Source organism: Alteromonas sp. KUL106, from assembly GCF_009811415.1.
Classification (GTDB): domain Bacteria; phylum Pseudomonadota; class Gammaproteobacteria; order Enterobacterales; family Alteromonadaceae; genus Alteromonas.
In genome coordinates, this window is sequence record NZ_BLIG01000018.1 from 1 (window position 1) to 57,671 (window position 57,671).

Sequence of the window (57,671 nt, forward strand, 5' to 3'; positions counted from 1 at the left end):
AATGAAGTGCGAGAATCGGTAAGTCGTGTACAAAGACAGCTTCCCGATGACGTTGAGCAGGTAGCCATTATTCGCGCAGACAGTGATGCCCAAGCGGTTGTAAGCTTGGCGATATCAAGCAACACGCTGGATATGGAAACCCTAACCGAACGAGTTGATACCGATGTCGCTCCGTTATTTCTGAGTATTCCGGGCGTGGCCGATGTCACCTTAAATGGCGACAGAGAGCGCGTACTTCGCGTTTCTGTTGACCCGCTGCGACTTACCAGTTTTGGTTTGTCAATGAGCGACATTGCCGATGCCTTGTCGTTGGCGCCTTTTGATGTGCCCGCAGGAAGCATTCAGTCTGCAGAGCAAGCTCTGATTGTTCGCGCTGATGCTACGTCTGTTTCTGCTGAAGATGTTGGCAATATTGTTGTAACCGGTGATATCCGTATTAATGATGTGGCCAGTGTGTTCTTCGGCCCTGCCGACACCACCAGCGTAGTTCGTCTTGACGGCACACCCGTTATCGGCGTAGGCGTAATTCGTCAAGCCAGTTCAAATACCATTGAGATATCAGATGAAGTTCTTGCGATGGTAAAAGACCTCGACAAACGCTTTACTGATATGAACATTGTGGTCACCGCTGACGATGCAGAATTTATTCGAGACTCAGTAAAAGAAGTGGTTATATCGCTAAGTCTTACCGTCGCTCTAGTGGTTGTTACATTGCTCGTATTTATCGGCTCATGGCGCGCGACTATTGTACCCGCGCTGTCTATTCCTGTTTCGCTGGCAGGTGCGCTAGCCATCATCTGGGGAATGGGCTTTTCGATTAACATTCTTACCCTGCTCGCCCTCGTGCTCGCCACAGGTATGATTGTCGACGATGCCATTGTGGTTTCTGAAAACATACAGCGACGCAGAAGTATGGGACTGGGCGCTCGCGCTGCCGCCGTCGTCGGTACCAGAGAGGTGTTTTTTGCAGTAGTTGCCACCACCGCAGTACTTGCTTCTGTGTTTATACCCATCGCATTTTTGCCCTCTACCGCAGGGCGGTTGTTTAGAGAGTTTGGTGGTGTACTGGCCGGCGCAGTCGTCATCTCATCTTTCGTTGCCCTATCCCTTGTTCCTGCATTAACTGCTCGGTTAAAGGTAAAACCGGCCAGTAAAGATGGCTTATTTAGTAAAACCTTCGGCAGATTTGGACATGCGTGTTTGCGCCTTTATCAAGCCTCGTTACTTAAAGCCCTCAAGTACGGTTGGGTTGTGGGTATTTTAAGCTTGGCTGCAGGCGGTGGTGCCTATATCTTGGCGCAAAATATCGATAATGAGTTACTTCCGAGTGAAGATAGAGGCACCATCCGTATATTTGCTCGAGGGCCCGATGGCGCTGGCTTAAACTTTATGGACAGGCAAGCAGAGAAAATGGAAGAATTGCTTATGCCTTATGTGGAAAACGGCACCATCGATTCTATTTACACTGTCGTTGGCTCTTGGGACCCCAATATCGTATTTATCACCGCGCCACTTAAGCATTGGGATGAACGAGACAAGTCCCTTCAAGATGTGGTCAATGAAATCCGTCCAAAATTACAGCAGATTCCAGGAGCCCCCGGTAATGCTTTTGGCGGCAATAGCTTGAATCTTCGAGGACAAGGTGGCGGTCTTGAAATAGCGCTTACCGGCGATACCTACGAAAACATTTTCAGCGCAGCGCAAAACTTTTCTCGCCAGCTTGAAGAAAACCTACCTGAACTGGGGCGGCCGCGAATAAGCTACGATCCCACGCAACCGCAAATGCGCGTCAATATCGACAGGCGTCGCGCTGAAGAACTAGGCGTGCCGCTTACCGATATTGCTAGTACCCTTCGTGCTGCGGTAAATGGCGATGATATTGCTGATTTGAACGTTGGCGACCAAGCGATACCAATTATGCTTCAAACCAATAATCGCAGTACGCTTGACCCGTCTGAACTCACCAGTCTTTACGTGAAAAGTAATGACGGTAATCTTGTTCCTCTTTCCAGTGTTGCGTTTATCAGCGAAGAAGGCGTTGCCGCTGAGTTAGAACGTCAGGCACAACGACGAGCAATAAAGGTCGAAATGGAACTCCCCGAAGATATTGCGCTTAGCGATGTTGTTGAGAAAATCCGGGCGTTGGCCCTTGATACTTTGCCTGATGGTATTGGCTTGGTATTTCTAGGCGAAGCACAGACTTTCGAAGAAACTTCAAAGCAGGTAGCACTGACCTATATTCTGGCTTTCGTGATTGTGCTGTTAGTTCTTGCTGCACAGTTTGAAAGCGTAAATAGCGCGATTGTTGTAATGCTTACCGTTCCCTTTGGGATAGCGGCGGCGGTGTATGCCTTATTCTTAACGGGAACCAGTATTAATATTTACTCGCAAATTGGTCTGGTAATGCTTATCGGTCTTCTAGCCAAAAACGCAATTCTGCTTATTGAGTTTGCTGATCAACTTCGCGACAAAGGTTTTGATGTTTACGAAGCGATAGTTGAAGCAGGCAAAGTACGTTTACGCCCCATTATGATGACGTTAGTGTCAACTATTCTTGGTGGATTGCCGCTCATTCTTTCCACGGGGGCTGGTGCAGAAGCGCGTAATGCGATTGGCTGGGTTGTGTTTGGCGGCTTAGGCATTGCCGTTGTATTTACGCTTTACCTTACTCCTGTTCTTTATTTAGCACTCGCTCGCTTCACCAAACCTCGTGCAGATGAAAGCGCAAAACTAGAGAAAGAGATGGAGGATGCGCAAACACACGGTGTTTAGATGCCGAGCTCTTGTGCATTATAAATTAGAAAAACAACGCCATTATCCGGTCTGTTAGCGACGGTGCGCGTCGCTTCAGACTGCGATAACAATGCATAGATTATGTGTTTAAAGGTTTAATTAATCGCTTTTGCAGAGCGCGCTCCGCTCTGCTTTTCCGATAAATGCAACAAGCTGATCTACCATATCTTCAAAGTAAGGGTTATACGTCAGTCTGGCGTAAATATGAGGCATTTCTCCCTCTGTAGGTTCATAACCCCACGGCCCGAACCACACCTCCTCACCCGCGTTACAGCGCGCTTCTTTATCGCTGCTTTGACCGTTGTCACAAATTCGAAAATCACTTTGTGTGCCATATAATGAGTTATCCGCAGAAAACAGTGTACTCATATGTGATGCAGCGCTGATGCGCTGCTCTGGTATTTTCATGGTTTGCATGACGTATGTGCTTGAAGGCGCACTAGGCGTATTTTCTCCTTGCCACAATAAACACTTTCGAGGGTGCGTAAAGTTATCTCTAAACTGCTCGGCTATCGTTACTGTATCAACAACACTGTCTTTTTCAGCCACCACCATAAATATTGGAAGATTCAATGTGCTATCTGCAACTGCTGGCGCAGAAAACAAATCTTGCAGCACGTTCACGCTTTCTTGATAAGCTGCAAAACCTGGCATAGCGGTTGAGTTGTATCGACTGGGATTATCCTCTTGTTCAACATTGGGCCATGGAAACAATGAATCGATATACGGTGCCAATCGAGACACAAAAAAGCGCGACTTAAACGCGGGCGAAAAATGTATTAGCCCTTTTATGCCCAGTGGGTCAGCCAGGGAAAAACTGGCGATGGTAGTTAAGTTTGCTCCTGTTGAAAAACCACCAATATAAAGATTATCAACGTCTTCAGAAAAGAGCCGAATATGATGATCGGTTTCTTTTTGCCATTGCTCATAGCTTACGTTGAGCATATCGCCAGGTTTGGTGCCATGGCCTGGTAACAAAATCGTCCTCACATGCACCCTCTCCCGGCACAAAGCGCTTGCGATATCTCGAAAGAAAAAAGGCGAGTCACCCAACCCATGAACAAGAAGCACACCTGTATCCGTATATTGCGTACCGCATTCAAACGGCATATTCATGAATACTTCTTTCGCTTTGTCATTAGAAATAAACGCTCTATGCTTGTGAAGATAGGCGTCGACTTCTCTCAAATATTCACTATAGGGTGTGACCCCGACAGGAAACTGCTGTTCGCTGGCACTGAATTGAGAACTGTGTGAAGAAAGGCAACCGCTCAGCGCGAAAAGTGAAACAGAAGCGGCACAGGTGCATACCGCTTTCATAGCAAGGTTTGGCATAAATAATAGGTCTATTTTCGATACGCTAATTTATTGCAGAGTATCTTTTCCTGAGACGAGTGCCTTCGCCAATAATTTGTGAGTAAGAAGCGAAAGTAGTTCGGTTTCTTCTTCACTGCGCTCACCGTCCACACCGGTTATAGCCATAGCGACTTCCAATGTTTTTTCAGCATCAAATGACAAGTCGTTTTTTAAACCGCGCAAATAGGTAATTGCATCACCGGTGTCGATGGCCTTTCGAGTTTGATAAATTGTGTCGTTTAAGAAAGCTTCGCGGCAAATTGGGCTTTGCCAATCTAGCGATTCTACCATTGAACTAAGATAGTCTTGTTCTGATAGCGTCACCATACCGTCAACTTGATAAAGTAATACTGATAACTTGATTAGGGCCTGATTAAAGCTCTGTTGTTCTGATAATTGCATAACATCTTCCTCTTCGTACTGTACGCGGCAGTACCACAACATGCACTGCATCCTGCAGTCGCGATAGTTTTGTGCTTACATCACTGCTATTTAACATGGCTCGCAATTACTGCGCACTACTTTGCAATAACATAGACCATTGAATTGACCGTAATGTTACGCCGCAATGAAACTTTTAGTTCATCATGTTAAATAAGTGTAAACACTAAACATATTATAGGTGCTTTTTGACAGGTTCCAAGTCTTGAATCTGTCAAAATATGAGAATGTCTGTCGGTATTTGTGATGAGAAATCCACGTATAAAGAAAAGCATCAACTGAGACCGTGTCGGCTCTCGTTATTGTGATTTTAAAAACGTGAACGCCCAGCGGACGTTAACAGGTTGCCGCTAGGCATAATACAGATTGGTAAAAACCTAAGGCTATCTTAACCCTAGGGTGATGTCATTGATATAAAAGTTCCCTGTGTAGATATTATCATTTTGGCCATGAGGCTCTAATGCAAAAAACTGCTTATCTTGATCGTCCAAGGCTTGATAACCACCGATAACCTGATAGATCCACACTTCGGGGTCGAATTCTAGAGCGTGTTCTTCAAAATAATCCAAGGCGGTTTTAGGCTGGCCTGAGTCTATCACTTCACAGAAATATGCCTCTACTGCTGTTTGCAGTGGATCTTTCTCCAAGGATAAGGTTGATTGCTCAGTCACATCAATGTCTACGGGTTTAGTGTCTTCGTGTTTAGACTGACGTTTGTGTACATGGGTTAACGACGCCACTATATTTTGATAATCGTTTTCATGCTCAACGTTATTAACGTCTGGAGCGGCATTAGCAATAATAGCGTCCGATTGGTTAAACAACACAGGTACGTTTGTCAGGTTAGCGTAGTTGCCTGGGGCAAAATCAGGCTGCTGCTCCATGTGTAGCAAGAAACCTTTAAGTAGCCGTGTACGACCTTGGAACTCTCTGAATCGGCCTAGCAAATCAAGTAAGCGCGCTTGCACCACTGACAGCTCTTGTGCTGCTTTTGCAAAACGCTGCTGTAGCGACACTACCAGTAAGTGACGAAGTTCACGGTTAGAACCAGCCAGTTCACTTAATTCATCGAAGCGGAAGCACTCAAGCTGAGCCAGCAAGTCGGTCACTTGTCCTTGTGCCAATTCGTTTTCCCGAATTTTGGCTTCAACCGACGATACATAACCAAACTCATTGTTAATACGGCCAAACATGACACGTACACTGTTACTCAATGATTCAGAAAGCTGATAAACATGCTCGGTTAAATCGCCCATATGGGCTGCCGCTTCGTTGTATTTGTTGTAGTGAAGGGCTTCTTTATAGTGCTCAGTTAGGGTTTTAAGGCTTGCCAGCGACGCACCTATATTGGCATTTATGGTACGGTTGCGTTCGTCTTGTAAGCTGCCCTCTAACAGGATTCTTACCGCGCTTTTTAAACGTAGTTCGCTTTGTGCTTCCGGACGCCACAACACGCCTAGTTGAACAAGCTGTTCTAATACCTTTGGGCTGTGGTCTCGCTCTCTCACCGAACCGTTTACATACGCTTGCATAATAAGGTCGCTGTGACGGCCTAACGCATTTAATAGTTTGGCGCCCGCCTGAATTAAGACTTGGCTCATATTAAGCTACCTTGCGAAATGGCGGCCTCCGCCTGCTCAGATAAACTCAGCGCTTCGGTTTCGTCGATAAAACGTAGCATCTCATACAGGTGTTCTATTTTTCCCGTGCCTAGATAAATCTGTTTATCTGGGTTTGGCTTAATCAAATACCCCATTTCGGTTAAGCGTTTAAAAACCTGTTTTAACTGGCCGTCTAAATTCACGCTGGTAGAGCCGAACATGCGATACCGCGATATTTTTTCTAGCTGCTCAGCATAAGCGGGCGTGTCTTCTATCGTGGTTTGCAGTTCGTTTAAACGAATGGCGCTGCCCATGGTAATTGGCATGTCAGATTCATTAGCCTGTTGAACCAGCAACAACCACTCTACCAGAGGGACTAGGTTCGACGCCGTATCTTGAAACTGCTGCGTTAGCACCTTACGTTCGCTTTCACCAATGGTAAGGAAACTGGCAAAAAACACATCACCTTCAGCGGTAGTCGATAATGTGCGATTGAGTAGCGATAAATGAGGTTCTAACTGAGCAGCATTATCTCTAGATTTTAGAAAGCGCCACGCCTCTTCATCAGTCACCTGACAAATAAACGCGCCTTGTAAAAGTGCACTCAGTACACGGCCTTGTTCTGTCATCATGCTGATGTCTCCTCACCTGCTACTTCACCGTTCTTTTCTGCTTCTTTTTTTAGTTTAATGCGTGCGCCGATTGAGCTTGCTTTAGGTTGAACCACCTGCAGTTGGCGAGTTACCTTATCTATCAAGTAGCGGTTTTCAAATAGCGTCAGTACTTCCGACTCTGGGTTAGGAAACGCGCCGACGACACTGATGTTATTGTTTTGACATGCCTCAAAGATTTTCTTCACGTTGTTTTGGTGGAGTGTACCTAATTCATCAATAGGCCAATGCACCGTGGCATCAGCATCACCGCGCAGTAACCGGGTGAAAGCGAGTAAGAACTTACACAAGATAAGGTAGGCCATACCATGACTTGAAGACTCATTTAGCTGGCGGTCGGTACGAATGACAAGGTCACTTTTACCCTCACGTAGATGTAGCTCGATATCAAGTAGCTTGCTAATACCGCCGGTAAGCGCGGCACGACCTAGGATATCAAGAACCCGACGCATACTTTGGCCGTATTCTTCTTCCGGTAGCTCGTTGGCGCCCTCTTCCATCCAATGCTCGTAAAGCTTTCTGAATTGCTCAAGCTCAGGCCAAAATTCAAGCTCGCTTATACGTGAACGAATTTTAACGGCTGAGTCTGACACACCATCAAGAGACAGATCGCCGTCAACCTCTTGGGTAATACGACGGCTTTGCGACACAATGCGTTTGTCGATGTCGGCAAGCACAAAGTAATATTGTGAAAGGTCAGCCCCGAAAATACGGCCTTGCTCACGCAGGCCTTGAAGCTTCTGAGGAACAATGACATTAAGAAGCTGTGCTAAATGTGACACCATACGGCGGTGATCAAAGCTTTTCACACCGTGGGCATTCAGGGTAGCGCATTCCTCACGGGCACGTTCCCACGTATCTGATAAACCTGTACCGGCTTGCGCGGCAATAAGCTGATCGAACCTTTCTACGTAGGCGCGAATATCGCTAAGCAGGTTCTCCCGCTCTTGAAGTTGACTTTGCACCTCTGATATTCGCTGACCAATGCTGACATCGTCATGCTTGATCTCTGCTGTTTCATCACCGGCGTGCAATGTAAGCTTAGCAAGCGACTTACTTAACGTTTTAACCTGTTCAAGATGTTCGCTAGCTGTTTTAAGCGTCGCTTCTAGCTGCCCGTGCTGCTCTTGAAGCTGCTCTCTCGCCGCTTTATAGGTTGCTTGCTTACTTGCCAAATTACGTTCTGATTCACCTAATGACTTGCGGGCTTTAGATAAGCCTTCTTGCCAAACGACCTTTTGCTTAGTGAAAACATTGGTGTACCAACGCTCGTAGTCTGCTACTTTGTGACGATGTGTTTCGGTGCGTGTAATGTCTTCTTTAAGCTTGTTAATACGCTTTTTAAGCTGGCCTATTTCATCGACATCTACACCGCGATTGCTTAATTCGCTTTCTAGCCAATCTTGCATATCTTTACGGTCTTGGGCAGCGTTGTCTTTTGCTTTGCGCATATCGCTGTCTGCTTGAGAAATCCTCGCTTCACTATCGGCAATAAGCTGCTGCCAATGGAACTTGTGCTCGGTTTCTGCCTCGCGCTGCTGATCTTTAATTTCGTCACGGCTAAGTTCAAACTGTGCTTTCGCTTGCTTTTGTGACTGCTGGTTGGCTTCGAGCTTCGTTTTCGCCTTTTGTTTCCGTGCAGAAAGCGCCTGCTGGTATTCACTCAGTACCGTATCACGGTCTTGCTGGGCGCGTTTACGGCTGGCTTCCGCACTTTTTACAGCATTGTCTTTTTGGGTAACCACAAGTTCAGCGTTACGCACGTCTTCGTTCGCTTTTGCCAAGCGCTGTTCGCATTCATTTTGCGCTGCATGTGCCGCCGCCTGGCGTACTTCTGCCTCGTGTAACTGCTGTTTTAGCGCCTGCTCGGTGAAAGCATATTCGGGAGTATCCAACTCGGTGAGCGCTAGCTTTACGCCATTGAACGTATCGCTATCACTTGTCTTATCGGCTGCCATAGTAGGAGCGAGATCTGTACGCTCCAATAATTCAGGACGAATGACTTTACCAAGCGACAACTCCCAGTCGTCAACATTGGCTCTCAGAAATTCAAGCAGCGAGCCTTCGCCAGGATATAAAAGCGCGTTTATTTTATTTACCGCTTTTTCTTCGTTTTGAAATGCATTGCGCGCTTTATCTAATGCGTTGGAACATTCTTTACGAAATTCTACCGATTTACTGTGAGCTTGCTGAGCTTGTCTTAATTCGCCACGGGCGGTATCTTCATTGATTGATGCCTCTTTGATCGCTGCATCAAGAATATCAAGTTGAGATTGTTCAAACTCGTTGTACCCCGCATTACTTAATGATGCCTTAAGCTCCGCTTCAGCCACCTTTAGGGCGTTGAGGCTTGTTTGATAATCATTTTGTAGCGCACCTAGCTGCCCATTGTAATCGTCTCGAATGCGGCTGAGTGCCTCACGTTCGCTTTGCTGCTGCTCAGCTTTATTCTCAGCGGCCTCTTGGCGAGCGACAGACATTTCCTCCAACGTGATTGACAGCTTCTCACCCAGCTCAGCCAAGCGTTTGTTGTACGCTGATTCTATATCTTGATGCTTTTCAGTCAGTAACACATAGCGACTATCTGCCATTGCTTTTTCGTTTTGCCACTGCACTAAGTTGGCTACGTCTTCTTTAAGCTGTTCTATGTTTTCGTCTTGCCATTTATCGAATTCGCGCTCTACAGTGTCAAGTTCGCTGGTAAACTTCTCCACATCGGCGCGAGCAGAAGAAATAACTTGGTTTAAATGATCCCGAGTATCTCCCCACTCGCTGTCAGTTTGTTTACGCTGAAAGCTGTTTTCGTCAAGCTCATTTTTAGTCGTTTCAACACGTGCGGCCAGATAGGTCTTATCAAGTTCGAAGCTACGTTTAAGGTTAGCAAGTACTTGCTCTGTACTTGTTAATGCCATGTCAGCTTGTTCAAGTTTAGAAAACTCGGGGCGAATTTTGTCGAATTGCTTAATAAGGTGGCATTCTTTTATCCAGTCATCAACGCGATGACGGCTAAGACCCGAAGTCGGCGGCGTCACGCCGTCTTCTTCTAAAATAGCAGCAATCATAGCCTTAATGGTTTCCATCTTGCCTTCTTTAGAGTGAACCGCTTTTGCCAGTTTCTCTATATGACGCATGTGCTTGGAAGGCTCGCACAGGCTAAAAATTTTGGCATAGCCTAGCAGTTCACGAACATTGTTGCTTTGATTAAGCACACCGTGGTCATTTTGAATAATTGCGCGAAAATCTTTGGTATTAAGCAAGCTAGTAACCATGACGTTATTGCGCTTCATAGCACGGGCCAGTTCGGCGCTGCTCACGCTAGCGTGCTTACCGTTCTTTTGCTCTATTAGGTAGTCGCTGATTTCAAATGGCTTACCGATAAGGCGGTAGTTTACACCAGTACCATTTGAGCTTAGGACAGCTTGGCACAGGTCACCCTCGGCGCGGGCGTATTCGTAAATGATAAAGCTTGATAGACGCGGTAAGTACCAACGCTCGAAGCTGTCTCGCGTTGCCGGTACAACACGACTTGGGTATTCGCCGTAAAAGACGGGAATAAGTCGCTGAAGTGTAGTTTTACCCGACGCATTCGTACCACAAATATTGGTGTGGCCATCAAGCTTTAGCTCGACTACGCCCGGTAAATGCGTGTCGATAAGAATAATACGTTTTAAGCCTGCCATAGTGTTCCTGTATCAAAAACTCTGCTGCATGAACGCTCACACAGCGTCAAACTGTGCTTATCGTTGATTTTAGATAATTGCTTACCTTTGACGGTTGAGCACGCGCGCACGATGTAGCCTGTCAGTGTATTATGAATTGGCTAACTTGCACAGATGCCGAGTGATTTGTTGGTTATAAAGCGTGCTATTGCCGGTCCATTACAATAACGTTTCTCGCTTACCTCTACATAATGAAAACGGCAAAATAAAAACGGTATAGTAAGAACGGCATATTTCCGTACCTAAAAATCATCAATCAAGTCTATTTTATAAAAGAGTAAGAAATACACTTGCTGGTATTCAAAAAAGAATAAAGGCAAAGGGTTAAAAATGATTCGTCCGGGTGATAACGCGATACTCATTGATATTTACGAGACACATGTAGATAGGAGGCGCGGCTTATCAGACGACCACTTTATTCTTTCAAAATGGGGAATGTATTGCTCCACGCTAGAAATGGATAAGCTTCAGGAACAAGAAGAGCGGGAAAAGTTCGCTCACGTCGTCATAAGGGGCTGTAGAGAAAAAGAGGCTGTAGAGAAAAAAGAGGGTTTAGAGAAAAAAGAGGGTTTAGAGAAAAATGACAAAACTGAATACAAACCAGTACGGAGCATCTGGTCAACCTGAGGACCTTTTGCTGAGAATGTAAGCGTGTCTTTCTATAACGTTGAGATAAGCAACGCCAAAGGCGAAGCTTATCTCGACGACGTCATTTACTTCACTGACAACACGTAGACCGATTCAGGTGCTGGGTACATCGTGCTGAAGGTTGGCGCGACATCTCCTGATACTGAATTTAAAATGTTATCGAAACGAAGGATCATACCGTTTGACTTCTCAGCAACATAAACATGCCCATTACTTAGCATAAGGTCAACTGGATTTCCTAACAGGGAGTTGGGGCCCGCAATATTCACCGATACATCGGTTAAGCCATTGGCACTGTCGGCACCAGCTATTACATAAAGTTTGCCGTCAGTCGCATCAGCTGCACTACCTACATCAGAAATCACCAAGCTATCACTTTGACTATCATAATCGATTCCGTGAAGGTTAGTTGGAGCAGCAAAAGCGGTGCCCCCGCTTGCTGGCACAATAAGCCTGTCTTCGCCGGTAATGACGGTTTCACCGCTTTCCATTCTTCGCACGACTTCTTCAAATACGGCAACAGAGCCGTTTGTTAACGCTAAGTAAGCACTGTCCGTCGCTGGATCATAATCAACATCCCACGGACGGCCTCCGTTTGAAGCTTCGAGGGTTAATAATGGCGCAATATTGCCTGACGCACAGGGAGAAAAGACGCGCACCGCTGGCGTTGTTTCGTTCACGTCTGCGACAAATACGATCCCCTTCTCAGAAGAGATATCGAGACCTTTAGGCGCAATCAATCCTGTTTCACTTCCTACAATCATGTGGTCATAACTGTCGCTGTACATCATACCGTCTCGCTCAGTTTTAAGACGGTTTACAACAATTAACCCCCCAGTGGATGTAGCTGGATTGTCGAATGTGATAACGCCATCACCATTTGCCGTATACGCTGCACTTTCAATACTCATTGCACTATTAAAAGTACGTAGTTCGCTAGACAATACGGCACTGTATTGAGCGACCTGCCCCGTGGTTCCGCTGGCTGCAGAGGGGTTGCTTGTGACAGAAATCCCCATTATTGGCATCGGAGTAATTCCATCATCCGATGCGTCGGTCATCGCCGCGATGTCTGTCAATTCTGCTAGTGACTCAGGTTTGACTGAAGGCGAAGATAACGTTGGCGCTACGTCACCACTTTCACCATTGAAGATATTTGAAAACACCAAAATGGCGTCGTTTGATTTCTCAGCAACCCGTAAATCAGAACCTGTAAGTACGATGTCTACTGGGTTTCCTAGCTGCGTTGATGCACCACCAATGACTCGCGTAGGCACAACGGCACCGTCTGCAGTAGAAGCATTTTCCAGAACAAAAATCTGACCATCGTCAGCTACGGCAGCATCACCCACATCTGATAACACCATGCGGTTAGACATCGGCTCATAAGCAATACCATGAAGGTTTATTGATATTTGATTTCCATCAGCGTCAGAAGGCACGATTGAACGCATGACAGAAGGCGCAAATCCAGAGCCCGCCACATTATCGTATACAGACAGTGTACCGTCGGTTAGCGCGATAAATAATCTGTCATTCTGCTCGTCGTAAGCAAGGTCCCATGGTTTTGCGGATGTCATGATCTCTGCGATAGGTGTAACATCACCGGCGGCCTGGCCGCCAAACACACTGACTTTTTGGCCATTAAAATCAGCAACCATGATAAGGCCAGCTTTTTCAGCAAACGCTATGCCTTTAGGGTTAACCAAACCGGTAGCTGCGCCCGTGATTTCGTGTCCTTTACTCATCATGTAGTTAGATTGGGCATCAAAACCGCATAAACTTCTAAGCAGAGGCAAGTCGCTGTCTCCAGCCTGCACTAGCGAGCCGTTCTGGGTAAATACAATCCCTTCGTTTGCACCTGTTGTTACCGTGCTTAACGCATTTGCATTCTGATCGACAGCGGTCACTGTATTGCGATTGGCATCGCCATTGTTGGCCACAAGAAAGGTCGCTGCAGCAAAGCCTGGTGCTCCGTCTTGACCAGGTGCTCCGTCCTGACCGGGGGCGCCATCCTGGCCAGGTGCGCCATCAACACCATTCAATCCGTCAGAGCCGTCGTCACCGTTACAGGCGCTTAATGTAAAAACAATAGCCGTAGCTAAAAGCGATAATTTTAGTTTTTGTTGTGATGTTTTATTAAGTTCCATCATCATCTCCATACTTGTTGTCTAGCGAAGAGACGTTGCTTATCGGCAGCGAGTGCGATAGTTACTGCTCACGTCCTGTTCAACAAGCCAAACGTGCCAAGTAAGAAACTAGATGCAAAAAAATAAAAAAACCTCAACGCATTGCTGCTATTGAGGTTTTTCCTAACACTTTGTGTGATATTAACGGGGGGGAAAGCCGCCGCCTCCGCCAAAGCCACCACCGCCGAGTCCACCCGGACCACCTGGGCCTCCAAAGCCGCCACCAGGAGGCATCATGCCTTTCATTTGGCGCATCATTTTTTTCATACCGCCGCCAGACATTTTCTTCATCATTTTTTGCATTTGCGTGAATTGCTTCAGCAAGCGGTTTACGTCTTGGATTTGGGTACCAGAGCCAGCCGCTATGCGACGTTTACGAGACCCTTTAATAATTTCAGGGCGCGCGCGCTCGCCTGGTGTCATTGAATTAATAATGGCTTCCATTTGATTGAACTGCTTATCGTTTGCCTGATCTTTAATCTTGTCAGACATACCGCCCATGCCGGGTAGCTTGTCAAGCATGCCCATCATACCGCCCATGTTTTTCATTTGCTCAAGTTGATCTTTAAAGTCTTGAAGGTCAAAACCTTTTCCTTTTTGGACCTTTTTGGCCAGCTTCTCGGCTTTAGACTTATCGACCTTTCGTTCAACTTCTTCGATAAGGCTTAATACATCGCCCATACCCAAGATGCGAGAGGCAATACGTTCTGGGTGGAACGGCTCAAGCGCATCGACCTTTTCACCCATACCAATAAACTTGATTGGCTTACCGGTAATCTGACGCACGGATAGCGCCGCGCCACCTCGGGCGTCACCATCAGCTTTGGTAAGAATGACACCGGTAAGTGGAAGCGCATCGTTAAAGGCCTTTGCTGTGTTCGCCGCATCTTGACCCGTCATGGCGTCAACCACGAACAAAGTTTCAATAGGTTTAACGGCAGCGTGAAGCTCTTTGATTTCATCCATCATGTCGTTATCGACGTGCAGACGACCCGCGGTATCTACAAGCAGTACGTCAAAGAAGTTCTTCTTCGCTTCAACAATCGCATCGTTAACGATATCGATAGGCTGTTGTAAAATCGTAGACGGATGAAAGGCAACGTTCACTTCACTGGCTAGCGTTTCTAGCTGCTTGATAGCGGCTGGACGATAAACGTCAGCGCTCACTACCATGACTTTCTTTTTCTCGCGCTCAGTAAGATACTTAGCAAGCTTTCCTACAGAGGTCGTTTTACCAGCACCTTGAAGACCAGCCATAAGCACAACGGCTGGAGGTTGAGTAGCGAGGTTTAGCTTTTCATTTGCTTCCCCCATTACCGACTCTAGCTCAGACTGAACTATTTTTATGAATACTTGGCCAGGTTTTAGGCTTTTGGTAACTTCAGTACCAACGGCACGCTCTTTGACCTGCGCGACAAACGCTTTGACCACGGGAAGCGCAACATCGGCTTCAAGCAATGCCATGCGCACTTCGCGTAGTGTTTCTTTAATATTGTCTTCAGTAAGACGCCCCTTACCACTGACATTTCGTAATGTCTGGCCTAAGCGTTCTGATAAATTCTCAAACATAGTATGAAACTTCTTTTTATTTCAGACGTAATGCCTGCATTGTATCGCAAAAGCGCATATGAACGTACCCACAATTGCGGTTAAATTTTCAAACATTTTTATCGTTTATAGATGCATAAGAGAAGTGGGTGTGAAACAAACAAAATCAAGGAGATGGTTGAATTTACTTGCAAGTTGCAGTATCAATACCGACTCGATTGGTGAACTCATCACCTACGCATTACAGGAAGCATCATGAACACCCTTTTCGCCATATCCGCTGCTTTACTCTATGCCCTCGCTGCTGCAGTGCTTATTGGCAAATTTGTGCATCAAGACGGGCCTAACAAACGCTTGGGATTGTCTCTTGCAAGTGTGGGAGTCATTGCGCATATTGCATTTTTGACTAACGTCATCATTGTGGCCCCCGGTCAGGATATGAGCGTTACCAATGTTTTGTCGTTAGTTTCATGGATTATCACCGTTTCCATGCTCGTTTTTGCTCGCGCCATTCCTAACCTGATTTTATTGCCGGTCGTTTTTGGCTTTGCAGCACTTACAGTAATGGCCTCAAGGTTTATTCCTGTATCGTATATTATGCATATAGAATTACAGCCTGGGCTCGTTATCCATATCAGTTTGTCTTTATTTGCTTATTGCACCTTGGTCATCGCGTTTTTATATGCGTTGCAAATGTCCTACATTACCTATCGGCTAAAACAAAAAGGCGCAGCGCTGCTTCACTCTTCGCTGCCCCCTTTGATGTTAGTGGAAAACATTTTATTTAAGCTTTTATTAGCAGGCACGTCGCTTTTAACGGTTTCTCTTATTAGTGGTTTTGTTTTCCTAGATGACATGTTTAACAAAACCTACGCTCACAAAACCGTTTTATCTGGGGCGGCACTTGTGGTTTTTCTTATACTATTAATTGGTCAAAAAGTACGAGGGTGGCGCGGACGGCAAGTTATCGTCATGACCGTATTAGGGGTATCGCTGTTATCGCTTGCTTACTTCGGTAGCAAACTGGTTCGCGAGTTCCTTTTGTGAGTTAATGTGCTAAACGTTTCATATTTAATTCAGAGCTAGATTACTTAGGTTAAATACACAGTGCTAATCCGCATAGATAATTGCCCACTGAGAAGTCGCTGGCAAGTTTCCTAGCAAAACGTGGGAATACATCAATGGTATCAGCCATTAGCGTTAGAGCATTTTTGTTTTCTAGGCAAATATCCACAATTTCTCCTTGAAACCAAGCCACCAAATCAATACATTTGAACCCTAAGATTAGACAGGAACCCATTAATTGGACGACATATCAACGAGTACGCTGTTTATCGCGCTCGGCGTACTCATATTACTATCTGCGTATTTTTCTAGTTCTGAAACTGGCATGATGTCGATAAACCGTTATCGACTCAAGCACTTACAGGGTGAAGGCAACCGCTCGGCTATACGTGTTGCAAAGCTTCTCGACCGACCTGACCGCTTAATTGGTCTTATCCTTATTGGTAATAATCTGGTTAACATTGCTGCGTCATCGTTAGCGACAATTTTGTGCATTCGATTATTTGGTGATTATTGGGGGCTGTTTGCCGCTACATTTGGCTTAACCTTGGTATTACTCATTTTTGCGGAAGTCACGCCAAAAACATTAGCAGCACTCTATCCAGAGAAAGTGGCGTTTCCAAGTTCTATAATATTATTGCCGCTGCTTAAACTGCTTTATCCCTTCGTCGCCGCTATAAACGGTATCACAAATGGAATTCTTGCACTTTTAAGGATAAGCCCGGCGAGTGGAAGCGATGATTCGCTGAGTCGCGAAGAATTAAGAACCGTGGTTTTTGAAGCGGGCGCGATGATTCCTAAGCGACACCAAGACATGCTGGTCAGCATTTTAGATTTAGAAAGCGTTACCGCTGAAGACATTATGGTGCCACGAGCTGAAATTTTTGCGATTGACATTAATGACGATTGGAAAAAAATTCAAAAAGCACTCACCCATGCTCAACACACACGCGTGCTCTTATATCGTGACAGTGTTGACGATGCAGTAGGCTTTGTGCATGTGCGCGATGCACTGAGGCTGCTATCAAAAGATCAGTTCACCAAGTCTAGCTTGCTTCGTGCGGTCCGTGAAATTTACTACACACCAGAATCGACGCCTCTTCATACGTTAATGTACAAGTTTCAAGCAGAAAAAGAGCGTATCGCACTTGTTGTCGATGAATATGGCGACATTATGGGGCTGGTGACATTAGAAGACATACTCGAAGAAATTATTGGTGACTTTACGACAAGTATGGTTCCCGATCACAGTAAAGAAGCACATGTACAGCAAGATGGTTCAGTGTTAGTGGACGGAAGCGCCAACGTACGCGAATTGAACAGAGAAATGAACTGGAATTTACCCACTGAAGGTCCAAAAACATTGAACGGCCTTTTACTTGAGTATCTGGAGGATATTCCTGAAAACAAGGTGAGCGTGAGACTTGCGGGTTACCCGCTGGAAATTGTAGACATCTCTGAGAGCATGATAAAAACGGTCAGAATTATGCCGGAATATTATGTCCCGCCTAAAGAATCAGGGAACGAAAAGAATTAGGTAAGCCCATTACCCTTTTGCTTCGTCAGCTAGGCGCTGCGCTCGATTAGCCAGTGCTCTAGCTTTAGCAGCAGCAACTTTATCTGATAATTCAGATAATTTGGCAATAATATCCTGCGTCTCCTTATCTTCACGTAAATCAGCCTCCGCCATATGCGATTGCAATGAACGCTTAAGGAGCTCAGGAATAGATTTGCTATCCATTTCCCAACCCTTCAATAGAATAAACTTTGACACTCTCAAAGAGGCTATCGACCGGGTGAAGAGATCCTTAACTATTATTTGAAGAATTCTTTTTATTTGCCACGGGGGCTCGCAAAAACAGACTACAAGCCCTGATAATGTGTAACCAAGGTTCCTTTATGCTCTCGCAATGAATACTTTATTACCGCAATTGAGGCCGTAGAGAATAAGCTGGTTGTATAGGAATCACAGAGTTCATCAACCAAATAACTGACTAGCGGCATGTGGCTCACTACCAGCAACTTTTTGATGGGCTTTTTGGAATTAACGGCCGCGTGGAGAAGCGCGTCAATATAATCACTGACCAGCCGAGGAGAACCATCAGGGACGATGTCTTCATTACTTTCTACTTTATCTGCAATGATGTCTAACGACACCATATCATGCGTTTGTTTAGCCCTGCGATAAGGGCTTACAAGTGCAAGGTCAACAACACCTTTTTCACAATATTGCTCTCTCAACCACAAAGCTGCAGATTTTGCTTGTTCTCTCCCTAAAGGAGTAAGCTGCCTGCTTTTATCATCGAGTCTGGGCGCTTCTGCTTCACCGTGACGCATAATGAAAAGATAAATGTCGTCGTTGCTACTTTGACCTGACATAACATTGCGCATAGTATTAATGAAAGTATGCGTAAGATATCAGAGAGCGGATACAACGCCTAGCGCTAAACAGTGAATAGTGAAAATTTTTGATCAATATTCACGTTCTGTGAAGTTCTTCTAGACCAATGCTCCAGCAGTAAGGTGCCCTTGACCAATAACGAGACAATGTGAATAACATCATAAACTTAGAGAATGCACATCACGTTACCTTGCCTAACGGCTTGGGTGTTATGATATGTCATACACCAGAAGCGAATGAGTCCTTTGTTTCCATGGCTGTCAGAGCTGGGCATTTTTACGACCCCACTGACTGTCAAGGTTTAGCCCATCTTCTGGAACACATGCTTTTTATGGGTAGCCGTCACCTACCCAAGCCAAACGCGATCAACGGATTTATTGAGCAACACGGGGGAACTATTAATGCGTGGACAGGCACAGAATACGCTAACTACCATTATAGTTGCAGCGGCGACGCAATAGCGCAAACGCTGCCCGCCTTTGCAGACATGTTGAGACAGCCACTGTTCGAAGAAGACGCGCTCACAAATGAAATTAAGAATATTCATGCTGAGTTCGAGTTTAAAAAGAAAGACGATTTACGTAGGCTTTATCAGATACATAAAGAAACCTGCAACCCAGCACACCCTTTCGCGAAATTTTCTGTGGGTAACAGCGATACTTTTTCGAAGCATCATTGCGCAGAGTTAAAGCGGCGTTTGAGAGCGCTTCATCAAACATTCTATTGTGCTCAAAATATGCGGCTATGTGTGGCCAGCCCAATGCCTCTCCCTCAGCTTGAAGCATTGATAAACCAATGTTTTGGTTCGTTGAATCAGGGAGAATTAGCTAACGATTGTTGGCCTCCGCTTTACACAGAAAATGAACTAGGCATTCAAATTAATATCAACCCGTTACAGTCAGCAAGAAGAATGATTGTGACATTTGCTCTACCCGCTTTACAAAACGACTATGTCACCAAACCGCTTAACTACATTAGCCATTTAATTGGTGATGAAGGTGAAGGCAGCTTGCTCGCTTACTTAAAAGAACAAGATTGGGCATTAAATCTTATTGCGGGCTCTGGGATAGAGGGTGACAGCTTTAAAGACTTCAATGTGAGTTTTCAGCTCACACAAGACGGTCTAAATAACAAAACCCGCGTATTAGCGGCGCTTTTTAGCTACATCGCGCTAATTAGAGACGCGTCAAGCGAAGATTGGCGTTTTAACGAGAAAGCCCAATTGAATACCCTCGCGCTTGAGTACGAAGAAAATGTAAAGCCACTGAGTCTGGTGACCGAGTACGCGCAGCACCAATTTATTTTTGAGCCAAAAGAACTGAATCAACTGCGATCTACAATTGGCAGTTATGACAGAGATGTGATTGAACATGCCCTGTCGTTTTTCACACCGGATAACATTCGTTTAAAGGTGATCTCGAACGATGTAAAAACCACACAAGTTTGTGCGTTCTACGAAGCAGAATATAGCGTAGAGAAAATTGACAAAGCGCTATTAAATGAACTTGCATCGCCGCCAGTAATATCTCACTTGCGACTTCCGCCACCCAACCCTTATTTGGCAAGTGAATACAGTCTGATACTGCCTGAAACCGGATTTAATATTCCCAATAAGCTGGTAGATAATGGCGGTTATCGCTTCTGGTTCGCGCAGGACCAACAATTTCATAGTCCCAAAGGCGATATTTATATCTCATTTGACGCCGCTAACTTTTCTGACTCTCTACTTTCTGTTGCGGCCAAACGCATCTGGCTTGGCGCGTTGAATGACCACCTACAGGCAAAATACTACCGCGCAGAAATTGCCGGCCTTCATTATCGCATATACGGGCATCAAGCGGGGTTTACTCTTCATACCCGGGGATTTACTCATCAACAAACACTGTTAGCCAGTCAGCTCTTGCGTGCCGTACTTGATTTTGAGCCTGACGAAAGAGCCTTCGAACATCACAAAGCGCTCCAGATTCAGAGCCTTCACAACTCGTTATTGAATAAGCCGACAAACCGTTTATTTTCCCGACTAAGTGTACTCATACAACGAAACACTCAGGCGCCAGTTGAACTTCTAGACGTAATAGACAGCATTTCTTATGAGCAAATGCGAAATTGCAGAAACCATGCTTTTGAACGCTACTTTATTGAAGCATTTATGCACGGTAATTGGGCTAGCGAAGAAGCGAAAGCGTTTTCGACAACGCTTCGTGAGCAATGTAAAAATGCGGGTGGCGCACCGCTTTCACGCGCAGTCTCTAAACTGCCTGTAGGAGGGACGCTTTACCACGAGGTACTGTGTAATCACGATGATTCAGCGGTTGTGCTATATCTTCAAGCGCCATCCCCCGGATTGACCGATACAGCATTATGTATGGTGCTGGAGCAAATGCTAGCGGCCCCGTTTTTCAATTCGTTAAGAACAGAACAACAACTGGGCTACATAGTAGGAACGGGCTATGTGCCACATAACCAGCACCCTGGTATGGCTTTTTATATTCAAAGTCCGCAGTGCAGCCCAAAACATTTATTGGACGCAATGACAGAATTTTTATTCCAACAGTTGAATGAGATTGATTTTTATCGTTTCTATTGGCCTACGATCCAGCAAAATTTAATAAAGCAATTAGAAGAAAGAGACTTAACGCTTTCCATGAAGTCTCAGCGATTGTGGGTCAGCTTAGGTACCCAAGACTTAGGGTTTAATAGAAATATCAAGCTGGCAAAAAGAGTAAAAGAGTTAAATTTTGAAGAGATTCAAGATTTCGCACATCAACTAGCAAAGCGTGAACGGTGCGGAGAGCTTGTGCTGTTTTCAAAAGGAAAATTTGAAGCAATTTCCACCAAAGAGAAGCGGACCATCAACAGTATTTCTCAATTTAAACAAGAAATTCCCTATTACTAAATAACCGATGTTTTGTAGGCATCTGTCGGCATCTGCGCTTAAAAGTCGTCTTAATCGATTCATTCTTTTCAAGTTGGTTAATAAGTAATCCACCGCCAGCGTTATTTCTAAAAAGTCCTTGTAGCGGCCTCTTTAATTCGGCATATTTATTATTCTGGTTGTTAGGGATGCTGCCAGTAAAAAATAATAAATAATAAATGGCGTATGCCAAAGGTGTTTAGGTGCGCTCAACCCTAATATATTTAATCGTGCTTTTTATGTTGGCTTTGCCAGGAATGTTTTGTTCCTCGGCGAAGGCGATAGAAGTTTCTGATCTTCATTTTACAGCGTTAAACAAGCAACATGGCCTGTCTGACACCGCGGTATTGGACATTGTCGAAGATGATATGGGCTTCATTTGGCTAGCAACGTCAAACGGGCTTAATCGATATTCGGGCTACGACGTAAAACAGTATCACCCTTCAGATGTCGACCCTAACTCCCTGCCTTCAGGTTATATTCAAACGCTATTTGTTGATTCAGAGGGAAAATTATGGGTTGGAACTCATTCAGGGTTGGCGCTGTATCAGCCAGAGTCAGACAGTTTTAAAGTCTTCAACAAAGAAAACTCGGTTATAAAAACAGATTTAATTACGGCCATTTCGGAAGCCAAAAACGGTGATGTACTATTTTCCGATAAGAAATTTCTCTACCGATATTCAAAACAAACTTCACAAATCAGCGTTCTCACCCAAGTTTTCAAAGAAGAGAGCTACATCAAGGTGATTTTTGAAGAAGCTAATCGTATATGGGTTGGGTCTAACCAATTCGGTGCTGCCCTAATAGAGACTGAAACACTGGAAGTTCACAACGCAAGCAAAGTTAACCCCTGGGGCGTTTCTTTAGATATACGCGCACTTCACGATATCACCGTGATTAGCGGTAACTATTGGTTAGCGACCAATGAGGGCCTCATCGTTTTAGCCTCTAATGGCCGTATTTTGACGAAAATTCAAAGCGATGATTTAGGGGTCACGGAAGAAGTTAATTCTTTTTCAATCTCTGTTGTCGGTAAAGATATATGGGTTGGCACGTATATTGGGTTATTTTTATTGTCAGATGCTGTCAATAGCACCATATCACCCGACTATAAACCTGATTATTTACATTTGAATTCAGATACCTACAGCGCAACAGGTATCCCCTCTGCAATCGTAATGAGAGTTATCGAAGACCGCACCGGTGTTGTGTGGGCAGCAACCTTTCATCGCGGCGCTTTTAAATATCACCCTGAGTATGCCAGCGTGAATTTTCAGCCAGTCTATAATTCCGAGCGCCATAGCGACGATAACTTTTCAACCCTGTGGGGCTTTGCAGAAAGTAGCGATAAGACTCTTTACCTTGTTTCTCAGCAAAAAGGGCTGGGCAAAATATCCCGGGAGACGGGAAATGTTTCGTTTTTCGACTTTTTCGAAGATATGGACCCCGCCATACACTACTGGGATATTGAAATAGATGAACAAGATAATATTTGGATTGCTTCTTCAGCTGGCTTGCTCGTTTTCAAAAAGACCGACGACGGTTTAGTTTTAGTCGGTGAATATTTTAAAGGCTCATTTATTGATTATATCTTCAAGAGCGAATCAGCCATTTGGTTACAGGTTGCAGTGGGACATGTGTATTCAATAGATATGAATTCAATCGCCTCTAATACACGAAGTAACGAGGTAACGAAGACTGCGGTGCCTGAAAAATTAGGGCACATGGTGGCTATCTTCGAAGATGATAGGAATAACATTTGGTTTAGAGCTAGTGAAAAACTAGTTATATACTCTGTCGACAAAGGTGAAATCATTCGAGTCTTGGACTCATCCAACGGCATTAACTCTTTGGTCTATGGCATACATGAAACCCCTTCAGGCCTATGGTTAACAACACGCTCAGACGGCGTTATCCAGCTGGATAAAAAGAGCTTTGCTGTACTCAAAAAACAAAACAGAGACAACCAAAGTGGTTTTATAACTTCAACAGTAGCTGTAGGTAACAGCATATGGTATTCCGATGCTAAAGGCGTCCACAAAGTCCATCTACCGACACTGAGAGAAGCGGACAGCATTCCCAATGCTCAGCTTGAATTTAACTCCCTTGGCGAAGGCGCAGTGATTGCCACTGCAGATAAAACCATTTATTTTGGTGGCAATAAGGGCTTCGTGAAAATTTCAAAGCAAGCAATGAGCGCGAGTGAAGCAGTCGAGCAAACCCTTGCTCCGCAGCTTTATCAAGTTAGCGTGTTTGGCTCATTGGCAAAAGCCAGACAAAAACAAATTGAAAATGATGAAACTTCAAACTACTTATCGTTAAAAGAAAATATTACTTACGAAGAAGAGTTAACGCTCAAACACGACGAAACCCGCTTTAGTATCTCCTTTGGCCTGGTTAATCCAGTTTACCCTGATCAAGTGACCTATAGATATAAGCTCACTGGATTCGAGCATGATTGGATTTACGTAGATAAAGGACGGAGCGCGCAGTTTAACAATATTTCCTTTGGCAATTATACATTTTCCGTACAAGCTAAAGAGCCAGGAAAAGCGTGGTCAGACAGTAGAGATTTAAAAATTACTATTGCGCGCCCTCCTTGGCTCCACACCGTCGCGCTTGTTTTCTACTGTTTAATCATCTTGGCTATTCTTGCCTTTATTTTGCGCCAGTACCAAATAAGAAAGGCAAATCAGCTTGCCATTAAAGAATCGGAAGAACGGTTAAAGCTGACGCTATGGAGTTCTGGTGATGAATTATGGGACTGGGATGTCTATCGCGGGCAAGTATATCGCGCAAACACGTGGGGAACCCTAGATTTTCCTCAAGACGATATACGCACTACCGGCGCTTACGATGCTAACATTCATCCTAATGATATTAACCGGGTTAAATCCGCGCTAAGAGAACATTTAGAGGGCAACAGTGATTTCTATGAGCTTGCCTACCGCGCCAAGACCTTTAAAAATCAGTGGATTTGGATACTCGATCGCGGAAAAGTGGTAGAGCGTGACCATAACGACCAGCCTGTACGCATGACGGGTACGCTCAAAAATATTCACCATCTAAAAGAAGCAGAAGAACAACTCAACCTGTTTAAGCGCTCGATAGAAAACATTTCGGAAGGGGTATTTATTACCAATACCCAGTTTAAATTTATTAGCGTTAATAATGCATACTGTCGCTACACCGGTGAAACCCGTGACCAAGCCCTTGCAAGCTACATGCATTTTCACTTATACCCCGATGCGTTTACCGAAGAAATTAAGAAAACCCTTAAGTCTAAAAGCAACTGGTCTGGAGAAGTAGAAAGTGTTCGCGTAAACGGTGAACGTTATGAAATGGAACTCAATATTGATGCTGTGCACGACGAAGACGGTAAAATCAGTCACTTTGTGGGTGTTTTCAGCGACATTACGTCCCGTAAAAGTACGGAAAAAGAGCTGTTAAAATTAGCCAATATCGACCCGCTAACAGAGCTGCCAAACCGTTCGTTTTTCCAGGCGAGCCATCAAAATTTAGTGCGCAAATCAAGCGCACACTCCTTGCTCTGCTTAGATATGGATAACTTTAAGAAAATAAACGACTCACTTGGCCACCAAACCGGTGACATTTTAATAAAACAAATTGCCAAGCGGCTGCAGCGCATTACAGGTCGAAATGCGACCTGTTACCGCCTGGGTGGCGATGAGTTCAGCATTTTAATGGAAGACAACGCTGACATTCATACGGTAACTCACTACGCACAAAGCTTGTTAGATACCTTGTCACGGCCTTTCATTATTAACAAGCAAGAGTTTGTATTAGGCGCCAGCATAGGCATCGCCTTCTACCCTGATGACGGTGAATCGCCTCAAGAAATGCTTAAAAATGCGGATACAGCCATGTATTTTGCAAAAAATAACGGCGGCAACAGCTATCAGTTTTTCAGTGGCGAAATGAATCAGAATGCAGTGCGACAGCTTCAAATTGAAAATCTGATCCGCCAAGGCATAAAAGACGATTTGTTCACTGTGTATTACCAGCCAAAAGTGGATATCGCTTCTGGTAAATTAGTAAGTATGGAAGCGCTAGTGCGTTTTGAGCACCCGCAAAAAGGCATCGTGAGTCCGGGCCAATTTATTCCGTTAGCAGAGCAAACCGGTCAAATTATTGAAATTGGTGAGCAAGTGCTTCGCAAAGCCTGCGCCGATACCAAACGCTGGGTCAATCAAGGTTTGTTTAGCGGCCGTGTAGCCGTCAACATATCGGCAAAACAGTTCGAGTTGCCAGACCTAGACGACCGAATTAATAAGATATTAAGCGATGTAGGCCTATCACCGCTGCACCTTGAATGTGAAATTACTGAAGGTACGTTAATGGAAAGCCCTGAAAATGGCCTTCAAATGATGACTCGCCTTCGGGAACGGGGTATTCACTTAGCCCTAGATGATTTTGGTACCGGCTATTCATCGCTGGCCTACTTAAAACGCTTCCCTTTAAACACCTTAAAAATTGATAAAGCGTTTATTGATGATATTGCGAAAAGTAACGTGGATCGACATATGGCCGCAGCAATTATCAATATTGCCCACAACCTAGGGCTTAAAGTGGTTGCAGAAGGGGTAGAAGAAGAGGCCCAGTTAGATATATTGCGTCGCTACGATTGCGAGATGCTACAGGGCTTTCTCTATAGCCGCCCCCTAAATGCAGAGCGTTTTGAAAAGCTGCTTACCGAAAATCAAAAGTTACACACCCTTCTTGGCAATAGCCAGTTTTAAATGCCGCCCCGTCTAAGGGGCGTTAATTGCCACAAAGACTTCCTTCATACGGCAAACTAAGGCAATCCCCTTCCCTTTCAACCTTTGTCTATTAGACTTTAGTGCCATTATTATGGCGCTCTTACTTTCTTCTATTCTTTAAACGTTAACAAGATTTCGTAAGGCATTGTTTTTATTGAAGTAAATTAATTTTAGCAATGTTGGCACGCAATTCGCTTTAATACTATGCCGGTAACAAATATAAAAAATCGGCTTTGTTTGTTCGTTCAAAAAAATCAGAGGAAATTAACATGTTAAAAGAGTACGCCGTTGCACTAGTACTTTCTACCGCTACCCCAGTTGCTGCCGACAATCAAGAAGGCGCTAAACAGGCTCCTGAGTCGCAAAAAGAAACCACTACTCAACCAGAGTATGTAAGACCTAAAACTGGTGGTGGAAGCGGTGTAGGCTTCTAATGTGAAGTTGAAACGATTTTCAAAAAAAAAGAGAGCATTGCTCTCTTTTTTTATATCTATGATAAGCCAATATACGCTTACTGAATTAACGTCATCTCTATACTTACGCCGCAATATAAAGATTGTTAAACCCAACCGCATTGCGCCAGTGGATATGGCGAGATATTGAGAACATAGGAAGCAAAATAGGGCCCAACACAAAGCCGGCAATGGCCCACTTCTTCGCATTCATTCCCCATTTAAACGCCTCTACATAAAAATACAGAGAAAAGATAACGCTTAATACTACGAGTGAAATCACATGGCCCCCATTAATGGTAACAAAATACGTTTAAAAGCCGGCGCTAGTCAGTTTTTTGTCTTAAGCCACTGATTACGCATGTCAATAATTTGACACGCCCGCTTTTTAACCGCACGAATTTTACCCAAAATAGAACAATAAACCAGCAAAAATAAGCGTTAGACATAAAAAAACCGGGCAAAGCCCGGCTTTTAACATTTTATAAACTTAACTATAAAACTTTTGATCGTTTTCCGCCATTTTCACTAACATTTGCGCAGGTGCAAACTTTTCACCCACGGCGGTTGCATAATGATTTAAACGCGCAACAACATGCTTTATACCGAGTGTATCCATATAGCGGAATGGTCCCCCTAGGAATGGCGGGAAGCCAATACCGAAGATAGCGCCAATGTCGCCGTCGCGAGCATTGCGGATCACGCCTTCGTCTAGACAACGTGCCGCTTCGTTAAGCATCATTAGTACGCAGCGTTCCGCTACTTCTTTCTCGCTTAGCTTGGCAGAAGGTGAAAGACCCAGTAGTTCGTAGATTGACTCGTCCACTTCTTTACCTGGCTTTTTACCTTCATAAGAATAAAACCCTTTTTGATTTTTCTTACCCTTTCTGCCATCGGCCAGTACTTTATCGAAAGCACTTGGGGCAGTGAAGCGCTCGCCAAAGGCCTCTACAAGGAATGGAATAATCTTAGTACCCACATCAATGCCTACTTCATCAAGTAGTTTCACAGGGCCCACAGGGAAGCCAAACTTAACCAATGACTTATCAATATGCTCAATTGGCTCGCCGTCAAGAATAAGGTTTGCCGCTTCATTCATGTAAGGCGCTAAAATACGATTTACATAGAAGCCCGCACCGTCTTTAACAACAACCGGCGTTTTACCTTGCTTCTTAGCAAACTCTACCGTCGACGAAATAACTTGGTCAGACGTTTTGTCGTGAGCGATAACTTCAGCCAGTGGCATTTTGTCTACTGGTGAGAAGTAATGCAGACCAATCACGTTTTCAGGGCGTGCCGCTTTAGCTGCAATTTGTGTGATTGGAATAGACGATGTATTAGACGCGAAGATCGTGCTTTCTTTACAGTTCTCTTCAATATCCGCCACCATCTTTTGCTTAAGATCTAAATCTTCAAATACCGCCTCAACCACGATATCAGCATCTTGATAGCCGCTGTAATCCAGCGTTCCGGTAAGAAGCGCTAACTGCTTCTGCATTTCGCTGTTACGCATGAAACGCTTCTTCACCTTTTTGTTTAAGATGTCATAGCTGTACTTCATTGCATTTGCGATACCTTCAGCACGCACGTCTTTAATACGCACAGGCACACCGGCTTTGGTCGACGTTACAAAAGCAATACCACCGCCCATTAAACCGCCGCCAAGCACACCGACTTTCTTCATTTTTTCAGGTTTAACACCCTCAACGCCATTTTCTTTCTTCATTTCTGTGGTAGCGAAGAAAATCTGACGTAGTTGGAAAGATTCCGGCGTCATAACAAGCTTGCCAAAGGCTTCAGCTTCGGCTTTAAGCCCCGCTTTCATTCCTTCATTCATGCCTGTTTCGATAACGTCAATAATATAACCGGGTGCTGGATAATTACCTTTGGTTTTCGCAAAGGTCGCCTCGCGCGCTTTTTTGAACATCATGTTACGACCTGGGCCAGTTTTTTCTAACACTTTGTCCATGACACTCTTTTGCGGCGCTTCGCGTTCAGGCTTACGTTTGAGCGCAAACTGTTCAGCGACTTTAAGCAAAACACTGTGAGGTACTACGTCATCTACGATGCCGTATTTTTTAGCTTGCTTGGCACGTGCAGGTGAGCCAGTAAGCATCATTTTCATCGCTTGCTGGATACCAATCAGGCGAGGAAGACGCTGCGTACCGCCACTGCCTGGCAATAAGCCAAGCTGCACTTCCGGCAGACCTAACTGGGTGCTAGGTGAGTCTGTACATACACGATAGTGACACGCCAGGGCAAGTTCTAGACCACCACCTAACGCTGGGCCGTGGATAGCCGCAACGAAGGTCGCCTTCATATTTTCAATTCTATCGAAAATTGCCTGGCCGCCCGCAGCGATAGTTGTGGCGTCTTCAGCGGTTTTGCACGCTGCTAGCATGGTGATATCGGCACCTGCTACGAATGAGCTTGGTTTGCCGCTAGTTAAAACTACACCTTTAATACTACTGTCCCGCTCAATATCATCAAGCATGGCAGATATTTCATCGCCAAACTCAGCTTTAAGCGTATTCATGCTTTCGCCAGGTACGTCCATGCTAAGAATAGCAACGCCATTATCTTGTTTAGTTAGCGTAAATGCGCCTGATGTTGGCTGAACTTCATTTGTCATTTCTTGTTCCTGACTCATATTATTCTGTCTCCACAATCATTGCAGCACCAAGACCACCCGCTGCACATGCAGTGAGTAGACCTGTACCACCGCCACGGCGATTTAGTTCGTTAAGCATTTGCGTGATCATACGCGTACCGGTTGCAGCAAACGGGTGACCATAAGCAATTGAACTACCCATTACGTTGAATTTGTCCATATCAATTTCGCCGGTGGCTTTGTCGCGACCTAGTTTCTCTTTGGCGAACTTGTCACTTGCGAACATCTTAACGTTTGCCAAGGTTTGCGCTGCAAACGCTTCGTGCATTTCTATTAGCGTTAAGTCGTTTAGCGTCATGCCAGCACGATCTAGCGCGATAGGTGTCGCGTATGACGGACCCATTAGCATGTCTTCCCACACGTCAATTGCAGCAAACGCGTAGCTCTTGATGTAGCCCAATGGTGTGTAGCCTAGCTCTTTTGCTCGGCTCTCTGTCATCATAAGCACTGCAGAAGCACCATCGGTAAGAGGTGTGGCATTTGCCGCAGTTACAGAGCCGTACTTTTTGTCGAATACTGGGCGAAGTTTCGCGTAGCCCTCAAGCTTTGAATCGAAACGTACGTTGTTATCGCGCTCAAGTGCACCTTTATACGGTTCAGCATAAGCGGTCATCACTTCACTAGACAGTTTGCCAGCTTCCCAGCTTTCCGCCGCTAGGCTGTGCGAGCGATGTGCAAGCTTGTCTTGCTCTTCACGAGAAATTTGATGCGTTTTCGCCATTTGCTCTGCCGTTTGTCCCATGGACAAACCTGTAGAGTACTCAGCGACAGCAGGAGGAACTGGTGCTAGGTCTTTTAAACTTAAACGTTTAAAGATGTTTAGCTTTTGGCCAAGAGTTTTGGTTTTCTGCAAATCAACCAAAGCGCGTGCAAGGTTCTTAGACACACCGATAGGTGATACTGACGTTGAATCCGCACCACCAGCAATACCTACTTGTATCGTCCCTGCCATCATGCTTTCAGCAATGTTGACCGTTGACTGAAAGCTCGTCGCACATGCACGAGATACACTGTAAGCGTCAGTATGAACATTCATGCCCGTGCCAAGCACGATTTCGCGCGCGATGTTTGGTGCTTCAGGCATTTGCACTACCTGACCATAAACAACCTGATCAACCCATTCTTTTTGAACACCATGGCGAACGAGGAGTTCGTTTACGACCATTTTACCTAAATCAACAGCTGGAACGCCGTGGAAGTATGTAGCCATTTTCGCAAACGGAGTACGCAACCCTGCGACAATGGCGATGCGATCACCCTCTCGGGTAGTAACTGATTGTTTTGTTGCCATAATGCACCTAAATTAATGACCAACTTCACTTTTAACTCTACGAATGCAAAGTGGTCTGACCTGTAATAAACCCGATTTTTACAAACTATGAACAAAATAGCAAATAATGCAGGGGTAAGGGCAACATAAATGAACCTAAATTTTGTCTTTCTCGTTGAATTCGCGCCTTAATAACGTACGAAATTGAAACCAACGCTTTGAGTGCCCTACCAGATATCGCATTTTTATTACTGTTTGACGACTTGAAGAAAGATGAAATGAACCTTATATGGAAATGAAAGTCTGTTTTGTGTCATTGTGACGGACAAAAGCGTTTTAAATTAGATATGCAATCTATTTTCAGCTAAGTCGTTTAATTTTTTATCTAAGCGATCACAAGATTTGATATTACGTAACGCTTTCGTCCAACTGACACTTCCTGATAACGAGAACTCAAACGGAAATTTTGCATTATGGCAGCAGCGCAGTTTCAACAGTTACACGCTTATTTAGACCAGCAGATCATTGGTCAGCATGCGTTAACCAAAAGCCTTCTTATTGCTCTTTTGGCCGACGGCCATCTACTGGTAGAAGGTCCGCCGGGGCTTGCAAAGACAAGGGCAATCAACGCACTCGCTAACGGTATAGACGGTGACTTTCATCGCGTGCAATTCACTCCTGACCTTCTACCCGCGGATTTAACTGGAACGGATATTTACCGCCCAGAGACCGGCGAGTTTGTTTTTCAAAAGGGGCCGCTCTTCCACAACCTAGTGTTAGCTGATGAGATTAACCGTGCGCCGGCCAAGGTGCAGTCGGCCCTGCTTGAGGCCATGGCAGAGCGTCAGATTACGGTGGGCAGTAAGACCTACCCTCTTCCTCCGCTATTTTTGGTAATGGCAACCCAAAACCCGCTTGAACAGGAAGGAACGTATCCACTACCTGAAGCGCAGCTAGACCGATTCTTAATGCATGTGGACATTGATTATCCCGGCGCCGAGACAGAATTAGAAATATTGCGTTTAACCAGAGGTGAAGCGCTCTCAGAGCCACCGGTTACGCCGCCTACGCTTACGCAAGACGATATTTTCACATCGCGTAAAGAAGCGTTGTCCTTGTATATGGCGCCCGAATTAGAACAATATTTGGTTCAATTGATCATGGCCACACGTCAGCCTGCAAAGTTTGACGCTGACTTGGGACAATGGATTGCAATGGGAACAAGTCCTCGAGCAACGATCAGCCTAGACCGGTGTGCTCGCGCTCATGCATGGCTGAGCGGCAGAGATTTTGTTGGCCCTGACGATATTCAAGCCGTGGTGCACAACGTGCTTCGCCACCGAATTATTCTGTCTTATCAGGCCGAGGCAGAAGGCGTAACGATTAACGACGTACTCGATAAGATTGTTGCCACTGTTGCAGTTCCTTAAGCTATGGTTAACGTACAAACGCAGCTAAGTAAGCTGCAAAGCAACGGTGTCTCGCTGTCTACTGGGGAGTTGCTACGCTATCAGCAATTAGCCAAACTGTTTAGCTTGGCGCCAAAACGTATGCCACAAGCTAAACTTGCCGGGAGCTACCTTACCAAGCACAAAGGTCGCGGCATGGAGTTTGATGAGGCACGTCATTATCAACCTGGTGACGATATTCGCGCTATTGATTGGCGCGTTACCGCGCGCACAGGTAAAACTCACACCAAAGTGTATCGGGAAGAACGAGAGCGCCCGGTTTTTCTTTTCTGTGACTATTTACCTTCAATGGCTTTTGGCACGCAATTACTCACTAAAGCAGTGCAGGCTGCGCACGTCTCCTCATTAATTAGCTGGTCTGCTGCCGCTCGCGGCGATAAGGTGGGCGCGCTGGTATTCAACCAGCAACAGCACAAAGAAATTAAACCGCTTACTCGCAAAAAAGCCGTACTGCACGTTTGCCATGAACTTATTGCGCTACACGAACAAAGTGCGCAATCGAAGCATGACAAAGTAAAGGACGAACAAGCCTTCGCCGATGCATGCGCGCGGGCAAGGCGTTTAGCCAGGCCGGGAAGTTTGGTGTATCTCGTGTCAGACTTTCAGCATTTAAGTAGCCAAGCTATCCAGCACTTGAGTCACTTAACGAGGCATTGTGAAGTCAGGGCTATCATGATTAACGACCCCATAGAACATGCCTTACCGCAGACAAACTCACTGCAAACCGTCAGTGTTTCAGACGGTGAAAATCAACAGCGCTGGGTTTTAGGTGACAATACCGAGCAACAGCAATATCAAAGATGGCGAAGCGAACACTACAGCGCGATTTACGAAACATTGCGTAAAAACAACATCGCTCGATTCAGTGTCTCTGCTGGCCTTCCACTAGACGAACAGCTTCAGAGTATGCAACAAGAACAACGATTGGAGCTTAATTAATGCAGAGCAACAATCTTTCATCCAATGTTTTATCGAGTCTTTTATCTCGTTATGCTCAAACGATGCCATCGGCTAATCAAATGCCAATGCCTCCCCAGCAGCCAGACCCGCTTGCTCAGCTTCGCGATATACACGTACCCGAAGAGGTGAATATTTGGCCATTAGATTGGGGATGGTGGGTACTTATCGCTGTAGTTTTATCAGTCCTATTTGGTCTCTATAAAGCTATTACTGCTCACATACGTCATAATAAGGCCCGCAAACAAGCTCTAGCATTAGTAGAATCCATTTCAGAAAAACAAAACAATTGGCCTGTGGCGTTAAACTCTATTCTAAAACGCACGGCTATGAGCTATTACCCAACTCAGCAAGTAGCTGCGTTATACGGAAAACAGTGGCAAGCGTTCTTAACGTCGTCCTTAAAAAGCAGCGATAAAGAGCTTGAAGGTGGATTAGCAAAATTAGTAAGCAATATTTATCAAGCCACCCCGAATCCAAGTGATTTTGAAACCTGTAAAGGGGCAGTGAAAAATTGGCTTTCAAAAGCGAAATTGCCAAAAGATAAACATACCTCCGACAGTCTCGTTGATGAAAAAGTAACGGAGGCGCATCATGCTTAATTTCGCTTGGTGGTGGGTCTTCTTCGCTCTTCCCTTGCCTATCATCGTACGCCTGCTTTCTAAAAAAGCGCAAGATATGCCCATGGCTGCACTACGGGTTCCGAGCTTGCGACCTGGTGATGTGTCAGAGCAAACCCAATTGAAACAAACCAAAATACCGCTCATTGTCAGTAGCTTGATATGGCTATTGCTGGTGACAGCTGCCGCGCGCCCTCAATGGTTAGGGGAACCTGTAAGCATACCGAACGAGGGTCGAGAGATGATGTTGGCGGTAGACTTATCGGGCAGTATGAAGATAGATGACATGCAGCTCAACGGCCGGCAAGTGAATCGTTTAACCATGACAAAGTCCGTTGTTTATGACTTTATTCAGCGTCGCGTTGGCGACAGAATTGGTCTTATTTTATTTGCCGATACCGCATACGTTCAGGCGCCATTGACCTATGACAGAGATACTGTTTCAACACTCCTGAGTGAAGCTGTCATTGGATTGGTCGGTGAGCAAACGGCCATAGGCGATGCGATAGGTTTAGCGGTAAAGCGCTTTGACGAACGGGATGAGTCAAATAACGTGTTAATTCTTCTTACCGATGGGCAAAATACCGCAGGAAATATTACGCCTGAACAAGCGAAAGAGTTGGCGATAAGTAAAGGCGTGAAGGTTTACACCATTGGTGTAGGTGCCGATAAAATGCTGATCCAAAGCTTTTTTGGTAGCCGACAAATAAACCCATCGCAAGAGCTTGATGAAGGCATGTTAACTGACATTGCAACGTCCACTGGCGGCCAATATTTTAGGGCTCGAAATGCCCAAGAGCTTCAAGCCATTTATCAGCAACTTGATGCGCTTGAACCTATTGAGGGTGAAACTCGCAAAATGCGTCCATTGAGCGCACTTTTTTATTATCCTCTTGCGGCGGCGATTTTACTGTCAGCACTGTGGGCATTTGTGACGATTCTTGTGTCCTCATTCCGCTGGTTTACACAAAGACGAAACAGCTTCTCCACGCAACAACCGATGTCAGCCGATGAAATACAAGCGACTCAAGCCGCTCAAACAAATAAGGAGACGAAATAATGGAATTCGACTTCTTAAATCAATTTCATTTTTTACGCCCCGAATGGTTCATTGCACTAATTCCGCTTATATTGCTTGTGGTTTTAATTAGAAAAACCACAGCTAAACAATCGGGCTGGCAATCAGTGATCCCTTCTCATCTATATCAATACATGGTGATTGGAAAAACCGAAATGGGCGCAAAACCGCCAATGTGGATGCTTGCTTTTGTGTGGATTGTCAGTGTGATAGCGCTCGCTGGCCCAACGTGGGAGCGTCTGCCGCAGCCAGTTTACCAGTTAAAAATGGGGCACGTTATAGTCATAGATATGTCGCTATCCATGCGCGCTACCGATATGACGCCAGACAGGCTCACTCGTGCCAAATATAAAGCGATAGACCTCGTCAACGCTATTGGCGAAGGTGAAATGGGCCTAGTTGCTTACGCTGGCGATGCATTTGTCATTAGCCCACTAACCGAAGACGCTGGCAATATCACAACCCTTATCCCAAGTCTTTCTCCTGAAATTATGCCTGTGCCAGGAAGCGACCCTCTCCTTGGAATAGAGAGTGCGTCTGAGCTTCTTACTAATGCAGGCTATAACTCAGGTATGATCTACTGGATTACTGACGGTGTAGAGTTGGAACAACAACAAGAGCTTCAAGAATACGTGGCCTCTATTCCTTTTACCGTAAATGCGCTTACCGTTGGAACGTCAGAAGGCGCGCCAATTCGCCAGCAAAGCGGTGAGCTCTTAAAAGACTTCACCGGCAGCATAGTCATACCCAAGCTAAATGAAAGCGCAGTAAAAGGCGTAGTAAAAACAAGCGGCGGACGCTTTGAATCCTTTACCTCTAACGACGCCGACATTGATGCCCTCGCCTCGGTATCTTTGCTTGATAAAAGCGACAGCGAAGAGAACGAAGAAGAAAGTAATTTACAAGGAGACCAGTGGAAGGAAGTTGGTCCCTACTTGTTGCTTTTACTTCTTCCATTTGCGGCCTTTGCATTTAAACGCGGTCTAGTGTTCATCGTGTTGGTGGGTCTACTTAGCCCCGCTATGATGAAAAACGCCCATGCTTTGCAAAACAGTGTCGTACAGAGCCCTCAAACCTTACAAAGCACACGCGCACCTCAAGGCGTCCAAGAGACAGCAAATAAACCTGACTCACTTTCATGGTGGCAAACGCCGTTTATGAATGATAATCAGGAAGCATTGAACAGCTACCAGAGAGGTAAATATAAAGACGCCGTTAACCAGTTTAATGACGACGAGTGGAAAGCATCATCACTCTATAAATCAGGTGACTATGAAGGTGCATTAAGTGCCTACAAAAATATTCCTGGTCCCGAGAGCCTTTACAACCAAGGTAATGCACTGGCAAAACTCGGAAAGCTTGAAGACGCGATTAAGAAATATGATCAAGCGTTAAACGAAGCACCCGATTTTAACGATGCAAGAACCAATAAACAGATTGTCGAAGATTTGCTGAAACAGCAGCAACAGCAAAATCAGGATCAAAATCAGAGCGAAAAGGGTGATGATGGCGAACAGAGTGACTCGCAAGATAATGGCCAAGATAGCCCTGATAACTCTGACAACTCTGATAGCCCTAATAGCAAACAACAATCAGGGGACCAGAACAATCAGGAAGGTTCAAATGATCAGAATGATCAGCAAGACAACACTGAGGGACAGCAGTCTGACCAAAGCCAAGCTAACGATGAACAACAAAATGGCGAAAATAACTCGCCACAGTCTGATGATTCGGACATGAACGGCCAAAACGAGCCATCAGACTCTCAGCAGCAAAATGCAGAACAAGAACAGTCTGACCAAGGTGATAGCGCACAGCAAGACAGCGCGCAAGCACAAGATGACAAAGAGCAAGAAAAACGTGAGGCTCAGACAATGCAAGGTCAAGAAGCCGAGCTCACTGATGCAGAAAAAGAAGAACTGCAGCGAATGGAAAGTTTAATGCGTCGCGTGCCAGACGACCCAGCATTCTTACTAAAACGAAAAATGCAGCTAGAAGCACAAAAACGTCAGCGTCAACGTATGCCTTCAAATCGGAGTGATTGGTAGATGAGAGCCTTATTACAATCTACACGTATAGTTTTTTTATTAACCCTACTCGTAAATACGGCGGCTTATGCCGATGTAAATTCTCTGGAAGCCACCATTGATAGAAACCCTGTCATGTTGGACGAAGCTATTCGCTTAACCGTTACGGCGGACGGCAGCGCAGACAGAGATGCCTTTGACAGTTCTCCCCTACTCAAAGACTTTGTTGTCGGCAGAACATCGGTAAGTAGCCAAACTTCAATCGTTAATTTCGACACTAAGCGCACTACCGTCTGGACCACCACACTATTTCCTCGTAAGGAAGGCACGTTTACCATTCCTTCACTAACCATTGAGGGAAAATCTACCCAGCCTATTCAGGTTAGAGTTATTCCGGTCCAAGAACACAATAACGTGGCACGAGACTATTTTGTTACGACAGATATCGACTTGAAAGAGGCTTATCTAAATCAGCAGCTTCTTTATACGGTTAAGCTTTTTCTTTCCAGTAACATTGAGCGCGGCAGTCTACAAGCGCCAGAAATGCAAAATGCGGAAATTACCCAGCTGGGAGAAGATAAACAATATACCGATATCGTAAACGGCAGAAGGTATCAGATCATTGAGCGTCAATTTGCTGTTGTGCCTCAAGCATCTGGTGAGTTCACGCTTAGAGGCCCTATTTTTACTGGCGAAGTTATGGCTGCCAATACTAACCAACGTTTTGGCTTCTTTAACCGTACCCAGCAAATCAATCGCGTTGGGCCTGATATAACGGTGAACATTAAACCGATCCCTCAAGGTATAGATTACCCTTGGCTCCCTTCTGAAATGGTGCGCGTGGATGAAGAATGGCCGCAAGGTGATAGCTTTGTCGCAGGTGAGCCAGTTACGCGTATTATTACGCTAACTGCGCTCGGCGTGGTAGAAGAACAGCTTCCTGATATTCCTGAGTTTTATCCGCCAAACTTTAAGCTATATCCAGATCAATCTAATACAACGACGGTCGAAAAAGACCAAAGCCTAATTTCGCAACGCCAAACGTCGCTGGCGATTATTCCAACGCAGCCGGGAAGTTTTGTTTTACCTGAAATTACTATCCCTTGGTTTAATACGCTCACTCAGCAAACAGAGTATGCCACTATTCCTGCCCGCTCGATTTCGGTAGCACCAGCGACGGGAGCAAATAATGCCAATACCCCGAATACGCCACTAACGAGCAGTGCAACCGCAGAAGATATTAAAAACGACATTCCGTCAACTGCAGCTCAACCAACCGTGAATGCGGGCAATGAGAACAAGCCGTTAAATAGTGACTCAAGTGACCTAAAAACTAGCGAAAACGCGCAACTTAATTGGATGGTAAGTGGTGTACTACTTGCGCTGTTTGTTATTGCACTTACAGGATGGTTATTGACCTACAGAAAACTTAAACAGTCACAGTTAATTGGACAGAACATAGGCACCGGACAACGCCTTCATCCTTTGGAACAGATGGATGAAAAAGCACACTTTCATCATTTAATGGCAGCAATAAAGGCGAAGGACATGCGCTCACTCTCACCTGTTCTTAAGCAATGGTTAAATGTGTTGACGTCGGGTAACGCGCCGCTCTCACAGTTTGAAGGTATCAACCGTGTGATTAATGAGCTTTATGCTCTGCGTTTTTCAGCCAATAAAGCAGACACGAGCGCTCAATCTAAACAAGTTACTCAGGCTCTAGACAAACTTTCACATGAAATTGAGCAAACACGGAGCGAGTGGAAGCAAAAAGACACAAAGAACCGCCACACGCTGTCCAACTTGTATCCTGCTTCATAAAACGCATTTCATTTGCGAATACACTGAAATTAGCGTAATCAACCCCTTGCATTAAAATAAATCACAGTGGCAGGGGGTTCGCTTAAACATTGACGATGTTCAGTAAACAGCGGAGCTACGGGCTCTATCGCCCTCTGAAGATTTATCACTCTTTTAGTTTTTAGCTTGAAGCTCGAAGCTTGTAGGCAACAATAACAACCAATAAAACGCGACGGGGAACAAAATGAAAAAAACACTGTTAAAGCTTACGCCAATTGCGTTAGCGATCACTACATTAACCGCTTGCTCTCCAGCAAGTGAAACCGCTAAAACTGCGCCGGAACCCATTAAAACAGAACAGCCTGCTGGACAGTCTGAGTCTGAACGCCTTAATGCGTTTTTCGAACGTACTTTCGAAGAAGATCTCAAACGGTCGCCGCTATTTCAAAGCTACTTAGGCAAAAAATGGGACTACGACAAGTGGGATGATATCAGTGATGAAGAGGCTGATGCCCGTATTGCTATCGCCAAAAACCGACTAGAAACGCTCGATAGCTTTGACACCAACAAGTTAACTGACCAAGAACAGTTGAGCTTACGCCTTTACAAACTCGGCATTGAACGTGACTTAGCTAACGACAAATTTAGACATCACCGCTATATTGTGCATCAATTTCGCGCTGCGCACACTCAGGTACCCAGCTTCCTTATCAATATTCACAGTGTAAAAAGTACGGAAGACGCTCAGGCCTATATTGGTCGATTAGACAACGTGCGTACCTACTTCGACCAGGTTATTGACCAAATGAAGGTGCGCGAACAAGCTGGTGTATTCCCACCTGCATGGGCCTACGACCAAATGATTGTCGCGTCGAAAAACGTAATAACTGGCGCGCCATTTGATGCAAGCGAAACGTCTTCTACTATCTGGGAAGATTTTCAAAACAAAGTAAACCGTCTTGATATTACAGAGGCCGAAAAAACTACCCTTTTAGGTGAAGCCAAAGCGGCGCTAGTAACCTCGGTTCTACCCTCATATGAAAAGTTTATTGAAGCACTAGCCCATCAGCGTGAAATAACACCTGAAGGTGATGGTGTGTGGCGTTTGCCAAATGGTGATAAATGGTATCAAAATCGCCTTAACTGGTTCACCACCACTGACCTTACTGCTGATGAAGTTCACCAAATTGGCTTAGACAATGTAGAACGCATACATAACGCCATGCGCGACATTATGAAACAGGTGAATTTTGAAGGCACGCTCCAAGAATTTTTTGTTTTCATGCGTGAAGACGATCAATTCTATCTGCCCTCAACCGATGAAGGCAGACAGCAATACCTTGATATGGCGAAAACAGCCATAGACGACATGCGAGAAGCTATTCCTGAATACTTCGGTATTCTGCCAGAGGCCCCTATGATTGTTAAACGGGTTGAAGCGTTCCGTGAACAATCGGCAGGCAAAGCGTTTTATCAAAGCCCTGCACAGGACGGCAGCCGTCCGGGAATTTATTACGCCAACCTGTATGATATGAAGGCTATGCCAACTTATCAGTTAGAGGCACTCGCGTATCACGAGGGCATTCCAGGCCATCACATGCAGCGCGCAATTGCACAAGAGCTTGAGGGTGTACCTCAATTCCAGAAATTCTTGAGTTTCACGGCATACACAGAAGGCTGGGGCTTATATACCGAGGAACTCGCGAAAGACATGGGCTTTTATGAAGACCCGTATTCTGATTTCGGGCGTTTGGCTATGGAGCTTTGGCGTGCATGCAGACTCGTGGTTGATACAGGTATTCATGCGAAGAAATGGACCCGCGAAGAGGCCGTAAACTATCTTGTTGAAAACACACCGAACCCTGAATATGACGCGCAAAAAGCGATTGAGCGTTACATCGCCATGCCAGGGCAAGCGACCGCTTATATGATTGGCAAACTTAGAATCATGGAACTGAGAGAACATGCTCAGACCGAGCTTGGCGACAGATTTGATTGGAAAGGTTTCCATGACGAAGTGCTTAAATACGGTCCAGTGCCTCTTTCTATCTTAGAAGAAAACATAAACGCTTGGATCGCCTCTGTGAAAAAAGCATAGCAAGTTCGTCTTCGTAGCTTGAAAACTAGCAGTTAGTTTAAAACGCGTCTTTTGAGTAACGAAATGGCGCGTTTTTTATGTCATAGTGAAAAAAGTTTCAGATTTTGGATTTTTTTTATGCTTGGGCGAAATAAATCCGATAGCGGTCAGGTCTTATCGGGTATGAAAGCAAAACACCAAAGATACGAAGCGCTTGTAAAGGCTTTCCATGCCGATATTTACCGCTATGCATTCTGGCTTATTAAAGACCAGAGCATTGCCGAGGATGTCGTTCAAGAAACCTTCTTACGCGCTTGGCGCTCTTTAGACGCCCTTAATGATGAAAAGGCGGCGAAGTCGTGGTTGATTACCATTCTTCGCCGTGAAAACGCCCGTAGGTTTGAGCGCAAGCAACTCGATACGGTAGATATTGACGACTGCCATATACAAGACGATACCCAGCACGCAGACGGCGACTTAAAAGATAGAGAGCTTCAGCGACTACTAGGCGGATTGAGTCTTGAATATCGCGAACCTTTAATACTTCAGCTCCTTTTTGGGTTTAGTGGCGAAGAGATTGCCAATCAACTCGGGCTCAACAAGAACACCGTGATGACTCGCCTTTTTAGGGCAAGGAATCAGCTCAAAGAGGCATTAGAGAAACAAAATGAACAGAGAGGTCGTGTAAATGGATGAATTAGAATTTAGGCGTCGAATCTACGCCGATCCAGAAACGACTGACAGTGATGTTGTAGAAGCGGCAAAAGAAGATGAAAGCAAGCGCAGTTTCTGGAATGAACAAAAGCAGTTCGACAAACAGTTAAAGCAAGCTTTAAAAGTGGATGTTACGGAGGACCTTGCCAGTAAACTCATTTGGCAACAGTCGGCAGACGAATTCACCCGTTATAAACGCAGAAGCCGCTGGTATCTAGCCATGGCCGCGTCCGTTGCTTTTACCGTGGGCATTGGGCTTACCATGTGGTATCACCAGCCGCTTAGCCTTGGTGGGCAAGCGCTTGCGCACATGCAGTATGCAGAAATGGAACACGCACACTCATTGCTTCCAGTTGACTTGAATATGGTCAACGCAAAACTCGCAAGCTTCGGCGGCAGCTTTAGTGAAATGTTAGATGGCGTAGAAGTCGCGAACTATTGCCATTTGAGCACAGTGAGAAGCCTCCACCTTATAGTGAATACACCTCAAGGCAAGATGTCAGTATTTGTGGTACCAGAGCGCGGCGATATTCGCGTACCTAGCGAATTTAAAGATAGTCAGTACCGCGGCGAGAGCATTAAAATGAAGCGTGCCAATATAATGATTGTGGGTGATAAAGACGCCGATCTCAGCGGGATTAAAAAGGCAGTGTCAGAGAGAATTCAATTTTCAGCCTGACGATTACGGTAATTGGCCCCCCGCTCCAATGATCCTTTACCATAGACTTTTCACTTTATCGGCCCACTGTGGCCGATTTTTTTGCCTAAAATTAAGGTGAAAACCTGTCCAATAAAACTTATAATTTTGGAATTAAAACGTTCGTTTCAAAAATGAATTCGCTTTTCAGCCTATCCGCAGTATAGAGGTAGCAAATACTATGACCGCTTGGTGTCGTTTTACAAGGCTAATCTTGTGTCTATTGTTGCCTTTGACGACTTGTTTTTCTTTACGCGCACAGAGCTCCGATATCAAAAACGCTTTAAGGTTAGAGAAACTTGACGGCTATAGTCACATTGCAGCCACAACCATCTATCATTGGAACACACCAAGTAATGTGAGCAATACTGATATTACTTTAATGATTGAAGAATCAGGCTTACAGGATGATAAACAAAGTGAAGGAGTGATTTTTAGACATTTATTAGCCACTTCTACCGCAAATGATGTTGATTCCCAACGAGTTCCGATTTTCGTTAAAGAGCCGTTATTAGATAAACACTGGCAAGAGCTAAAAGCGCTTATGCCTGAACTCTTCGTTGCTGCAAAGGCGTATTACATATATGCAAGGGCGGTTAACGACTTTGACGGTTCTTCTCTGCGTATCAACGAAACTGTGCCTGCATTGAGACGTTTGAAACTTGAAGCTCTGGATACGGGTAGTAAAACAGCTACCGCAATAGCGAGTATATGGCTGGCTATGGAGCTTAATTTAACCAATCCTATTCAGGCCATTAATGAACTTGAATATGCGTTGGCGCACCTTCCTCATTATTCACCAGACAAAAACTTACAAAATGCACTATCAAAAACTATCGCGCATGATTGGCTCAGAGATGCCTACCTCGAGCTCTTCGTTCCGAGTAGAGCCTTCTACCACTCCCAGCAAATTCTTGATAGTAAAGAACAGGCTGAAAGCAGCGTAGTCACTACTTGGGCTTTCTTTTCGGCGATAGACGCATTACTTGTTCAAAACAGTTTTGACGATGCTTTAGCTTTGGTAGAGGACGCCGTAGATTATGTATCTAGGGTAAATTCATCACACGAGAAGCTGTTGATATATGTTCAAAAGCTTCGTGCTATTGTTTTTCAGAAAGGTGAAGGTTATGAGAACGCAGCACAAAAAGTCATGGAGCAAATTAGACAACTCGATACTTCAAAAGTGAAGGAAAAAACTCAAGAACTCTCTGTCTACGCAGATGCACTTTACTCAGCGGTACTGAATGATGAAGCAAAGTTCAATGAGTCAGTTCAGCAATATAAAAATATCGTTCTAGCAAAAACCGTCGATTCAGGTTTTAAACAGAAGATTAAGCTCAAAATGGAGCTCGAACTCTCAAGACTCTACGATGCTGCGGGCAATTATGAAAAAGCGTACGAGCACTCTCAGTCCTACAATAAATTGCTCGTTGCAAAAAACACGGAGCGATTTAAATTTTCTTCATCTTACTTCACAGATAATTTGGCAGAAGATATTGAATTAGCGCACTATCGGCAGAAAGAGTTAACTACACTACGAAATGAAAGAAACGGTCTTTCTACCGATAAAGAAGCCATGAAAACCACGATTTTCGCGTTGATATTAGTGATTCTACTTATTCTCACCCTGTGGCTTTGGGTCGCTAAAAAACAAAGCGATTTACTTGCTGAGCGGGACTCTCTTACTGGCGCCCTCACCCGTCGGGCCATGTTGAACAGCTTGAAGAAATCGCTAAAAAGTAACAAAACCTCGTGTATCGCCCTTCTTGATGTTGATAATTTTAAAAAGATTAATGACAGATACGGCCACATCGTGGGCGACGAAGTGCTAACTACATTTACCCAAATCATTCAAAATAGAATTCGCAAATCAGATAAGCTCTGCCGATATGGTGGTGAGGAGTTTTTAGTTTATTTCTCTGACACTGATGAAAAATCAGCCAAACGGATCCTTGATGAGCTCAATGTTGCGCTTTCCCGTCAAAAATATTGGAACGGCACTGATGAGAAGTTTTCTGTCAGCTTTTCTTCTGGGATTCTGGATGTAAAGGGTGAGACCAACTTAGACACGATTATTAAAGCGTGTGACGATTTGCTTTACAGAGCAAAACGCGAGGGGCGAGCTCGCGTAGTCTCTCTATCATTTTAATTGTCGGCCAAACTTTATTTACACGTAACCGTATAGAAAATATGCAAGGTCACTGACTGACGTAGAGACTCTGAGTCAGAGGTGTTAGCATGAGAAAAAAATCATAGGGAATTTATATGGCTACTGGCACGATAATCTCGTTGGGTTTGTATTTTATTGTAATGTTAGGAATAGGGCTTTTTGCCTATCGGCAGACAGACACCAACGTAGAGGGCTATATGCTCGGCGGCCGCCAATTAGGCCCCGCGGTAACCGCACTTTCAGCAGGTGCTTCAGACATGAGTGGATGGATGCTCATGGGTTTACCCGGCGCGATGTATGTATCAGGGTTGTCCGCGGGTTGGATTGCAGTAGGCTTAACATTGGGCGCTTTAGCTAATTATATGTTGGTTGCTCCACGCCTTCGCGTCTATACCGAAGTGGCCAACAACTCTATTACCCTCCCCGACTATTTTGAAAATCGCTTCGCCGACAACACGCGTTTATTGCGCGTTATAGCCTCTGTGGTTATCGTTGTCTTCTTTACGCTTTACACTTCCTCTGGCGTTGTCGCAGGCGGCAAATTGTTCGAAACTTCTTTCGGATTAACCTACGAAACTGGGTTATATGTTACCGCTGGCGTTGTTGTAGCGTACACATTGGTGGGCGGCTTCATGGCAGTGAGCATGACTGACTTCGTACAAGGCTGCATCATGTTTGTATCGCTTATTATGGTGCCTGCCGTTGTTATTAATGAGTTGGGCGGGATCGGCGCGTCAATTGACGCATTAGATACCATAAACCCGGCGCTTTTCGATGCATTTATGGACGCGTCTACCAATGAAGCACTAAGCGTAATAGGCATTGTTTCACTGATGTCATGGGGCCTAGGTTATTTTGGGCAACCCCACATTATTGTTCGTTTTATGGCTATCCGCTCAGTTAAAGATATTCCAACCGCTAGAAATATTGGTATGAGCTGGATGATAGTGTCGATTATTGGCGCATTGATGACAGGCCTTTTTGGTTTGGCTTATGTAACAGGAAACGGCAACGACATTGATCCTGAAACAGTCTTCATCTACTTATCTCAAATTCTATTCCACCCGCTTATCGGTGGCTTCCTGCTCGCTGCGATTTTAGCGGCGATCATGAGTACGATTTCTTCTCAGCTGTTGGTAACCTCAAGTTCACTAACCAGCGACTTTTATCAAGCCTTCCTAAGACGTGATGCGTCAGATGGCGAGCTCGTTATTGCTGGTCGTGTCAGCGTAGTCGTTGTCGCGCTTGTAGCAATCTATCTAGCTTATGATAGAGACAGCACCATTTTGACACTTGTAAGTAATGCTTGGGCTGGCTTTGGTGCAGCCTTCGGACCGCTTGTACTATTTAGTCTGTTTAAGCGTGAAATGACTCGCCGTGCTGCATTAGGCGGTATGATCGTTGGTGCAGTGACGGTGTTACTGTGGATTTATCTTCCTATTGAAATCGGCGGCCAAAAGCTTGGTGACTGGATGTACGAAATTGTACCCGGGTTTATTTTATCTAGCTTAACCATCATGGTTTTAAGTAAATCTGGTTCGCCAAGAGAAGGTGTGGTCGATACGTTCGACGCTTTCCAGACCAAATTGAGTGAAAGGTAAGCGAGGGATACGAAATAAGTCATTCGCAAAGGTAGTGAATAACAAGCCCTGTTTATATTATTAAACAGGGCTTTTTTCTTTTTATAGCCCTTGAAAAAATTGGCTTATGCTTCAATTGCATGACATTTTTATTTAATGGAATAAGATAGCTATTTTAAATAGCAAAATCGCATACTACTTTTGAAATTAAATATGTTATCGTTCTATGCAGAAAAATAACCCGTATATAACTTTTTTGCATATAACATAAATTCGGACTTCAAAATGACTGCTAGTATCCCGTCTGTAACGCATTTGAAACAACTCGAAGCCGAGAGTATCCAGATTTTCCGTGAGGTTGCTGCTGAGTTTGAAAACCCAGTAATGCTGTACTCTGTAGGAAAAGACTCTTCTGTACTGCTTCACCTTGCCCGTAAAGCGTTCGCGCCCGGCAAAATTCCTTTCCCACTATTACACGTAGATACCACGTGGAAGTTTGGTGAAATGATTAAGTTCCGTGACGAACAAGCTAAGAAGCACGGTTTTGATTTGCTTGTTCACATCAATGAAGAAGGTGTGAAAGCTGGCGTTGGCCCATTTAGCCATGGTTCAGTAAAACATACTGACATCATGAAAACCCAATCACTTAAGCAAGCGCTGAACAAATATAAGTTTGATGCTGCGTTTGGTGGTGCTCGACGCGACGAAGAAAAATCTCGCGCTAAAGAGCGTGTATATTCATTCCGCGACAGCAACCACCGCTGGGACCCTAAGAACCAGCGCCCAGAGCTTTGGAATATTTACAACTCTCAGGTAAACAAAGGCGAAAGCATTCGTGTGTTCCCAATGTCTAACTGGACTGAACTAGATATCTGGCAATACATCTACCTGGAAAACATCGATATTCCACAACTTTATCTTTCTAAGCCTCGCCCAGTGGTTGAGCGTGACGGCGTTCTTATTATGGTTGATGACGACCGCATGCCGCTTGAGGAAGGTGAAGTACCAGAAATGCGCTCTGTGCGTTTCCGTACCCTAGGCTGCTACCCACTGACTGGTGCAGTAGAGTCAAAGGCGGCTACCCTGCCTGAAGTTATTCAAGAGATGTTGCTGACCAAGACGTCTGAGCGCCAGGGTCGTGTTATCGACCATGACAGCGCAGGCTCTATGGAGAAGAAGAAAATGGAAGGGTACTTCTAATGGCCACCGACAATGTTGTTTGGCATAAACACGAAGTCAACAAGACCACTCGCTCTAACAAGTTGGGTCAAACGCCTCGCGTGTTTTGGCTGACAGGGTTGAGCGGTTCGGGTAAATCAACATTGGCAAATTTGCTCGAGAAGAAGCTTCACGAGCAGAACAAGCACACCTATCTGCTTGACGGCGATAACGTGCGCCACGGTTTGTGCGGCGACTTAGGTTTTAGCGATAAAGATCGCGTTGAAAACATTCGTCGCATTAGCGAAGTCGCCAAGCTATTTGTGGATGCCGGTACCATTGTGCTTACCGCTTTTATATCGCCATTCAAAGCTGACCGCGACTATTGCCGTGGCCTACTTGAAGACGGTGAGTTCGTAGAAGTGTTTGTTGATACGCCACTTGAAGTGTGCGAGAAACGCGACCCTAAAGGGCTATACAAAAAAGCGCGCAGCGGTGAAATTAAGGACTTCACAGGCATTGATTCTGCCTACGAAGCACCTGAAGCGCCGGAAGTACACTTAACCTATCAGGATGAACCTGCAGAGCAGACCGCAGAGCGTTTGTATGCTTTGCTTCAAGAAAAGGGATTAGTGTAATGACACAGCCTTTAAATACGCTTGCACAGAAAGTGTTAGCCATCGCCAAAGAAGCTGGCGATAAAATAATGGCAATCTATGAAAAAGATTTTGCCATTTATGAAAAGCAGGATACCAGCCCGCTAACTGAAGCTGATCTTGCCGCACACAACGTTATTGTTAGCGCCCTAGAAGCGGAATCTGAATTACCGATTCTGTCTGAAGAATCAGCAGATATTTCGTGGGATGAGCGTAAAACGTGGTCGTCATATTGGCTGGTTGACCCGCTAGATGGCACCAAAGAGTTTATTAAGAAAAACGGTGAGTTTACGGTAAACATTGCACTTATCGAAAACGGCAAACCGACTATGGGTGTGGTTTACGCGCCAGCACTTAACAAAAGCTATGTAGGCATTGTAGGTGAAGGTGCATGGACCGAAGTGAATGGCGAGTTTACCGCTATTTCTGCACGCAAGCACGATGGTGCAGAAGTGTGGAAAGTAGTCGGCAGCCGCTCTCACCAAAGCCCTGAGATTCAAAATTTATTGGCACAGCTAAGAGGTGAAACCGAGCTTGTGGCGATGGGCAGTTCACTGAAGCTTTGCTTAGTGGCTGAGGGCGAAGCACATCTTTACCCTCGATTAGGCCCAACATCTGAATGGGATACGGGTGCAGCGCACGCAGTCGCACTCGCGGCTGGTGCGAACGTAACGGTACTAGACCCCGAAAATCCATTAGATGATAACGCTGACGCTCTTACGTATAACCAAAAAGAGTCTGTGTTAAACCCCTTTTTCCTTGTGAGCGCATAACATGAACAATGAAAACGAATTATTAAGACAGGACATTCTGTCTTACCTAGAGCAACACGAAAAGAAAGACATGCTACGTTTCCTTACCTGCGGTAGCGTAGACGACGGTAAAAGTACCCTTATTGGTCGCTTACTTCACGATTCAAAAATGATTTATGAGGACCAACTTGCTGCTATCACAAAAGACAGCAAAAAGGTGGGAACGACGGGTGAAAAAGTTGATCTTGCTCTTCTTGTAGACGGTCTTCAATCAGAACGTGAACAAGGTATTACGATTGACGTAGCATATCGCTACTTCTCTACTGACAAGCGTAAATTCATTATCGCTGACACACCAGGACACGAGCAGTACACACGTAATATGGTAACCGGTGCATCCACGTGCGACCTGGCTATTATTCTTGTTGATGCCCGTGGCGGCGTTAAAGTACAAACAAAACGTCACTCTTTCTTAGTTTCTCTTCTAGGCATTAAGCACGTGATTGTTGCAATCAACAAAATGGACTTGATGGACTATTCAGAAGAGGTATACAACCAAATTCAGGAAGACTACCTGAAGTTTGCTGAGCAGCTTGATATTCCTGATATTCAGTTTGTTCCGATTTCCGCTCTTGAAGGCGACAACGTAGTAGGTAAGAGCGACAAAACACCTTGGTTTGACGGCACGCCATTAATGGAAATGCTAGAAAACATTGAAATTGGTGAAGACGACAATCATGAAGACTTCCGTTTTCCAGTACAGTACGTTAACCGCCCTAACCTAGACTTCCGTGGCTTTGCCGGTACGGTTGTTTCAGGGCAAATTGCTCCTGGAGACGAAATTACTGCGCTTCCTTCTGGTAAAAAATCTAAGGTGAAGCAAATAGTTACCTTTGAAGGTGACCAAGAACGCGCTTACGTACCTCAGGCGGTAACGCTAACACTAGAAGATGAAATTGACATCTCGCGTGGCGACATGATTGTTAAATCAGACAACTTACCGTTACTTAACACGCAGTTCAAAACACACCTTGTGTGGATGTCTGAAGAGCCGCTAATGCCAAACAAGCAGTACTTGTTTAAGTTTGCGACGAAGTCAACACCGGGCGTTGTTGCGCATATTGATAACCAAATTGATGTGAACACGCTAGAAGAAACCGACGCTATGCATCTCAATCTTAACGAGATTGGTGTGGTTGACGTTAAGTTCACGCAGCCTGTTGCCTGCGACCCGTACAAACGCAACCGTCCTACAGGCTCATTCATCGTTATCGATCGCTTAACCAATGGCACTGTTGGTGCAGGTATGATCATTGATGAAATTGCTGGCGACGCACAGCATACATCGCCAAACTTCTCTGAGTTCGAGCTTGAATTCAATGCACTAGTTCGTAAGCACTTCCCGCATTGGAACTCTGTGGATATCAGTAAACTATAAGCAGGACTGGAGCAAAATGGATGTGACCCAGTTCATCGTACTGGCAGTCTTTGCCAGTACGATATGCGCGCTGATCTTTACCAGTCAGCGCCCTTCCACTGTGTTTTCTGGTGCAGTGTTAGTATTACTGGTTACCCAGCAGTTATCTCTTGATGACATCTTGCTAAATTTAACAAACAAGGGGCTTATTACCCTTGTTTTGTTGCTTTTGGTAAGCAGCGCAATAGATAAAACCGCGTTAATCAAACGCCTAGGAAGAAAACTAGTAAGTGCTAACTTTACTCAGTCCTACTGGCGTTTGTTTTCGTTGACATTTTTGTCGTCAGCGCTGTTAAATAATACGGCCATTGTGGCAAGCCTCATTGGTCCTATTAAGCAAAACCAATATCATCCTGCCTCACGATTATTAATACCGCTCTCGTATGCTGCTATTTTAGGTGGGACGGTCACTTTAATCGGTACGTCTACCAACTTAATCGTAGATAGCTTCTTGCAAGAACACGGTCACCCAGGGTTTAACTTTTTTGATTTCACACTGTACGGCACCGTTGCGGGGCTAAGTTGTGGTCTACTCATGTTTTTATTGCTTCCTTTACTGCCTCATATAGGCAACAAGAGCAATAACTATCACGAGTATATGGTGGAAGCCGAAGTGGAGTCAGGTTCAGAACTTATCGGCAAAACGGTAGAACAAAATCACCTGCGTAATCTGCCAGAACTCTTTTTGGTGGAAGTGGTGCGCAATGGGAATCTTATTTCTCCTGTAGGCCCTGATTTGGTGATTCTCGAAAACGATAAATTGATATTTTCTGGCAATGTCCAAAAACTTGATAGCCTTAGCCATATTAAAGGGCTAAGCATGTTTGCAGAAACCGATGGCGTGCTGCGCGAAAGTTTGACTGAAGTCGTTGTTGCCAATCGTGCTCAAGTGATTGGGCAAACGATAAAAAAACTCGGCTTTAGAGCCTTGTTCGACGCTGCTGTAGTGGCAATTCGCCGCGACGGTGAACAATTGTCAGGCAAATTAGGAGAAATAAAGCTCCAAGCCGGTGACTTTTTACTTCTCGCGACTGGCCCAGACTTCGCGACACGACAAAATTTAAATAAGAACTTTTTCATTTTGTCTGAGCAAAAAATTGCACGACCACTGACCAATAATCAGGAATGGATCACCCTTGGCGGCTTTCTTACCACGGTACTTTTGGCTGCAACTAACGTCATTTCATTAGCTATTGGCCTGCTATTTTTGGCCGCGGTGCTGATTGGGGTCAAAGTAACGTCAAATGGCGAAATGAAGCGAAACTTGCCGCTGAATTTGATTGTTGTGATCGTGGGCGCATTAAGCTTGGCCACCGCGCTTGAGAATTCAGGCGTAATAAGTACAACCACAGAAGTACTTATGCCGGTGTTATCAGGAACCGACTGGTTCATCGCTCTGTTGGTCATTTACTTGCTTACGCTTGTGTTGACCGAGTTTGTCACCAACAATGCAGCAGCGGCGCTAATGTTTCCGTTTGCCTATGGTTTAGTGCAAATTATTGGCGCGCCACTTATGCCATTTGCACTGGCAGTAGCATTTGCGGCAAGTGCCAGTTTTATCTCGCCGTTTGGCTATCAAACTAACTTGCTTGTCTACAACGCTGCAAATTATAAGTTTTCCCATTTTATAAAAATCGGACTGCCAATTTCAGTTATGTACAGCACGATTGTACTTACACTACTGAATATCACTTATCTATAGTCAGGTTAATGTCTTTTTCTAAAGGGAAGCTTTGCTTCCCTTTTTCTGTCTGGCTTCTAACACACGTTATGTATTCCATTAGTATTCACTTTCACTTACAAAAAAATGCGCTTGTTCAGAATCTTGTGCTGTACATCGCCTATAGCCAGCAGTAATCTGTGTCACTAATGTAATATCCACCCGCACAGATAGTTATTATTCGGGTGTTTATGAACAATGACTTACATACAGTCATTGCTTTACACAGTGTATGGATAGTTAATAAAAACGATGAAAAAAGGAGCAAGGGATGCACAATGTATCGAACCCTTTCCAAGCGTGTAATGATATTTTCTTTAAGCCTAATGGCGTGTTCAAGGCAATAGGAGAAAACAATAATTGGAGTTGGATGCCATTTATATTAATCATGGCCATCACGCTGGTATCACAATATCTCTATGTAAATTTTGTCGACATTGAGTGGTTCGCACAGATGAACATTGCCGCCCAAGGCGATATGAGTCCTGCGGAAGAAGAGCAAATGAAGGCATTTTTCACCCGAGATGCTTTACTGTGGTCATCAATTATCGGCGCTTTTTTTGTGCCGATTATCGTGAATGCGGTTTATGCCGTGTACGTTAATCTTGCGACTCGTTCAGACGACACCCATGTATTTGGTTTTACAGACTGGTATGGCTTTGCATGGTGGTTATCAATGCCGTACGTTCTGACAGGTTTAGTTGGCTTAGCACTGCTGCTATTTACAGGCGATCATCAAGTGGCGCCATCAATAATGGCACCCGCCTCTTTAGGCTTTATTGCAAATATCCCCATGGACTCACCGTGGTACGCGTTCGGTCAAGCGCTAAGGTTAGAACTTTTTTGGGGAATTTACCTAGCTACGGTAGGCATCTCGCAATGGACGTCTTTTCCGCTGAAAAAGGCAGCACTCATTGCAGTCGCCCCCTATGTTGTAATCTACGGCATTTGGTTAGTTGCCTTGGCAATATTCTAACCATCCCCTATTCTATCTCGACGTCTTTGTCCGATTGACTGTCAATTGGCGCTTCACCAGAGATATCACTGGTGTAGCGCTTATCTACAGAAAACGGAGCACACAAAGCTGAAGACTGGTGCTCAACGATAAACACCTAAGACCATAGCGGAAGCTGTATCGTTGGCTTACTTTCTGAGCGAAGCGGCCTAAAATACTCCTTATTTTGATAAAAAGTCGCATCTTGATTGTTATGCCATAAAGGAACACCCAGCAAGGGTAACGGCTTTAAAAGCGGTGTAGACTCAAAATAATTTAATGCTTTGATACGCGCTGTCATGGCATCGTCAACTATTGAGCGCTGCTGCCATTTATTGAGTTTACTAAAGCCATAAGGTACGGACACCGACAGCCACTTGCCCGTGAGCCCAACAAACGGTTTAAGCATCATTTCTAAGTTTGCGTGCCCAAAAATAATGGGGCTAACATTCGCGTGCCACAGCGCTCGCTTTTCAACGAAAACCCGCTCCCATTCATGCGCCGCTAACTCAGCTAAAAAGGTTTCTAGCGCCTCAGCGTCGTATAGCGAGCTTCTCTTATCTTTGTTTTCTAAGCAAATGCCCGCCTCGCTGGAGATTTGCACTCTCGTTGCAGGCTCTTCTATGGCAAGCACCACACCGCACTCATCGAAATGTGTAATGCGATTGCGCCGTGCCGTCCTGGGGTTTACGCCGTGGGTTTTAATATCATTGATATGTAGCGCATTTAACAAATATTTTGTTTTTGGAAATTGAAGCCAAATTAGGGCGTTGAATAAATCATGCCAGCTTTGCTCACGGGTGGGAACAACACCGTCTTCACTGATGATGGTTTCGTAATAACGTTGGTCTTCGTCTAAAAACTGACTTTGCCCTTTAAACAATGGGCCTTGCCAGTGCTTGTGATATTGAGCAATTAATTTGTTCAATAAATCAGGCGTTGGAAATTCATTATTACTCAGTAAGCCGAACTCTTCTAGCAGTGCCGTCACGGGTTTACTGGCATGTTTGAGCAGGTAGTCCTTACAGAAGGGTATTGAGTGTGATTGCATATCAACTATTGGTTCGTTCTGGGGTTTTCTCTATACTGGGTAGGTATTGTAGAGCAAACAGAGACTAACAATGAAAAAAATGTTTTTGCCATTACTTGTACCTACCCTTATCGGCGTAAGTGCATGCACACCTTCAAACGACAGCACCTCAACAAAAGAGTCAACACAGCAAGCCATGCCTGTGGCTTCAAACTTCGACAGTGTTTACAACAATATTTCCGATGCTGATATTCGTGAGCCACTGAAAGTACTGTCTTCAGATGAGTTCGAAGGACGTTTACCTACGACTGAAGGTGAAAAGAAGACCATCGACTACCTTGTCAGTGAATTTACTAAAGCTGGTCTAAAACCTGGCAACGGTGACAGCTTCTTGCAAAAAGTGGCGCTTATGGAAATTACCGCTGATCCAGACATGACAATGACAATTGGCGACAACAGCTTCGTTTATAAAGAGGATATGGTAGCGTCATCAAAGCGCGAGCAAAGTTCAGTATCACTTGAAGATTCAGAGCTTGTTTTTGTTGGTTATGGTGTGAATGCACCAGAATACGACTGGAATGATTACGAAGGGCTAGACGTTGAAGGTAAAACCGTCGTCATACTGATCAACGACCCTGGCTTTGAAAACCCGGAAAGCGGAAAGTTTCAGGGCACCACAATGACCTACTATGGCCGCTGGAGCTACAAATATGAAGAGGCAAGCCGACAAGGCGCGGCAGGTGCCATTATTGTTCATGAAACTGCACCTGCCTCTTACGGCTGGTCGGTTGTTGCTAACAGTTGGAGCGGTCCACAATACGGTTTAGTAAGTGCTGACAAAGGTGCCAGTCGAGTGGCCGTTGAAGGCTGGCTCACGCTGGATGCTGCGAAAAAAGTGTTTGCTGACGCAGGCCTGGATTTTGATACCGAGAAAGCTAATGCCATGAAAGGTCCGTATAACAGGGCCATGGATATTAAAGCATCGGTTACCGTTAATAACACATTCAAAAAGTCAGAGAGCAATAACGTTATTGCCACACTGCCGGGCGCCGAGTTTCCTGATGAGCATATTATCTACACGGCGCACTGGGATCATTTAGGTAAAGATGAGAGCAAAGAAGGCGACCAAATCTATAACGGCGCCCATGACAACGCGACAGGCACCGCAGCTATTTTGGCCATGGCCAAAGCCTTTTCTGAACTTACGCCTGCACCAAAGCGCTCGGTATCATTCTTAGTGGTAACCGCGGAAGAGCAAGGGTTATTAGGCAGTAAATACTATGCAAGTAACCCGGTTATTCCTATTGAGAATACCGTTGCTAACATCAATATGGACGCTATGAACGTTCTAGGTAAAACCAAAAACGTAGCCGTGGTAGGCATGGGTAAATCAGAAATGGAAGATTACCTTGAAGCCGCTGCAGCTAAACAAGGTCGTACATTGACCCAAGAAGATAGACCTGAAGCGGGTTATTATTACCGTTCAGATCATTTCAGCTTTGCCAAACAAGGTGTACCGGCACTTTATGCAGAGGGCGGTAACGAGCCCGCAGATGAAGAGACAGCCAAATACAGAAAACGTATGAACGTTATTGTTACGGGTTGCTATCATCAAGTGTGTGACCAATATCGCGACGACTGGGATTTAGGCGGTATTGTGCAGGATACCCAAATGTTATTTGATGTTGGCGTTGGCGTCGCAAATGCAGATGCTTGGCCAAAATGGAACGAAGCCAGCGAGTTTCAACGTAAAAACTAGCCTTACGAAGGGTAAGGTTATTTTATATTTTGCAAAGAGCCTCGTATGAGGCTCTTTTGTTACATAGCCCTTCATTACATAGCCTTTTATTACACAGCCACCTGTTTTTTAGCATAGGCACATCGCTTCTAGCGTGAGGATTAGGACAAAAATGTTAATAAAACGCTAATTTGAGACAAAAGGAATAAGAATTTCCATTTTCTCATCATAATGTACTTGCAATTTCCTGTCAGACTGGCACATTCAAGGCACGCGAGAAAAAGAATAAAAACAATCCTTCGCCCGCTCGTACGCGAGTACCGACAGAAAACCTCAATTTATTTTTTTCAACAAGTGAACAGAGAGAATCCGTTATATGTGTGGTATTTTCGGTATCCTTGATATCAAAACCGATGTGTCTGAACTCAGAACCCAAGCCCTCGATTTATCTAAACTATTGCGCCACCGTGGCCCTGACTGGTCGGGTATCTGGAATAATGACAATACCATTCTTTGTCACGAAAGACTGGCGATTGTCGACGTAGACACTGGCGCGCAGCCTCTTATCAGCCAAAACGATAAGCAAATTCTAGCGGTGAATGGCGAGATTTATAACCATAAGCAGCTCGCCGCAAACTTAGACGAACCCTATCCATTTAAAACTCGCTCTGACTGCGAAGTTATCCTGCCTCTTTTTCAGCAGAAAGGTGTGGACTTTATCGATGATTTAGAAGGAATGTTTGCTTTTGTTCTTTATGATGAAGAGCAAGACGCCTATCTAATCGCTCGCGACCATATAGGTATCATACCGCTATACACAGGTTATGATGAACATGGCAATTTCTATGTATCATCTGAGATGAAAGCCCTAGCTGGCGTGTGTAAAACAATTAGCGAATTTCCTCCTGGCCACTACCTGTGGAGTAAAGAAGGCAAAGTTACTAAATATTACACCCGTGATTGGATGGAATACGATAACGTAAAAGACAACACCAGCGATTTGAATGAACTGCGTGTCGCTTTTGAGAAAGCCGTAAAATCGCATATGATGTCTGACGTTCCCTACGCCGTGCTATTATCTGGTGGCCTAGACTCATCATTGGTTTCAGCTGTTGCAGCACAGTATGTAGCAAAGCGCGTTGAAGACGAAGATAAAACCGATGCGTGGTGGCCTCGCCTACACAGCTTTGCTGTAGGTCTTGAAGGCGCGCCGGATCTTAAAGCCGCTAAAAAAGTCGCGGACATGATTGGTACCGTTCACCATGAGATTCATTTCACAATTCAAGAAGGTTTAGATGCCATCCGTGATGTTATCTTTCACCTAGAAACTTACGACACAACCACGATTCGTGCTGCAACCCCTATGTACCTTATGACCCGTAAGATTAAAGCGATGGGTATCAAAATGGTATTATCAGGTGAAGGCTCAGACGAAATTTTTGGTGGTTACCTGTATTTCCATAAAGCGCCAAATGCTAAAGAGTTCCACGAGGAAACCGTGCGTAAATTAGATCGTCTACACATGTTTGACTGTGCGCGAGCTAATAAAGCAACGTCAGCTTGGGGTGTAGAAGCACGCGTACCTTTCCTGGACAAAAACTTTATCGATGTAGCCATGCGTTTAAATCCACAAGATAAAATGTGTCTTGATGGCAAAATGGAGAAATGGATCCTTCGTAAAGCGTTTGATAATGGCGAAACCTTGCCTGCAGAAGTATTGTGGCGTCAAAAAGAGCAGTTCGGTGACGGTGTAGGTTATTCGTGGATTGACTCAATTCGCGACTTTGTTGCAAACGAAGTAAGCGACCAACAACTGGCTACTGCGGAGTTCCGCTTCCCAGTGAATACGCCTGACACCAAAGAAGGCTATTACTACCGTACTATTTTCGAAAGCTACTTCCCTCAAGAAAGCGCAGCGCGCTGTGTACCGGGTGGTAAGTCTATCGCATGTAGTACTGCAGAAGCCCTTGAATGGGATGAGAGCTTTAAAAACAATGCTGATCCATCGGGTCGCTCAATGAAAGGCGTTCACGCGGGTGAATCTTAACCGCTAGCTAACCCTCTAGAAATAGTAGAAAAACGCGGCATATGTGCCGCGTTTTTTATTTGTGGCTATTTGTTTTTAACTCTCACTGAGTGGGTAGTTATACCAGTCCGCTTAGATAACTACCTATGCGGATTGGTATTATCTATGCGCGCTGCTAAAAACTAGTCTTCAATTACGTTTGGTTTGTACCAAAGCGATGAATTAGACAAGGGTGTTTCAGGTGGAAGTAAAGGGTTTTCTAACGAGAAGACCCTCCTCTCTTCCATATCTATAGACGATAAAACGGGCGCATAGGTTGCATTGAATAACTCATCGAACGAACCATCATCTATGGCTCTTTTCAGACCTGTTTCAATTAAGTTTGCTAAGGTTTTATTATTGATACTCACA

General features: G+C 44.9%; 42 protein-coding genes (1 of these 42 running past the window's edge). 26 read left to right on the plus strand and 16 right to left on the minus strand.

What is annotated here, in order from left to right:
• The coding region (locus GVO63_RS06405; RefSeq protein WP_159578578.1) for an efflux RND transporter permease subunit at nucleotides 1–2,772 on the plus strand (2,772 nt) is incomplete at its 5' end.
• Between the two features lie 120 nt (nucleotides 2,773–2,892).
• On the opposite strand, the gene GVO63_RS06410 is transcribed toward GVO63_RS06405, so the two are convergent.
• The 5 genes from GVO63_RS06410 to GVO63_RS06430 all read right to left on the minus strand — a co-directional run bounded on the left by GVO63_RS06410 (nucleotide 2,893) and on the right by GVO63_RS06430 (nucleotide 10,542).
• Nucleotides 2,893–4,128 (minus strand): carboxylesterase, encoded by a 1,236-nt coding sequence (locus GVO63_RS06410; protein ID WP_159578580.1) that lies wholly within the window; start codon nucleotides 4,126–4,128, stop codon nucleotides 2,893–2,895.
• Between the two features lie 30 nt (nucleotides 4,129–4,158).
• Nucleotides 4,159–4,551, minus strand: a complete 393-nt coding sequence (locus GVO63_RS06415) for a TerB family tellurite resistance protein (RefSeq protein WP_159493361.1) — start codon at nucleotides 4,549–4,551, stop codon at nucleotides 4,159–4,161.
• 422 nt (nucleotides 4,552–4,973) lie between these two features.
• A complete protein-coding gene (locus GVO63_RS06420) occupies nucleotides 4,974–6,191 on the minus strand; it encodes a phosphoenolpyruvate carboxylase (RefSeq protein ID WP_159578582.1) in 1,218 nt (405 codons plus the stop codon).
• The gene (locus GVO63_RS06425) at nucleotides 6,188–6,823 is read right to left on the minus strand and encodes a hypothetical protein (protein WP_159493363.1); all 636 of its coding nucleotides are present in this window, start codon (nucleotides 6,821–6,823) and stop codon (nucleotides 6,188–6,190) included. Before GVO63_RS06425 ends, GVO63_RS06420 begins: the two co-directional genes overlap by 4 nt.
• Complete coding sequence (locus tag GVO63_RS06430; RefSeq protein ID WP_159578584.1) at nucleotides 6,820–10,542, minus strand: ATP-binding protein; 3,723 nt, start codon at nucleotides 10,540–10,542, stop codon at nucleotides 6,820–6,822. The genes GVO63_RS06425 and GVO63_RS06430 overlap by 4 nt, the downstream gene beginning before the upstream one ends.
• A 369-nt stretch (nucleotides 10,543–10,911) precedes the next feature.
• On the opposite strand from GVO63_RS06430, the gene GVO63_RS06435 reads away from it, so the two are divergent.
• On the plus strand, nucleotides 10,912–11,208 hold the full coding sequence (locus GVO63_RS06435; RefSeq protein WP_159578586.1) for a hypothetical protein: 297 nt from the start codon (nucleotides 10,912–10,914) through the stop codon (nucleotides 11,206–11,208).
• A gap of 86 nt (nucleotides 11,209–11,294) precedes the next feature.
• Here GVO63_RS06435 and GVO63_RS06440 read toward each other — a convergent pair whose 3' ends face one another.
• Complete coding sequence (locus tag GVO63_RS06440) at nucleotides 11,295–13,379, minus strand: hypothetical protein (RefSeq protein ID WP_159578588.1); 2,085 nt, start codon at nucleotides 13,377–13,379, stop codon at nucleotides 11,295–11,297.
• Nucleotides 13,380–13,559: 180 nt separating this feature from the next.
• Nucleotides 13,560–14,987: a signal recognition particle protein gene (gene ffh, locus GVO63_RS06445; RefSeq protein ID WP_159493365.1), complete on the minus strand. Its 1,428-nt coding sequence runs from the start codon at nucleotides 14,985–14,987 to the stop codon at nucleotides 13,560–13,562.
• A 234-nt stretch (nucleotides 14,988–15,221) separates the two neighbouring features.
• Between ffh and GVO63_RS06450 the strand changes: the two genes are divergently transcribed.
• Nucleotides 15,222–16,013: an inner membrane protein YpjD gene (locus tag GVO63_RS06450; RefSeq protein ID WP_159578590.1), complete on the plus strand. Its 792-nt coding sequence runs from the start codon at nucleotides 15,222–15,224 to the stop codon at nucleotides 16,011–16,013.
• Nucleotides 16,014–16,062: 49 nt separating this feature from the next.
• On the opposite strand, the gene GVO63_RS06455 is transcribed toward GVO63_RS06450, so the two are convergent.
• On the minus strand, nucleotides 16,063–16,200 hold the full coding sequence (locus GVO63_RS06455) for a hypothetical protein (protein ID WP_159578592.1): 138 nt from the start codon (nucleotides 16,198–16,200) through the stop codon (nucleotides 16,063–16,065).
• 69 nt (nucleotides 16,201–16,269) lie between these two features.
• Between GVO63_RS06455 and GVO63_RS06460 the strand changes: the two genes are divergently transcribed.
• Nucleotides 16,270–17,568: an HlyC/CorC family transporter gene (locus GVO63_RS06460; RefSeq protein ID WP_159493368.1), complete on the plus strand. Its 1,299-nt coding sequence runs from the start codon at nucleotides 16,270–16,272 to the stop codon at nucleotides 17,566–17,568.
• A gap of 9 nt (nucleotides 17,569–17,577) precedes the next feature.
• On the opposite strand, the gene GVO63_RS06465 is transcribed toward GVO63_RS06460, so the two are convergent.
• A complete protein-coding gene (locus GVO63_RS06465; RefSeq protein WP_159493369.1) occupies nucleotides 17,578–17,772 on the minus strand; it encodes a hypothetical protein in 195 nt (64 codons plus the stop codon).
• 122 nt (nucleotides 17,773–17,894) lie between these two features.
• Nucleotides 17,895–18,410 (minus strand): phosphohistidine phosphatase SixA, encoded by a 516-nt coding sequence (gene sixA, locus GVO63_RS06470; protein WP_201284784.1) that lies wholly within the window; start codon nucleotides 18,408–18,410, stop codon nucleotides 17,895–17,897.
• Between the two features lie 170 nt (nucleotides 18,411–18,580).
• Here sixA and GVO63_RS06475 point away from each other — a divergent pair, with 170 nt between their 5' ends.
• The 3 genes from GVO63_RS06475 (at nucleotide 18,581) to GVO63_RS19505 (ending at nucleotide 26,561) form a co-directional block, all read left to right on the plus strand.
• Nucleotides 18,581–21,328, plus strand: a complete 2,748-nt coding sequence (locus tag GVO63_RS06475; protein ID WP_159578594.1) for an insulinase family protein — start codon at nucleotides 18,581–18,583, stop codon at nucleotides 21,326–21,328.
• 221 nt (nucleotides 21,329–21,549) lie between these two features.
• Nucleotides 21,550–26,106 carry an EAL domain-containing protein gene (locus tag GVO63_RS06480; protein WP_159578596.1) on the plus strand — a complete coding sequence of 1,519 codons (4,557 nt, stop codon included), beginning with the start codon at nucleotides 21,550–21,552 and terminating at the stop codon, nucleotides 26,104–26,106.
• A 290-nt stretch (nucleotides 26,107–26,396) separates the two neighbouring features.
• Nucleotides 26,397–26,561, plus strand: a complete 165-nt coding sequence (locus tag GVO63_RS19505) for a hypothetical protein (protein ID WP_201281883.1) — start codon at nucleotides 26,397–26,399, stop codon at nucleotides 26,559–26,561.
• Between the two features lie 103 nt (nucleotides 26,562–26,664).
• Here the strand turns inward: GVO63_RS19505 and GVO63_RS06485 are convergent, their stop codons facing one another.
• The 3 genes from GVO63_RS06485 to fadI form a co-directional block, all read right to left on the minus strand.
• On the minus strand, nucleotides 26,665–26,862 hold the full coding sequence (locus GVO63_RS06485; RefSeq protein ID WP_159578598.1) for a hypothetical protein: 198 nt from the start codon (nucleotides 26,860–26,862) through the stop codon (nucleotides 26,665–26,667).
• A 207-nt stretch (nucleotides 26,863–27,069) separates the two neighbouring features.
• A complete protein-coding gene (gene fadJ / locus GVO63_RS06490) occupies nucleotides 27,070–29,211 on the minus strand; it encodes a fatty acid oxidation complex subunit alpha FadJ (RefSeq protein WP_159578600.1) in 2,142 nt (713 codons plus the stop codon).
• Nucleotides 29,212–29,230: 19 nt separating this feature from the next.
• Nucleotides 29,231–30,541, minus strand: coding sequence for an acetyl-CoA C-acyltransferase FadI (fadI, locus tag GVO63_RS06495; RefSeq protein WP_159578602.1), 1,311 nt, complete (start codon nucleotides 30,539–30,541; stop codon nucleotides 29,231–29,233).
• Between the two features lie 452 nt (nucleotides 30,542–30,993).
• On the opposite strand from fadI, the gene GVO63_RS06500 reads away from it, so the two are divergent.
• From GVO63_RS06500 to GVO63_RS06580, 17 genes are all read left to right on the plus strand, one after another.
• On the plus strand, nucleotides 30,994–31,950 hold the full coding sequence (locus GVO63_RS06500) for a MoxR family ATPase (protein ID WP_159493374.1): 957 nt from the start codon (nucleotides 30,994–30,996) through the stop codon (nucleotides 31,948–31,950).
• Nucleotides 31,951–31,953: 3 nt separating this feature from the next.
• Entirely contained in the window at nucleotides 31,954–32,928 is a 975-nt protein-coding gene (locus GVO63_RS06505; protein ID WP_159578604.1) for a DUF58 domain-containing protein, read from the plus strand.
• A complete protein-coding gene (locus tag GVO63_RS06510) occupies nucleotides 32,928–33,548 on the plus strand; it encodes a DUF4381 domain-containing protein (protein WP_159578606.1) in 621 nt (206 codons plus the stop codon). The genes GVO63_RS06505 and GVO63_RS06510 overlap by 1 nt, the downstream gene beginning before the upstream one ends.
• Nucleotides 33,541–34,626: a VWA domain-containing protein gene (locus GVO63_RS06515; RefSeq protein WP_159578608.1), complete on the plus strand. Its 1,086-nt coding sequence runs from the start codon at nucleotides 33,541–33,543 to the stop codon at nucleotides 34,624–34,626. Before GVO63_RS06510 ends, GVO63_RS06515 begins: the two co-directional genes overlap by 8 nt.
• The gene (locus tag GVO63_RS06520; RefSeq protein ID WP_159578610.1) at nucleotides 34,626–36,692 is read left to right on the plus strand and encodes a VWA domain-containing protein; all 2,067 of its coding nucleotides are present in this window, start codon (nucleotides 34,626–34,628) and stop codon (nucleotides 36,690–36,692) included. Before GVO63_RS06515 ends, GVO63_RS06520 begins: the two co-directional genes overlap by 1 nt.
• Nucleotides 36,693–38,492, plus strand: a complete 1,800-nt coding sequence (locus tag GVO63_RS06525) for a BatD family protein (protein WP_159578612.1) — start codon at nucleotides 36,693–36,695, stop codon at nucleotides 38,490–38,492.
• A gap of 223 nt (nucleotides 38,493–38,715) precedes the next feature.
• Nucleotides 38,716–40,569 carry a DUF885 family protein gene (locus GVO63_RS06530; protein WP_159578614.1) on the plus strand — a complete coding sequence of 618 codons (1,854 nt, stop codon included), beginning with the start codon at nucleotides 38,716–38,718 and terminating at the stop codon, nucleotides 40,567–40,569.
• 117 nt (nucleotides 40,570–40,686) lie between these two features.
• Complete coding sequence (locus GVO63_RS06535; protein WP_159493444.1) at nucleotides 40,687–41,244, plus strand: sigma-70 family RNA polymerase sigma factor; 558 nt, start codon at nucleotides 40,687–40,689, stop codon at nucleotides 41,242–41,244.
• Complete coding sequence (locus GVO63_RS06540; protein ID WP_159578616.1) at nucleotides 41,237–41,941, plus strand: DUF3379 family protein; 705 nt, start codon at nucleotides 41,237–41,239, stop codon at nucleotides 41,939–41,941. Before GVO63_RS06535 ends, GVO63_RS06540 begins: the two co-directional genes overlap by 8 nt.
• A gap of 376 nt (nucleotides 41,942–42,317) precedes the next feature.
• Nucleotides 42,318–44,108 carry a GGDEF domain-containing protein gene (locus tag GVO63_RS06545; RefSeq protein ID WP_236552074.1) on the plus strand — a complete coding sequence of 597 codons (1,791 nt, stop codon included), beginning with the start codon at nucleotides 42,318–42,320 and terminating at the stop codon, nucleotides 44,106–44,108.
• Nucleotides 44,109–44,224: 116 nt separating this feature from the next.
• Nucleotides 44,225–45,730: a sodium/proline symporter PutP gene (gene putP, locus GVO63_RS06550; RefSeq protein ID WP_159578620.1), complete on the plus strand. Its 1,506-nt coding sequence runs from the start codon at nucleotides 44,225–44,227 to the stop codon at nucleotides 45,728–45,730.
• A 264-nt stretch (nucleotides 45,731–45,994) separates the two neighbouring features.
• Nucleotides 45,995–46,909 carry a sulfate adenylyltransferase subunit CysD gene (gene cysD / locus GVO63_RS06555; RefSeq protein ID WP_159578622.1) on the plus strand — a complete coding sequence of 305 codons (915 nt, stop codon included), beginning with the start codon at nucleotides 45,995–45,997 and terminating at the stop codon, nucleotides 46,907–46,909.
• On the plus strand, nucleotides 46,909–47,505 hold the full coding sequence (gene cysC / locus GVO63_RS06560) for an adenylyl-sulfate kinase (RefSeq protein ID WP_159493385.1): 597 nt from the start codon (nucleotides 46,909–46,911) through the stop codon (nucleotides 47,503–47,505). The genes cysD and cysC overlap by 1 nt, the downstream gene beginning before the upstream one ends.
• Complete coding sequence (gene cysQ / locus GVO63_RS06565) at nucleotides 47,505–48,296, plus strand: 3'(2'),5'-bisphosphate nucleotidase CysQ (protein ID WP_159578624.1); 792 nt, start codon at nucleotides 47,505–47,507, stop codon at nucleotides 48,294–48,296. Before cysC ends, cysQ begins: the two co-directional genes overlap by 1 nt.
• A 1-nt stretch (nucleotide 48,297) precedes the next feature.
• The gene (gene cysN / locus GVO63_RS06570; RefSeq protein WP_159578626.1) at nucleotides 48,298–49,713 is read left to right on the plus strand and encodes a sulfate adenylyltransferase subunit CysN; all 1,416 of its coding nucleotides are present in this window, start codon (nucleotides 48,298–48,300) and stop codon (nucleotides 49,711–49,713) included.
• A gap of 16 nt (nucleotides 49,714–49,729) precedes the next feature.
• Complete coding sequence (locus tag GVO63_RS06575; protein ID WP_159578628.1) at nucleotides 49,730–51,454, plus strand: SLC13 family permease; 1,725 nt, start codon at nucleotides 49,730–49,732, stop codon at nucleotides 51,452–51,454.
• 289 nt (nucleotides 51,455–51,743) lie between these two features.
• Nucleotides 51,744–52,448 (plus strand): YIP1 family protein, encoded by a 705-nt coding sequence (locus tag GVO63_RS06580; RefSeq protein WP_159493389.1) that lies wholly within the window; start codon nucleotides 51,744–51,746, stop codon nucleotides 52,446–52,448.
• A 7-nt stretch (nucleotides 52,449–52,455) separates the two neighbouring features.
• On the opposite strand, the gene GVO63_RS19750 is transcribed toward GVO63_RS06580, so the two are convergent.
• Both GVO63_RS19750 and GVO63_RS06585 read right to left on the minus strand, forming a co-directional pair.
• On the minus strand, nucleotides 52,456–52,584 hold the full coding sequence (locus GVO63_RS19750; protein ID WP_268891618.1) for a hypothetical protein: 129 nt from the start codon (nucleotides 52,582–52,584) through the stop codon (nucleotides 52,456–52,458).
• Nucleotides 52,585–53,517 carry a DUF3025 domain-containing protein gene (locus GVO63_RS06585; RefSeq protein WP_159578630.1) on the minus strand — a complete coding sequence of 311 codons (933 nt, stop codon included), beginning with the start codon at nucleotides 53,515–53,517 and terminating at the stop codon, nucleotides 52,585–52,587.
• Between the two features lie 70 nt (nucleotides 53,518–53,587).
• On the opposite strand from GVO63_RS06585, the gene GVO63_RS06590 reads away from it, so the two are divergent.
• Nucleotides 53,588–55,255 carry a M28 family metallopeptidase gene (locus GVO63_RS06590; RefSeq protein WP_159578632.1) on the plus strand — a complete coding sequence of 556 codons (1,668 nt, stop codon included), beginning with the start codon at nucleotides 53,588–53,590 and terminating at the stop codon, nucleotides 55,253–55,255.
• A 355-nt stretch (nucleotides 55,256–55,610) separates the two neighbouring features.
• Nucleotides 55,611–57,281, plus strand: a complete 1,671-nt coding sequence (gene asnB, locus GVO63_RS06595) for an asparagine synthase B (RefSeq protein WP_159493392.1) — start codon at nucleotides 55,611–55,613, stop codon at nucleotides 57,279–57,281.
• A gap of 161 nt (nucleotides 57,282–57,442) precedes the next feature.
• Here the strand turns inward: asnB and GVO63_RS06600 are convergent, their stop codons facing one another.
• Nucleotides 57,443–57,671 carry the final stretch of a transporter substrate-binding domain-containing protein gene (locus GVO63_RS06600; protein ID WP_236552075.1) on the minus strand. Its footprint extends 662 nt past the window's final position, so the window shows 229 of its 891 coding nt (coding positions 663–891); its start codon lies off the right edge, out of view — the gene reads right to left on this strand; it ends in the stop codon at nucleotides 57,443–57,445.

Excerpts from the sequence above, each read along its gene's own strand:
- cysC (WP_159493385.1), top strand. The coding sequence starts at position 46,909 with ATGGCCACCGACAATGTTGTTTGGCATAAACACGAAGTCAACAAGACC.
- GVO63_RS06425 (WP_159493363.1), bottom strand. The coding sequence starts at position 6,823 with ATGATGACAGAACAAGGCCGTGTACTGAGTGCACTTTTACAAGGCGCG.
- GVO63_RS06580 (WP_159493389.1), top strand. The coding sequence starts at position 51,744 with ATGCACAATGTATCGAACCCTTTCCAAGCGTGTAATGATATTTTCTTT.
- GVO63_RS06505 (WP_159578604.1), top strand. The coding sequence starts at position 31,954 with ATGGTTAACGTACAAACGCAGCTAAGTAAGCTGCAAAGCAACGGTGTC.
- GVO63_RS06420 (WP_159578582.1), bottom strand. The coding sequence starts at position 6,191 with ATGAGCCAAGTCTTAATTCAGGCGGGCGCCAAACTATTAAATGCGTTA.
- GVO63_RS06465 (WP_159493369.1), bottom strand. The coding sequence starts at position 17,772 with ATGGATAGCAAATCTATTCCTGAGCTCCTTAAGCGTTCATTGCAATCG.
- GVO63_RS06510 (WP_159578606.1), top strand. The coding sequence starts at position 32,928 with ATGCAGAGCAACAATCTTTCATCCAATGTTTTATCGAGTCTTTTATCT.
- GVO63_RS06430 (WP_159578584.1), bottom strand. The coding sequence starts at position 10,542 with ATGGCAGGCTTAAAACGTATTATTCTTATCGACACGCATTTACCGGGC.
- GVO63_RS06515 (WP_159578608.1), top strand. The coding sequence starts at position 33,541 with ATGCTTAATTTCGCTTGGTGGTGGGTCTTCTTCGCTCTTCCCTTGCCT.
- GVO63_RS06520 (WP_159578610.1), top strand. The coding sequence starts at position 34,626 with ATGGAATTCGACTTCTTAAATCAATTTCATTTTTTACGCCCCGAATGG.
- GVO63_RS06525 (WP_159578612.1), top strand. The coding sequence starts at position 36,693 with ATGAGAGCCTTATTACAATCTACACGTATAGTTTTTTTATTAACCCTA.
- putP (WP_159578620.1), top strand. The coding sequence starts at position 44,225 with ATGGCTACTGGCACGATAATCTCGTTGGGTTTGTATTTTATTGTAATG.
- fadI (WP_159578602.1), bottom strand. The coding sequence starts at position 30,541 with ATGGCAACAAAACAATCAGTTACTACCCGAGAGGGTGATCGCATCGCC.
- GVO63_RS06540 (WP_159578616.1), top strand. The coding sequence starts at position 41,237 with ATGGATGAATTAGAATTTAGGCGTCGAATCTACGCCGATCCAGAAACG.
- fadJ (WP_159578600.1), bottom strand. The coding sequence starts at position 29,211 with ATGACAAATGAAGTTCAGCCAACATCAGGCGCATTTACGCTAACTAAA.
- GVO63_RS06530 (WP_159578614.1), top strand. The coding sequence starts at position 38,716 with ATGAAAAAAACACTGTTAAAGCTTACGCCAATTGCGTTAGCGATCACT.
- GVO63_RS06435 (WP_159578586.1), top strand. The coding sequence starts at position 10,912 with ATGATTCGTCCGGGTGATAACGCGATACTCATTGATATTTACGAGACA.
- cysQ (WP_159578624.1), top strand. The coding sequence starts at position 47,505 with ATGACACAGCCTTTAAATACGCTTGCACAGAAAGTGTTAGCCATCGCC.
- GVO63_RS06500 (WP_159493374.1), top strand. The coding sequence starts at position 30,994 with ATGGCAGCAGCGCAGTTTCAACAGTTACACGCTTATTTAGACCAGCAG.
- GVO63_RS06535 (WP_159493444.1), top strand. The coding sequence starts at position 40,687 with ATGCTTGGGCGAAATAAATCCGATAGCGGTCAGGTCTTATCGGGTATG.
- GVO63_RS06415 (WP_159493361.1), bottom strand. The coding sequence starts at position 4,551 with ATGCAATTATCAGAACAACAGAGCTTTAATCAGGCCCTAATCAAGTTA.
- GVO63_RS06440 (WP_159578588.1), bottom strand. The coding sequence starts at position 13,379 with ATGGAACTTAATAAAACATCACAACAAAAACTAAAATTATCGCTTTTA.
- GVO63_RS06585 (WP_159578630.1), bottom strand. The coding sequence starts at position 53,517 with ATGCAATCACACTCAATACCCTTCTGTAAGGACTACCTGCTCAAACAT.
- GVO63_RS06450 (WP_159578590.1), top strand. The coding sequence starts at position 15,222 with ATGAACACCCTTTTCGCCATATCCGCTGCTTTACTCTATGCCCTCGCT.
- cysD (WP_159578622.1), top strand. The coding sequence starts at position 45,995 with ATGACTGCTAGTATCCCGTCTGTAACGCATTTGAAACAACTCGAAGCC.
- GVO63_RS19505 (WP_201281883.1), top strand. The coding sequence starts at position 26,397 with ATGTTAAAAGAGTACGCCGTTGCACTAGTACTTTCTACCGCTACCCCA.
- GVO63_RS06590 (WP_159578632.1), top strand. The coding sequence starts at position 53,588 with ATGAAAAAAATGTTTTTGCCATTACTTGTACCTACCCTTATCGGCGTA.
- GVO63_RS06410 (WP_159578580.1), bottom strand. The coding sequence starts at position 4,128 with ATGCCAAACCTTGCTATGAAAGCGGTATGCACCTGTGCCGCTTCTGTT.
- asnB (WP_159493392.1), top strand. The coding sequence starts at position 55,611 with ATGTGTGGTATTTTCGGTATCCTTGATATCAAAACCGATGTGTCTGAA.
- cysN (WP_159578626.1), top strand. The coding sequence starts at position 48,298 with ATGAACAATGAAAACGAATTATTAAGACAGGACATTCTGTCTTACCTA.
- sixA (WP_201284784.1), bottom strand. The coding sequence starts at position 18,410 with ATGTCAGGTCAAAGTAGCAACGACGACATTTATCTTTTCATTATGCGT.
- ffh (WP_159493365.1), bottom strand. The coding sequence starts at position 14,987 with ATGTTTGAGAATTTATCAGAACGCTTAGGCCAGACATTACGAAATGTC.
- GVO63_RS06575 (WP_159578628.1), top strand. The coding sequence starts at position 49,730 with ATGGATGTGACCCAGTTCATCGTACTGGCAGTCTTTGCCAGTACGATA.